Genomic DNA, 57,671 nt, shown 5'->3' with positions numbered 1-57,671 from the left:
CTGGTCGCCACTTTGCTGCTGATCGGCGCCGGCGTGCAGGCCTGGAACGGCCTGCCCATCGACGCCTTCCCCGATGTATCGACGACCCAGGTCAAGCTGATCATCAAGGCCCCGGGCATGACGCCGGAAGAGGTCGAGACCCGGATCACCGTGCCCATCGAGCAGGAAATGCTGGGCATTCCGCACCAGCGCATCCTGCGCTCCACTTCCAAGTACGCGTTGGCCGACGTGACCCTCGATTTCGAGGACGGCACCGACATCTACTGGGCCCGCCAGCAGGTCGGCGAACGCCTGGCCGGCGTAATGGGCAACCTGCCGCCGGGCGCAAGCGGTGGCCTCGCACCGATCACCACGCCTCTCGGCGAGATGTTCATGTTCACCATCGAAGGGCCGATCTCCCTCGAAGAGAAGCGCACCCTGCTCGACTGGACGATCCGCCCGGCCCTGCGCACGGTGCCCGGCGTGGCTGACGTGAACAGCCTCGGCGGCGAGGCCCGCAGCTTCGAGATCGCCCCCGACCCGGCGGCCCTTGCCGCCCGCGGCCTGACGCTGGCCCAGTTGCAGGCTGCGCTGGAAGCCAACAACCGCAACGACGGCGCCGGCCGTCTCAGCGAAGGCGAGGAAACCCTGCTGGTGCGTGCCGAAGGCGCCATCCGCAACCTGGACGACGTGCGCGCCATCGTGCTGAAGAGCGACGGCGGCAACGTGGTCCGCGTCGGCGACGTAGCCGCGGTACGCATCGGCGCGCTGACCCGCTACGGCGCAGTCACCCGCAGCGGCGAGGGCGAGGCGGTCGAAGGCCTGGTCCTCGGCCTGCGCGGCGCCAATGCCGGCAAGGTGGTGGACGGTGTCAAGGCGCGCCTAGCCGAACTCGCGCCACAACTGCCACCGGACGTGAAAGTCGTGCCCTTCTACGACCGCAGCGAGCTGGTCGGCCGTGCCGTGCATACGGTGTCGAAGGCGCTGATGGAAGCCATCGTGCTGGTGCTGGTGCTGCTGCTGGCCTTCCTCGGCAACCTGCGTGCCGCGCTGGTGGTGGCGCTGATGCTGCCGCTGGCAGCGCTGGCCACCTTTATCGCCATGCGCCAGGTGGGCCTGTCGGCCAACCTGATGAGCCTCGGCGGTCTGGCCATCGCCATCGGCATGCTGGTGGACGCCGCGGTGGTGGTGGTCGAGAACATCGAGACCCATTTCGGCGAAGGCGGCGCCGCCAGCCGCCAGCCGCTGCTCCACCTGGTCTTCCGCGCCACCCGGGAAGTCGCCGCGCCGGTCGCCTCGGGCATCCTCATCATCGTCATCGTGTTTCTGCCGCTGCTGACGCTGGAGGGCCTCGAAGGCAAGCTGTTCGGCCCTGTGGCGACGACCATCGTGTTTGCGCTGTCGGCCTCGCTGCTGCTGTCGCTGACCGTCGTACCGGTGCTGGCATCCTACCTGCTGAAGCGCGGCGAGGCCCATGAGCCCTGGCTGATCCGCAAGCTGCAGGCGGCCTACGCGCCGCTGCTGCAATTCGCGCTGGCCCGCGCCAAGCTGGTCGCCGCGGTGGCCGGCGTTTCGCTGCTGGTGGCTGCCGGTGCCTTCGTCACCCTCGGCAAGACCTTCATGCCGACAATGGACGAAGGCGACATCATCATGCAGCTCGAAAAGCTGCCCTCGATCAGCCTGGCCCAGACCATCGACACCGACCTGCGCGTTCAGCGGGCCGTGCTCAAGGCAGTACCGGAAGTGAAGGCCGTGGTGGCGCGCTCGGGCGCTGACGAACTGGGCCTCGACCCGATGGGCCTCAACCAGACCGACACCTTCCTCGTCCTCAAGCCCCGCGATGAATGGCGCAAGCCGGACAAGGACTGGCTGACCGACCAGCTGCGGGCCGTGATGGAGAACTTCCCCGGCATCGCGCTGACCTTCACCCAGCCCATCGACATGCGCGTGTCGGAGATGCTGACCGGCGTGCGCGGCGACCTGGCCATCAAGCTTTACGGCCCGGACCTGAACACCCTCAACCACCTCGCCGCGCAGATCGAAGGCGTCGTGAAGGCTGTGCCCGGCGCCGAGGACACCGTCACCATCCGCAACGAGGGCGTGCAATACCTGAAGATCCAGGTGGACCGCCTGGCCGCCGGTCGCTTCGGCCTCAACGTGGAGGACGTGCAGAACACCCTGCGCAGCCTGCTCGAAGGGCGCATCGCGGGTACCGTGATCGAATCCACCCGCCGCGTGCCGCTGCTGATCCGCGGCCCGGCCAACCTGCAGAACGATCCGGAGGCCTTCGCCGCACTGCGCGTCACCACACCGGACGGCCACAGCCTGCCGCTATCCAGCATTGCCAAGGTCGAGCGGGTGGACGGTCCGGTCAAGGTGGATCGGGAGAATGCCCAGCGTTACTCGGTGATCCAATCCAACGTGCGTGGCCGCGACCTGGTTGGCTTCGTAGAGGAAGCCCGCGCCGCAGTGGCCGCCAAGGTGCCGCTACCCAACGGCTACCGCCTCGCCTGGGGCGGGCAGTTCGAGAACCAGCAGCGTGCCGCCGCCCGCCTGATCGTGGTGGTGCCGATCGCCCTCGGGCTGATCTTCGTGCTGCTGTTCTCCACTTTCGGCTCCGTGCGCCAGGCGCTGCTGGTGCTGTCGATGGTGCCTTTCGCGATGGTCGGCGGGGTGCTCGCGCTGGCAGTATCCGGCGAATACATGTCGGTACCCGCCTCGGTGGGCTTCATCGCCCTGCTCGGCATCGCAGTGCTCAATGGGGTGGTGATGGTCAGCTATTTCAACCAGCTCCACGCCCGCGGCATGCCCATCGCCGAAGTCGTCGTGGAAGGCGCCAAGCGCCGTCTGCGCCCGGTGCTGATGACCGCCAACATTGCCGCCCTCGGCCTGGTGCCACTGCTGTTCGCCACCGGCCCGGGTTCCGAGGTCCAGCGTCCGCTGGCCGTCGTGGTGATCGGCGGGCTGGTCAGCGCCACCGCCCTGACGCTGCTGCTGCTCCCCGTCCTGTACCGCCGTTTCGGCATCGCCCCCGTCGCCCCCGAGGTTGCAAGTCAATGATCGTCGATACCCCATCCCATGTCGTGCTGACCCTGGTGTTGCCCATCGAGGTGGAAGACGCGCTGCTTGAAACCCTGCTCGAACACCCGACGCTGGCGCCGGGCTTCACGTCCCAGCGCGTCGAAGGCCAGGGCCAGCGGGTCACCTTCATCGGCACTGCCGAGCACGTGCGTGGCCGCGCCGCCTGCTGCCGGGTCGAGCTGGTCGCCCCGCTCGGCGACGCACAGGCCCTGCTCGACATCCTGCGCGAACGCTTCGGCACCAACCGGGTGTTTTTCTGGATGGTTCCGGTCATGGCCAGCGGGAGGCTCGCATGAAGCAGCACACGCATTGTTCTCCCGAGGCGGCCACTGCACCCATGGGGACGACTTCATTCGCCCAACGCCTGTTCAACATCCGTGGGCGAATGAATTCGCCCCTACTGGTGGTGCTCTTCCCTCTTGCGGCCCTCGCCGGCCCGGCCGCTGACGCGCCGGACCTTCCGCCCCAAGCCCAGGTGACCAGCGTGCTGCGCAGCAGCCCGATGGTCAGCGCCGCCGGCGCCATGCTGGAAGCCGAAGAGGCACGCAGCCGGCGCCTCGCCGCCGGCCCCCACGAATGGACACTGCGGGTCACTGAGCAGCAACGCCGCGTGCGCACGACACCGGCCGAACGCTTCAACGAAGTGGACGTGGCGCTCGAACGTGCGCTGCGCCTGCCCGGCAAGGGCGAGCTGGACCGCCAGCTCGGTGCCGCGGGCGTCGCCAGCGCCAAGGTCAGCCGCGGCGACGCGCTGCACGAGGCCAGCCGGGCGCTGTTGTCCGGCTGGTTCGACTGGCTGCGCGAGCAGTCCAGCGCCGAGCAATGGCGCAAGCAGCGCGACGTGCTGGCCCGCCAGGCCGGCGTGGTGAAGCGCCGAGTCGAACTTGGGGATGCCCCGCGCCTGGAAAGACTACAGGCCGACGCCGCGCTGGCCCAGGCCGAGGCCCAGCTGGCCCAAGCCGAAGGACGCGCCCAGGTGGCCGCCGAGAGCCTGCGCCGCCTGTATCCCGCGCTGAACCTGCCCGACAGCGTGCCCGAAGTGGCGCCGGAGGCGATCGAGCAGGATCCCGCCAAGTGGGTCGCGGCGATCCTCGAACACAACCATGAGCTGGGCGTCGCCCGCTCGGAGAGCCTGCGGGCGCGCATCGGCGCGACCCGTGCCGAAGCTGAACGGCGCCCCGACCCGAGCGTCGGCGTACGTGTCGCCCGCGAACGGGACGGCGAGGAGCGCCTGGTCGGCCTGACCCTCAGCCTGCCACTGCCCGGCGAAGGCCGCCGTGCCGATGCAGACGCCGCCGTCGCCACCGCCCAGGCCAGCGCCCACCGGGAGGCCGGCATCCAGCGCCGCATCGAGGCTGAGGCCGCCGCCCTGTACCGCCGCGCGACCGCAGCCCGCGCGGGCTGGCTCGGCCAGCAGGCCGCCGCCGACGCGCTAATGCGCAGTGCCGACCTCAGTGAACGGGCCTGGCAGCTCGGCGAAGGCAGTCTTTCCGACACCCTCAACGCCCGCCGCCTGGCCCACGAGACGCGCCTGGCCGCCAGCCTGGCCCGCCTGGACGCGAGCGAAGCCCGCTACCGCCTGCTCCTCGACGCCCACCAGCTGTGGGCGCTGGACATGGACGACGACGAGCACGGCGAGCACGATCACCCCTGAGCGGCGGCACCCGGCGAGTGCAGCCCGATGCGGTTGCCCTCGCTGTCGGCGAACATCGCGATATAGCCGATCTCCGGACTGATCTCGGTCTTCGGCAGCAAGACCTCCCCGCCCGCCTCCACCGCCCGGGCCAGCGGCACCGCGAGGTCGTCGCCCCCGTCCAGATAGATCAGGATGCCTTGTTCGCCAGGCCGGGCCTGCGGCGCGGCCAGCAAGGCCCCGCCGGTCGCCGGCTCGACGTAGGGAAAAACTGCCATCTGCATGCCATGCATCTCTTCACGGCGCAGGCTGACCGCGAAAGTCGCCTCGTAGAAACGGACCGCCCGCTCCAGGTCGGCGACGGGGATTTCGAACCAGTTGATCAAAGTCTTGGCCATGCTGTGCTCCTTCATGCGGATTGATTGGAGCCGCCATTCTGGCCACCTGCTCCTGACAACCTTCCGTCAGTAGCCCTGGCGTAATCAACCACACGGCGCGGTATCCTGACAGCCTTATGTCAGTAGCCTCAGTGACCGACCGACGCACCTGCCGGGTTGCGCGGGGCACAGTCTGGGGCCGTCCTTTTTCCGGAGTCTCTGCATGCGTCGCGCCGACCGCCTGTTCCAGATCGTCCTCCTCCTCGACCGCGGCCGGGCGGTCACCGCCCGTGAGCTGGCCGAGGCTCTGCAGGTGTCCGAGCGCACGGTCTATCGGGACGTCGCCGATCTATCCCGCTCCGGCGTACCGATCAGCGGCGAAGCCGGCGTCGGCTACCTGATGCGCCCTGGCTACCGCCTGCCTCCGCTGATGTTCGACGCCGACGAACTCGCCGCGCTGGCCCTCGGCAGCCGCATGGTGCGCAGCTGGGCCGACCCCGAACTCGGCCGCGCGGCGGAGCGTGCGCTGCTGCGCATCGAGGCGGTCTTGCCGAAAAAACTGCGCGATGATCCGTCCCGCGATGCGCTGCTCGTACCCGGCTTTCACGTCCCCGACGCGATGCGCGCCCCGATGGCCGAGTTGCGCGAAGCCATCTCCGCCCAGCGCAAGGTCAGTGTCGCCTACACGCGAGCCGACGGCGCAGGCAGCGAACGGGTCATCCAGCCGCTCGGCCTGGTGTTCTGGGGCGAAGCCTGGACGCTTGGCGCCTGGTGCGAGCTGCGCGGTGAGTTCCGCAGCTTCCGCCTCGACCGCATCCGCAGCGTCGCCGCCCTCGACAGCCATTTCGACGGCGCAGGTATGCTGGCGCGCTACCTACTGGCCGTCCAGCAAGAGTCGACCAGGCAGCGCACCGAGTGATCCGGAGGCGCTCCACAAGGCCTACCGGGCATGCCAGAATCGCGGCCCACAACAGCCTGTTCCCACTTCTCGACGACGTCCGATGAGCACCGCCGACGCCAACCCCTGCCTCGACTGCGGCGCCTGCTGCGCCAGCTTCCGCGTGTCCTTTTACTGGTCGGAAGCCGAGGCCCGCGGCCTCCCAGCGGCGCTGACCGAGCAGGTCAATCCGTGGTTCAGCTGCATGGCTGGCACCAATGACGCCCGCCCTCACTGCATTGCCCTGTCCGGGCAGGTCGGACAAAAGGTGGGCTGTACCGTCTACGAGCAGCGCCCGGAGCCGTGTCGGGAAGTCCAGGCCGGTGACGGGCAATGTGCCAAAGCCCGTGCCCGCCACGGCATGACGCCGCTGTCCGGCCTGCCGGGCTAAGTCCGGCCCTACGGCAATCCGTCAGTAAGCTGTCGACGAGCTTGCACACAATTGCGAACAACTCTCATTTGCGTTAAAGTTGCACACAGATCCTTCGGGCAAGCCAGCCATGCGCTAGCCAAGCCAGCCAGCCTCAGGTCCTGAATTCCACCGCCCCACCGGGCGACATTCATCCCAGGAGGCCAAATTGGCACGCACTAAAACCCGTCACCAGAGCTTTCACCCCCCGCACTGCACCACTGCCCCGGAGCAAGCCACCAGCAACACCGCCGAACGCGCCATCCTGCCCCTCGGCGCGATGATGTTCGCCGCCTCGATGAACGGCTGGGCCCAGACGCCCGCCGCCGAGGATGACGTGAAGACCCTCAAGCCGGTAGTCGTGAAGGCCGCTGCCGAAGCCGAACAGGGCAAGGACAGCCTGCGTACCACCACCACCCGCATCGGCAAGGGCCAGCAACAGTTGCGCGATATTCCCCAGTCGATCACCGTGGTCACCGAGAAGCTCATCGACGACCGCAAGATCGACACCGTGAAGGAAGCCCTCAAGGCCACCGCCGGCATCACCTTCCTGGCGGCCGAGGGCGGCGAGGAAGATATCCGCATGCGCGGCTTCCCGATCAACACCACCGGCGACCTGTTCATCGACGGCATGCGCGACCCGGCGTTCTACGACCGCGACACCTTCAACCTGGACCGCCTCGAAGTGCTGCGCGGCTCCGCCTCCATGCTGTTCGGCCGCGGCTCCACCGGCGGCGCGGTCAACCAGGTCAACAAGCAGGCCCAGCTGTACGGCGAGAACCAGGTCGACGTGACCCTCGGCAGCCACAACTACCGTCGCGCCGTCGCCGACCTCAACGTGCGCACCGGCGACAACGAGGCCTTCCGCTTCAACGCGATGCGCACCATCGCCGACAACAACGGCGCCGGCGCCAGCATCGACAAGCAGGGCTTCGCTGCCGACTACCGCTGGGGCATCGGCACCACCGACGAATTCGAAGTCGGCTACTACCACCTCGACAACAAGAACGGCATCAACTACGGCCTGCCGTGGGTCCGCCCGACGGCCACCTCGCCGGTATCATCCACCGGCATGCTGCCGCTCGATCCCAAGACCTACTACGGGATGGCCAGCGACTACAACAAAGGCACCGCCAACTACGCCACGCTGATCCACACCCACCGCTTTTCCGCCGATACCGAGCTGGTCACCAAGTTCCGCAAGGGTGACTTCCAGCGCGACCAGCGGGCCAGCTCCCTGCGCTTCGCCGCCGCCGCGCTCCAGCCCGGTAGCCTGGCCGCCAGTCTGGCCACCCTGAGCGACGGCACCGTGGTGACCCGCGGCACCAACCTCAAGATGCAGAGCATGGAGAACTTCTTCGCCCAGAGCGACCTGTCCTCCAAGTTCAACGCCTTCGGCTTCAAGCATGAAGCACTCACCGGCGTCGATTTCGCGTGGGAGCGCAAGCGGGTCTACGGCGCGCTCAACGCAGCCCAGGGCGGCGTGGTGCCAGCCAAGGCCAATACCACCATCGGCACGCCCTTCGATGGTGCCACCGTGGACGAGAGCATCCGCAGCATCGCCAAGAGCAGCGAATTCGAGAGCCTGTCCGGCGGCCTCTACGCCCAGGACCTGATCCAGGTTGCCGATCACTGGAAGCTGCTCGGCGGCGTCCGCTACGACGCCATGTCCGGCACCTACGACCAGTTCAATCTGACCACCAAGGCGATCACCAACTTCCAGCAATCGATCTACAAGTGGAGCCAGCGGGTCGGTGCGCTTTACCAGCCGAGCCCCCTGCAGTCCTTCCACCTGTCCTACGCCAACTCGTTCAACACGTCCGGCGACACCTACTCGTACAGCACGCTGAACGAGAACACGCCGCCTGAGAAGAGCATGAACCTGGAGCTCGGCGCCAAGATCGACTCCGCCGACCGCCGCTTCAGCACCCGCTACGCCCTGTTCCGCTCGGTCAAGCTCAACGAGCGCAACACCGACCCGCTGATCAACCTGTCCGTGCTGTCCGGCAAGCGCCACTCCACCGGCGCCGAATTCGACTTCACCGGCCGCATCACGCCGCGCTGGGAACTGTGGGGCTCCTACATGTGGATCTGGGACGCCGAGATCGACAAGGGCGCCCCGGACGGCGAAGCCCAGGGTTCTCGCCCGTCGCTGGTGCCGAAGCATTCGGGCTCCTTGTGGTCCACCTACCAGTTCACCGAGAAACTCCGTGCCGGTGGCGGCGTCAACTTCCGCAGCAAGATGACGCCCAACCGCAACCCGGGCTGGTACTCGGAAGGCTATGCGACGGCTGACCTGATGGCGGAATACGCGGTGATCCCCGAGAAGTTCATCCTCAAGGCCAACGTCACCAACATCACCAACAAGCTGTACGCCGACTCCCTCTACACGTCGTTCTACGTGCCCGGGGCTGGCCGGCTGTACATGCTGACCTCGACCTTCAAGTTCTAGGTCGCCCCCACGGGCGGACATCGCGTCCGCCCGCTTTCCTTACGGGAACCCGCCATGCTCCTGCAGATACCGGACGTCCTCAGCCGCGACGAAGTCCGCCAGGCCCGCCAGCTGCTGGCCGACGCGCCCTGGACCGACGGCCGCGAAAGCGCCGGCCCCCAGGCCGCCCAGGTCAAGAACAACCAGCAACTGCCCCACGACTGCGCCGCCGCCGAGGCGATCCGCGGGCTGGTCCAGAGCCGCGTCGAGCGCCATCCGCTGTTCCTGACCGCCGCACTGCCGAAGAAGATCTTCACTCCCCGCATCAACCGCTACGGCGGCGACACGCCCTTCTACGGCGCCCACGTGGACAACGCCGTCCGCTTCACTGCCGACGGCCAGCGGGTACGCACCGACGTCTCGTGCACGGTGTTTCTGTCCGATCCGGACGAATACGACGGCGGCGAACTTCAGGTGCAGGACACTTACGGCAGCCGCAGCGTCAAGCTGCCGGCCGGCCACGCCGTGCTCTATCCCGGCACCAGCATCCACCAGGTCACGCCGGTCACCCGCGGGCGCCGCATCGCCTGCTTCTTCTGGATCGAGAGCATGGTGCGCAGCGACGAACAGCGCCGCCTGCTGTTCGACCTGGACATGGCGCTGATGCGCCTGCGCCAAAAGCACGGAGAATGCGACGAAGCGGTCGCCATCACCGGCACTTATCACAACCTCCTGCGCATGTGGACCGACACGTGAACGCACCGCGCATCGACACCCTGCCGCCCGGCGTAGTCAGCCTCGGCGACCACGAAGCCCACGCCCGCAGCGTGCTCGACGCCAACGCGTGGGCCTACTTTGCCGGCGGCGCCGCCGACGAGCTGAGCCTCGCCGACAACCGCGAAGCCTGGAACGCCCTGCACCTGCGCCCCCGCGTACTGCGCCCACTGGCCGGCGGCCATACCCGGGTGCCGCTCCTCGGCCGCGAAATGGCCCACCCGATCCTCCTCGCGCCGGTGGCCTTCCAGCGCATGGCCCATCCGGACGGCGAACTCGCCACGGCCTGCGCCGCCGCCGCCCAGCGGGCCGGGCTGGTGCTCAGCACCCAGGCCAGCCTGCCGCTGGAGAGCATCGCCGACGCCGTCCGCGACGACCCGGACCGCGGACCGCTGTGGTTCCAGCTCTACCTGCAACACGACAAGGGCTTCAACCTGGAACTGGTGCGCCGCGCCGAAGCCGCCGGCTACGAAGCCCTGGTACTGACCGTGGACGCGCCCTGCCACGGCGCCCGGGACAGGGAGCGCCGCGCCGGCTTCCGCCTGCCGCCGGGCGTCCGGGCGGTGAATCTGGACAGCCTACCACCCCGCCTCGCCCGTCCCCTTGCCCCTGGAGCCAGTGGCCTCTTCGACGATCTGCTGCTCGACGCGCCGGGCTGGGACGACGTCGCCTGGCTGCAGGCCAACACCCGCCTGCCAGTCATCCTGAAGGGCATCCTCGATCCGGAGGACGCCCGAGAAGCGGCGCGCCTGCAGGTCGGCGGCCTGATCGTCTCCAACCACGGCGGACGCACCCTCGACACCAGCCTGCCCACCGCCACCGCACTGCCGTCGATCGTGCATGCGGTGGGCGACAGCCTGCCGGTGCTGGTGGACGGCGGCATCCGCCGCGGCACTGACATACTGAAAGCGATGGCCCTCGGCGCCAGCGCAGTACTGATCGGCCGGCCCTACATCTTCGGCCTGGCCAATGCCGGCGCCCTCGGTGTCGCCCACGTGATCCGCCTGCTGCGCGACGAACTGGAAATCGCCATGGCCTTGTGCGGCTGCCGCACGCTGCAGGACATCCCGCCGACCCTGCTAGTCGCCTGAACCACGCCTACCAGGAAGACGTTTCGTCCGCCTCCGGCCGGTAGGCGGCAAAACGCTCGGCCAGGAAATCCACGAAAACCTTCACCTTTGCGCTGAGCAGGTGACGCTGGGGGTAGACGGCGTGGATGTCCGCCACCGCCCCGACCCAAGGCGCCAGCACGCGCCGCAGTTCGCCGCTGCGCAGATGCGGCGCCACGTCCCATTCCGAACGCAGCACGATGCCGTGGCCGGCCAGCGCCCAACTCACCGCCACTTCGCCATGGTTGCTGCTCAGCCCACCACGCACCTTCACGGTGATCTGCTTTTCTCCGTTGGCCAGTTCCCAGCTGTTATAGGCGCGGGTGTTCTCGCGGATCACGATGCAGCGGTGACGGGCCAGCTCCTGCGGATCGGCCGGCTCGCCACTCGCCGCCAGATAAGCCGGCGATGCACACAGCAGGCGCCGGTTGGCGGCAATCCGCCGGGCCAGTACGCGGGTATCCGGCGGTGCGCCGAAGCGTACCCCGACGTCGGTGGCGGTCGCAGTCAGATCCAGCGGCCGGTCGGTGAGTTGCAGGATCACCTCCACCTCCGGGTAGCGCAGCGCGAAATCGGCAATGGCCGGCGCCAGGTGGCAACGCCCGAAGCCCAGCGTCGCATTCACGCGCAACAGGCCACGGGCTTGCTCGCGGCTGGCCGACAGGCCACGCTCAAGGGTTTCGATGTCGCGCAGGATCCGCGCGCCTTCGTCGAGGTAGCGCTCCCCTTCCGGCGTAAGGCTCTGGCGCCGCGTCGTGCGATTGAGCAGACGCACGCCGAGGCGCGCCTCCAGCGCCGCCAGACGGCGGCTCACCGCCGGCGGGGTGACGCCCAGTTCGGCCGCAGCAGCAGCCAGGCTGTCCTGGCGGGCGACGACGGCAAAGAAGGCCAGATCGGATGAATCCTGCATTCGTGCGTTTTAGGTACGGATCAAATTAACTCTAAGGCATTGTATCTCCGGTAGCACGCCTTAAGATGGGTTCCGGATTTTCCGTTCCGAACCACCATGCCCATCCCTGAACTCCTCGCATTTCTTCCAGCCCTGATCCTCGGCGCCGCCCTCGGTTTCTTCGGCGGCATGTTCGGCATCGGCGGCGGCATCATCGCGATCCCGCTGTTCGTCATCGGCTACGGCATGGAGCAGCCGCTGGCCCAGGGCACGGCGCTGGTGATGATGGTGCCCAACCTGATGGTCGGCTGGTGGCGCTACAGCCAGCGCCACCCGGTGCCCTTCCGGCGCGCGCTGGCGATCGGTGTGATCGCCATGCTCACCACCTGGGGCACCGCGCATTTCGCCAACGCGCTGGACCCGGCCACACTGAAGATACTGTTCTCGCTGTTCCTGCTGGCCATGGCGCTCAAACGCATCGTCCCCGGCCGCTCCCGCGGCGCCGCCCCAGCACCGCGGGTAGACGAACGCCATGTACCTCTGGTCGGACTGCTCGGCGGCAGCAGCATGGGCCTGCTCGGCATCGGCGGCGGACTGGTCGCCACGCCGCTGCTGACCGGTCTGTTCGGCCTGCGCCAGACCGTTGCCCAGGCCTTCGCGCTGGCTCTGGTCACCCCCAGCTCGCTGATTGCACTGCTCGTCTATGCAGGCGCCCACCGGGTCAATTGGACGATGGGTCTGCCGATGGCTGCCAGCGGGCTGTTCACCGTATCGGCCGGGGTGGCCTTCGCCCACCGCCTGCCGGAAAAGACCATGCATCGTGCCTTCTCTGGCCTGCTGCTGCTCAGCGCCCTGTGGATGCTGGTCAGCCCGCTGGTGATGGGCTGAGCTCGGGTCACACGCGCAGTCGCCCGACCTCGCTTTCCAGATCACGGGCGACCCGCAGCAGCTCGGCGGCCTCGCTGCGATTGGAGGCCGCCGACTGGCTGGTTTCAGCGACCGAACGGGCCACCGAGTCGATGCCGCCAGCGATGGTCTGGCTGGCCTGGGTCTGCTCCCGCGTCGCACGGGCAATGTCGGCCACAGCCTGGGAAGTGCGCTCGGCGCGCTCATGGATGGACTGCAGCGCCTCGCCAACCTGGCGCGAGGCCACTACGTTGCGATCCACCTGCTCCACCGCCTTGCGGGCGGAATTGGCCACCGAGGCCACGCCATCTTGAATGCTGTTGAGGATGGAATCGATCAGCGACGCGGACTGGCCGGACTGCTCGGCCAGCTTGCGTACCTCGTCAGCCACCACCGCGAAGCCACGCCCCTGCTCGCCAGCGCGAGCGGCCTCGATGGCGGCGTTGAGGGCCAGCAAATTGGTCTGCTCGGAAATGTCGCGGATCGCGTTGAGCACCCGATGAATCTCCGCAGACTGCTGGCCGAGTTGCTCGACCTGCGTTGCCGCAGCCTGCACGGTGCGCGCGGTTTCATTGAGCTGATCGACACTGCTCTGCACCGAGCCGACGCCTTCCTGCACCGCCCGTGAGGTTTCCTGCGTCAGTTCCAGCGCATGGGATGCATTGCTGGCCACCTGTTCGACGCTGACCGTCAGCTGCTCGGTGGTGCTGGCCATCGCGCTGGCGGAATCGCTCTGCCGACGGGTCGCGTCCCCAAGCGCCTCGGACGCCGCGGACATGTTCTGCGCGGTGCGCTGCAGGTGATCGCTGGTCTGGCGGATGCTGCCGCTCAGCGTGCGCATGGACTCCGCAGCCGTGTTGATGCTGCTGCCGATCAGGTCGATCTCGCTGCGGCTATGGGCATCCACGTCTGCGCGCACGGTCAGGTCGCCACTACCAAAGCGCGACACCAGTTCGGCCAGGTGTGTCAGCGGCTTGAGGCGCAGGCGCAGGAAATAGCCCAGCGCCAGGATCAGCAATGCCCCACAGGCCACGGCCAGCAGCGCGATATCGTTGCGCAGCCCATTGGCGTCCTCGACAAACTCGTCCACCCAGGAGCCACTGGCCACCATCCAGTGCAGGTCAGGCAGTTCGCGGATGACCACCATCTTGTCGGCCTCCGGATCACCCCACTTGTAGACCAGCGTACCGTTGCGCTTCTCCACCAGGCTCTTGATGATGCCCTGGGTGCGCGGGTCCAGGTCGGCCAGGGACTTGCCCTCGAACTTGGGGTGATAGATGAAGCGCACATCCTTGGCGTCACCGGTGGGTACCGACACGATGTACGGATAGCCGGTCTTGCCGACACGGATCTGCGCCAGCTTTTCCTTGATCAGTTTGACGTTGCTCTCCGCATCGACGCGCATCGTCACCGCGCCGATCACGTTGCCGGCAGCATCCTTGAGCGGATTCGCCGCCAGCACGAACATCTTGCCGTTACGCTCGATGGCGCCCAGGTAGGGCTTGCCGGTCAGCAGGACGGACGGATAGTCACCCGCGGCGCCGACCTTTTCTCCGTGCCGGTAGTTACCGTCCTTGCCTTTCAGCAGGGTCACCGCGCGGTAGAAGCTGTCGCCCTTGCGCACCAGGAAGGACGGCTCCCGATCCTCGTAACGCTTGGAATAGTCCTGCAGTATCGCCACATTGGCGCTGACGACGGTGCCGCCAATAGCCAGCTCAGGCAGGGCCTCGCTTCCCATCTGGATATCGCGGCCGGTCAGGTGCGGCGTTCCGGGCACGCTGGCGGCAAACTGCACGACGGCATCGGCAGCCCGCGCCTTCAGGGCGTCCTGGGCATAGGCCAGCATCGCGACGGTCATGTCTGCCTGCTGGGCCAGGGACTCCTCTGCCTTCTTCAACGCACTCTGGCGCGACAAAACAGCAACGGTGGCGACCAGAACGACCACCATCAGGGCGATACCAAGGGTGCACAGCAGGACGACCTGCCGGACCAGGGGCTTGTGCTTGAGCATGTCTCTTTATTCTTTTGTTGGCGTTTGTCGGGTCTCTCTGCCCGCAACTGCGCGGCATACCCTGCAGTCAGGGAGAGCTTGCCGATAACGGCTCAAAACGGGTTGTCTTGAGACTGCAATAAACGCAAACGGTCTTTTTTCATACTCCCAGCCTGCAGCTCAGGCAAAGACTTCGGCCAACTTGATCGACGGACGCACGCCGACGTCCTGGCGATGGGAACGGATCCAGCGCGCAGCCCGGGCCCGCCCGAGGTCGCGCAGTTCGGTCAGGAAGGCCCGCGTGGCGTTGAGTTTGCTCGCAGTACCGGCATCCACCAGTTCCTCGGCCTCCACCATGTGGAAGCGCAGACGGGTCAGCTTGCGCTCCAGCCGCCCCTGAGGCAGCCAGTTGCTGCCTTCCTCGATGTAGCTGCGGGCGTGGGCGATCATCCGCATCTCGCGCAGGAAGGTCGTCGAGAAACCCAGTTCCATGCTGCGTGCCGCGATTTCTTCTGCGCTGCGCGGCGCCTCCGGACGCACCAGCGGATTGAGCAGCACCAGCAGGATGTCCGGCGTGGCGCATTCGTACATCAGCGGATAGATCGCCGGATTGGCGGTGAAGCCGCCGTCCCAGTAGTCCTCCCCGTCGATCTGCACCGTGTGATGCAGGGTCGGCAGACAGGCCGAGGCGAGCAGCGCATCCTCACTCAGCTCGTGGGTATGGAACAGACGGACCTTGCCGGTACGCACACGGGTCGCGGCGATGAACAGCTTGAGCGGACAGTCCCGGCGGATACGCTCGAAATCGAACTGGGCACGCACCACATCGCGCAGCGGGTTGAGTTCGAAGGGATTGAGCTGGTAAGGCGAAAAGACCTTGGTCAGGCCCATCATCATGCCCACCGGCCCCGGCAGCGAGCCATCGCCGGCGGGATTGAGGCTGTGCAGCAGGTCCAGCTCGAACGGCGTGGTATCGGACACCGCCTCCCAGAACGCCGCCAGGCTCTCCCGCGCGCCCTCTGCGCCGCCTCGGGTCCAGCCCTGAGCCAGCGCGACGGCGTTCATGGCGCCGGCGCTGGTCCCACTGATGCCGTCGATCTGCCAGTCGTCTTCCAGCAGGCGGTCGAGCACGCCCCAGGTGTAGGCGCCATGCGCCCCGCCGCCCTGCAGTGCAAGGCTCAATGATGGAGACGCGGCGACGTCCCGGCTCTTCCAAAGCTTCTTCAACATGGACGGAATACCTCCATTCAGGTGCTGCGGCCCGTATTGCTGCACCGCAGCATACATGATGGACGTCCGTCGATGACGAAAGTTCGCGCTTAACTCAGTTGCGCGCCTCCGGCAGCTTCCCGCCCACCCCACCACCGGCGTTCTTTGCCAGCAGCACCGCCGCCACCAGCCGGCGCGCCGCCAGATCGCTGGCGCTGCGCTGGGCGCTGAGGTGTGTGGCTTGGGCGGTGACGACGTTGAGATAGCTGACGGTGCCGGCCCGGTACTGGTTGAGGGCGATGGCCTCGGCCTCGGCAGCGGCGGACACGGCGGCGGCCTGCTCGACGCCGGCCTCCTCCAGCACGCGCACCGCGGCGAGGTTGTCCTCCACTTCCTGGAACGCCGCCAGCACGGTCTGTCGGTAGGTCGCCACGGCCTGCTCCCAGACGCCGACAGCCTGGCCCACCGCGGCCTTCTTGGCGCCCGCGTCGAACAACGTCGCCACCAGCGTCGGGCCGAGGGACCAGTAGCGGCTCGGCACGGTCAGCAGATCCTCGATCTGCGAGCGGCGAAAACCGGTGGATGCGGACAGGCCGAGCACCGGGAAGCGCGCCGCCTGGGCTGCGCCGACAGCCGCGTTGGCGGCGGCCACACGACGCTCGGCGGCGGCGATGTCGGGGCGCCGCTCAAGCAGCGTGGACGGCAGCGTCAGCGTGACCGGCGCGGCGGCAAGCGGGCCCGCCACCGGCGGCAGCGCAAAGCTGGACGGCGCCTGGCCGATCAGCACCGCGATGGCGTGCTCATACTGGCTGCGCGACAGGCCGGCATCCAGCGCCGACGCGCGGGTGCTGCGCAGCTGGCTTTCCGCCTGGGCCACGTCCGCCTTGGTGGCGACGCCGGCGGCGTAACGGTTGCGGGTCAGTTCAAGGGAGCGCTCGTAGGCCGCCACCGCCGCGTCGAGCAGCGCCTTCTGGCGGTCCGCCGCGCGCAGCTGGAAGTAGGTCTGGGCCAGCGTCGCATGGGCAGACAGGCGGGCGGCAGCGAGATCCGCCTCGCTGGCCTGCACCCGCTCGTCGGCCGCCTCCACGTTACGGGCGATGCGCCCCCACACGTCGGCCTCCCAGCTGGCGGTGGCGCCAAGGCTGAAGCTGTTGACCGGCGGCGCGTTGCCGGCGCTGGCAGTGGACGCCGCGCTGGCCGAGCGCGTCGCGCCGAAAGTGCCGTTGATGGTCGGGAACCACGACGAACGGGCCGAATCGGCCAGCGCCCTAGCTTGGCGGTACTGGGCCTCGACGGCGCGCAGGTTCTGGTTGGAGATGTCCACCTTGGCCTGCAGGCCGTTGAGCACCGGATCGCCGAACACCGTCCACCAGGTATCGCCGGAAACCGGGTCCTGCGGGCTCGCCGGGCGCCAGTCGCCGGCCGCCTCCTTGAAGGCCGCGGGGGTTTCCACCGTCGGCCGCACGTAGTCGGGGCCGACGGTACATGCGGCCAGGAAAAGGCAGGGCAACACGACCCGTAGGGGCGAATTCCTTCGCCCCCGGCGCGTGATAAAAACCGCTAGGGCGGATGTTTTAGCCCCCCCACCCCCATTGCCCCCCGAGTTTTTGCCCAGTGGCGCCCCCCCAGCGGGACGCTTCCCGACAGGGTCGACCGCCAGTTGGGCCATCGCGTTCATCTTCTTCATCTTCAAAGGGCGCTCTCCGCCTGCAATGCCGCCGCGGGCTTGGGCTGGCGGCGCAGCCGGTCGAGCATCACGAAGACGACCGGCGTGGTGTAGAGGGTAAGGATCTGGCTGAGGATCAGGCCGCCGACGATGGCGATGCCCAGCGGCTGGCGCAGCTCGGCGCCGTCGCCAGTACCGATGGCCAGCGGGATGGCGCCGAACAGGGCCGCCAGCGTGGTCATCAGGATCGGCCGGAAACGCAGCAGGCAGGCGTGGTGGATCGCATCGCGGGCGCTGGCGCCCTGGCGCTGCAGCGCGATCGCCACGTCGATCATCATGATCGCGTTTTTCTTGACGATGCCGATCAGCAGGATCACCCCGATCATCGCGATCAGGCTGAACTCGGTGTCCATGCCCATCAGCGCCAGCAGCGCCCCGACACCCGCCGACGGCAGCGTGGACAGGATGGTGATCGGGTGGATCAGGCTCTCGTAGAGCATGCCGAGCACGATGTAGATGGTCACCACCGCGGCCAGAATCAGCAGCGGCTGGGTGCTCATGGATTTCTGGAAGGCGCCGGTGCTGCCCTCGAAGCTGGTGCGGATGCTCACCGGCACGCCGATGCGCGCCACCGCCGCGCGGATGGCCTCGGTGGCCTCGCCGATGGAGCGCCCTTCGGGCAGCGCGAAGCTGATCGTGGACGCCGCCGCACCGCCCTGGTGGCTCACCGACAGCGGCGCCAGCGTGGACACCACGCGGGCCACCGCCGACAGCGGCACCTGGGCGCCGGAGGACGACACCAGGGTCAGCCGCGCCAGGGATTCCGGCCCCTGCAGGTAGTCGGACGCTGCTTCCATCACCACCCTGTACTGGTTGAGCGGGTTGTAGATGGTGGATACCTGGCGCTGCCCGTAGGCGTTGTTGAGCGCCGTCGTCACCGCGCGCATGGTCAGGCCGTAGCGGGCCACCGCGTCGCGGTCGATCACCAGCGTGGTCTGCGGGCCGCGGTCCTGCTGGTCGGAACTCACGTCGGTGATCTCGTCGAGGCGGCTCAACGCATTGCGGATGCGCGGCTCCCACAGGCGCAGCTCGTCCAGGTTGTCCGATTGCAGGGTGAACTGCTGGCTGGAGTTGCTGGAGCGCCCGCCGATGCGGATGTCCTGCACCGGATTGAGATAGAGGTTGGCGCCCGGCACATGGGCCAGCTTCTTGCGCAGTCGGCCGACAATAGCGTCGGCGGATTCCTTGCGCACCCCGATCGGCTTGAGCGTAATGAACATGGAGCCATAGTTCAGCTGGGAGCCGCCAGTAAAGCCGACCACGTTGGCGACCGCCGGGTCGGCCCCGACGATGGCCAGGAATACGTCCATCTTGCCCTTCATGGCCTGGAAGGAAATCGCCTGGTCGGCCTCGACGAAGCCGCGGATGCGCCCGGTGTCCTGCTGCGGGAAGAAGCCCTTCGGAATCGTGTTGTAGAGGTGCACGTTGGCAGCGATAGTGCCGAGCAGGATGCCCAGCACCAGCCACGGGTGCGCCAGGGCCCAGCCCAGGCTGCGACGATAGCCGTCCACCAGGCGATCCAGCGCGCCGCCGGCGAGGCGGTCAAAGCGCCCGCGCGCAGCTTCCGGCGGGCGCTTCTGCAACAGGCGCGCGCACATCATCGGCGTGGCGGTGAGGGACACCACCATCGACACCAGGATCGCCGCCGACAGCGTAATCGCGAACTCCCGGAACAGGCGCCCGACGATGCCGCCCATGGCCAGGATCGGGATGAACACGGCGATCAGCGACAGGCTCATCGACACCACCGTGAAGCCGATCTCCCGCGCGCCGCGCAGGGCGGCCTGGCGCGGCGGCAGGCCTTCGTCGATGTGGCGCGAGATGTTCTCCAGCACGACGATGGCGTCGTCCACCACGAAACCGGTGGCGATGGTCAGCGCCATCAGCGACAGGTTGTCCAGGCTGAAGCCGGCCAGGTACATCACCGCGAAGGTGCCGATCAGCGACACCGGCACCACCACGCTGGGGATCACCGTCGCCCGCAAATTGCGCAGGAACAGGAAGACCACCATCACCACCAGCGCCACCGAAATCATCAGGGAACGCTCCACCTCGTGCAGGGAGCCACGGATGGTCGGCGTGCGGTCCATCACCACGTCCACGTCGATGGCCGGCGAGATGCTGGCGCGCAGGTGTGGCAGCAGCGCGGTGACCCGGTCCACGGTCTCGATGATGTTGGCGCCAGGCTGGCGATTGACCATCAGCAGCACCGCCGGGCGCCCGTTGGCGTAGCCGTAGTTGCGGTCGTTCTCGATGCCGTTGCGCACCTTGGCCACGTCGGACAGGCGCACCGCCGCACCGTTCTTCCACGACACGATGAGCGGCTTGTACTCGTCGGCGGTGCGCGCCTGATCGTTGGCGCCGACCTGCCAGGCCCGCTCGCCGTCCTCCACCACGCCCTTCGGGCGGTTGGCGTTGGTGCCGACGATGGCGCTGCGCACATCGTCCATGTTGAGGCCGTTGGCCGCGAGGCGATCCGGGTCCAGCTCGACGCGCACCGCCGGCAGCGAACTGCCGCCGATGGAAACCTGGCCGACCCCCTCCACCTGGGACAGGCGCTGGGCCAGCACCGTCGACGCGGCATCGTAGAGCTGGCCCTTGGTCAGCGTGTCCGACGTGAGGGCCAGGATGATGATCGGCGTCTCGGCCGGGTTCACTTTGCGATAAGTCGGGTTGTTCGGCAGGCTGGTCGGCAGCTGGCCGCGGGACGCGTTGATGGCGGCCTGCACGTCGCGGGCGGCGCCGTCGATGTCGCGGGACAGCTCGAACTGCAGCGTCACCCGCGTCGAGCCGAGGGTGCTGTAGGAGGTCAGCTCGGTAACGCCGGCGATCTGCCCGAGGATGCGCTCCAGCGGCCCGGCGACGGTGGCCGCCATGGTTTCCGGGCTGGCACCGGGCAGGTTGGCCGACACCGAGATGGTCGGGTAATCCACCTGCGGCAGCGGCGACACCGGCAGCAGGCGGAAGGCGATCGCCCCGGCCAGCGCCACCGCCAACGTGAGCAGCGTGGTGGCAACCGGGCGGAAGATGAACAGGCGGGACAGGTTCATCGCGCGCCGCCCTGCCAGAGCATGTCGCCGGACTCCGGCTCGCTGCGGAGCCACTGGAGGGCGAATGAATTCGCCCCAACAACAAACCACCACGCCCACCCCTGTTGGGGCGAATTCATTCGCCCGCGGACGTCGATCTGCCCACCCGGGGCAAATGAATCCCCGTCCACCACGGGCATCATGCCGCCCTCCCCCGCCGTGCGAGGCGATCGAAGGCCAGGTAGATCACCGGCGTGGTGAACAGCGTCAGCACCTGGCTGACGAGCAGGCCACCGACCATCGTCACGCCGAGCGGATGGCGCAGTTCGGATCCAACGCCGGCGCCCAGCATCAGCGGCAGCGCACCGAGCAGCGCCGCCAGCGTGGTCATCAGGATCGGCCGGAAACGCAGGAGGCAGGCCTGGTAGATGGCCTCCCGCGGAGCGAGGCCTTCGCGCCGCTCGGCGTCGAGGGCGAAGTCGATCATCATGATCGCGTTCTTCTTGACGATGCCGATCAAGAGCACGATGCCGATGATGCCGACGATGCCCAGCTCGCTGCGCGCCATCAGCAAGGCCAACAGCGCGCCGACGCCCGCAGACGGCAGTGTGGACAGGATGGTGACCGGGTGGATGTAGCTCTCGTAGAGCACGCCGAGCACGATGTACATGGTCACTACCGCAGCCAGGATCAGCAGCAGGGTGTTGGTCAGCGAGGCCTGGAAGGCCAGCGCCGCGCCCTGGAAGCTGGTCTCGATGCTGGCTGGCAGGCCCAGGTCGGCCTCGGCCGAACGGATCGCCTCCACCGCCTCGCCGAGGGAGGCGCCCGGTGCCAGGTTGAAGGACAGGGTCACCGCCGGGAACTGGCCGATGTGGTTCACCGCCAGCATCGCCGGCCGTTCGACGACCCGCGCCACCGCCGACAGCGGCACCTGGGCGCCGCCGCTGCCCGGCACGTAGAGGTTGGCGATGGAGGCCGGGCTGCTGCGGAACTCCGGTTTCACCTCCAGCACCACGCGGTACTGGGTGGCCTGCGTGAAGATGGTGGATATCAGGCGCTGGCCGTAGGCGTTGTACAAGGCGTTGTCGATGGCCGCGGTGCTGACACCAAGGCGGCTGGCGCTGGCCCGGTCGATCTCCACCCACGCCTGCAGGCCCTTGTCCTGCAGGTCGCTGGCCACGTCGGCCAGCTGCGGCAGACCTTTCAGGCGCTCGACGAGGCGCGGTACCCATTCGGCCAGCGCCGCCGAATCCGGCGACTGCAAGGAGAACTGGTACTGGGTGCGGCTGACCTTGTCCTCGATGGACAGATCCTGCACCGGCTGCATGTACAGCGTAATGCCGGCCACCTTGCGCACCTCCGGCGTCAAGCGGCGGATCACCTCGCTGGCGCTGGCGTCCCGCTCGGCGAGCGGCTTGAGGTTGATCATCATGCGCCCGCTGTTGAGGGTCGCGTTGGCGCCATCCACGCCGATGAAGGACGACAGGCTGGCCACCGCCGGATCCTTCAGCACCACCTCGGCCAGCGCCTGCTGGCGCTGCGACATGGCGGAAAAGGAGATCGACTGGCTCGCCTCGGTAATGCCCTGGATCGCGCCGGTGTCCTGGACCGGGAAGAAGCCCTTGGGCACCACCACGTAAAGCAGCGCGGTCAGCGCCAGGGTGCCGACGGCGACCACCAGGGTCAGGCCCTGGCGGTCGAGCACCCACTGCAGCATCACGCCGTAACGGGCGATGACGCGGTCGAAGAAGTCACCCATCACCTTGTAGAAGCGCCCCTGCTCGGCCTCCGGCACGTGCTTGAGGAGCCGCGCGCACATCATCGGCGTGAGGGTCAGGGACACAAAGGCGGAGATCAGGATGGCGATCGCCAGCGTGATCGCGAACTCGCGGAACAGCCGGCCGACCACGTCCGCCATGAACAGCAACGGAATCAGCACGGCGATCAGCGAGAAGGTCAGCGAGATGATGGTGAAACCGATCTGCTTGGCCCCCTTCAGCGCGGCCTGCATCGGCGATTCGCCCTCCTCCACGTAGCGGGCGATGTTCTCGATCATCACGATGGCGTCGTCCACCACGAAGCCGGTGGAGATGGTCAGCGCCATCAGGGTGAGATTGTTGAGGCTGAAGCCAGCCAGGTACATCACGCCGAAGGTGCCGACCAGTGACAGCGGCACCGCCACGCTGGGGATGATGGTCGCCGGCACGCTGCGCAGGAACATAAAGATCACCATCACCACCAGGGCCACGGCCATCATCAGCTCAATCTGCACGTCGTGCACCGAAGCGCGGATGGTGGTGGTGCGGTCGGACAGCACACGCACATCGAGCGAGGCCGGCAGGCTGGCGGTCATCTGCGGCAGCAGCGCGGTAACCCGGTCGGCCACCTCGATCACGTTGGCGCCCGGCTGGCGCTGCACGTTGATGATCACCGCCGCCTGATCATCGGCCCAGGCGGCGAGGCGCAGGTTCTCGGCGTCGTCGGCCAGGTTGGCCACATCGGACAGGCGCACCGGGTTGCCGTTTTTATAGGCGACGATCAGGCCGCGGTACTCGTCGGCGGAACGCAGCTGGTCGTTGGCGTCGATGGTGGAGGCCCGCTGGGGCCCGTCGAAGCTGCCCTTGGCCTGGGTCACGTTGGCGTTGGCGATGGCCGTGCGGATGTCCTCCAGCCCCAGCCCGTAGGCAGCCGCGGCGGTCGGATTGACCTGCACCCGCACCGCCGGACGGCGCCCGCCGGCGATGCTGACGAGGCCGACCCCCGGCACCTGGGAGATCTTCATCGCCAGTCGGCTCTCAACCAGATCGTGGATGCGCGTGATCGGCAGGCTCTTCGAGCTCACCGCCAAGCTCAGGATCGGCGCGTCGGCGGGGTTAACTTTGCTGTAGGTGGGCGGTGCCGGCAGGTCGGTGGGCAGCAGGTTGGATGCGGCGTTGATGGCCGCCTGTACCTGCTGCTCGGCCACGTCCAGGCTCAGGGACAGGCTGAAGCGCAGGGTGATCACCGAGGCCCCGCCGGAGCTGGTGGACGACATCTCGTCCAGCCCCGGCATCTGGCCGAACTGGCGCTCCAGCGGCGCGGTGATGGCCGAAGTCATCACATCCGGGCTGGCGCCGGGATACAAGGTTTTGACCTGGATGGTCGGGTAATCCACCTCGGGCAACGCCGAGATGGGCAGCAGGCGATAGGCGACGAGGCCCACCAGCAGGATGGCGACCATCAGCAGGGAGGTCGCCACCGGCCGCAGGATGAACGGACGGGACGGGTTCATGCGTTAATGCCCCGGACGACCGCCGCCGTTGCCGCCGCGCTTCCTCTCCCGCCCGGGCGCATCCACGGCCTTCGGGTCGATGGCCTCGATCTGGGCGCCGTCCTTCAGCTTGTCGAGGCCGTCCACAACGACCCGGTCACCGGCGGCGAGGCCGTCCTCGACGACGGCTTTGTCGCCATCCACCGGCCCCAGCTTGACCGGCACCGACGCGACCTTGTTGCCCTCACCGACCTTATAGACATAACTGCCCTTGGCACCCTGCTGGACCGCAGCGGTCGGCACCGTGACGACACCGGCCAGGGTGTCGAGGATCAGGCGTACGTTGACGAACTGGTTGGGGAACAGGCTGCCGTCCTTGTTGGCGAAATCCGCCTTCAACTTGACGGTGCCGGTGGTGCTGTCGATCTGGCTATCCACCGCCAACAGCTTGCCATCGGCGAGGTGGTTTTTCATCTCCCGGTCCCAGGCCTCGGCGATCAGGCCCTTGCCTTCGCGCACGCGCTTCATGACCGCCGGCAGGCGGTCTTCCGGCACCGGGAACACGGCGGTGATCGGGCTCACCTGGGCAATGGTCACCAGCCCGGTGGTGTCGGAGGCCTTCACGATATTGCCCGGGTCCACGGCCCGCAGGCCGGCCCGGCCGCTGATCGGGGCCTTGATGGTGGTGTAGGACAGCTGCAGCTCGGCGCTCTTCACCGCCGCCTGGTCGGCCTGCACGGTGCCCTGGTACTGGCGCACCAGCGCCTCCTGGGTCGCCACCTGCTGCTCGGCAATGGAATCCTGGCGTAGCAGGCCCTTGTAACGGTCGAGGTCGATCTGGGCGTTCTTCAGCAGCGCCGCGTCCCGTGCCAACTGGCCGCGGGCCTGCTCCAGCGTGGCTCGGAAGGGATCGGGATCGATCAGCGCGAGCACATCGCCCGCCTTGACCGGCTGGCCTTCGGTGAATTTGACTGCCAGCAGCGGACCGTCGACCCGCGAGCGCACGGTCACCTGGTTGCGCGGCACCACGCTGCCGAGGGCCGGCACCATCACCCGGATGTCGCCGGTGGCAATTGTCGCGAGGCTTACCGGGATCGGCCGCTCGCCGCGCCCGTCACGACCGCCACGCCGCCCGTCAGCTGCCTTGCCGCCGCCTCCTTCCCCGTCCGCTGGGCTGCGGTGGGTGTAATACCAGCCCCCGCCGGCCGCGAGGGCCAGCACGATGAGCCAGGGAAGAATACGACGACGGGGACGGGAAGCTGAATCGGACGGAGCAGAGGCAGGGCTGGGCATGGAGCGTTTTTCCGGAAGGCGCCGGCCCGCTACAGGCCGGCATTTCGAAGCCATCGAGAGGCGGTCGCAATGCTACACGATGCCTTCGTAAGACTGCGTAAAGACCCCGTAAGGAAAAAGCCGTTCCAGCAAATTCACTGCGGCAGGCCAGAAACGCCTCAGATGCCGCCCTATGGAGTGCCAACCCTGTGGGTGGTGGTATGCGACACCGGCCGGGTCTCCCGCTGCGCACGGGCGCGGACTTTGTGCCGCCAGCGCATCCAACCGGTGACGAACAACAGTGCCGGCAGCAGCCCCGCCACGCAGGCGAGGATACGGCCGGGCAGCCCGAAGGCCTCACCGTTGTGGAGCGGATGCATCCAGGCCAGAAAGCCGTCGCCGGCGGATTCCCGCAGCGGATCACGCACCGCCAGCACCTGCCCATCGCTCGGGTCTACCCACACCTGGGAGCGCGGGAAACGCCGGCCGGGTTCGCCAGGCTGATGGAAGCGCACCGAGATCGGCCGCCCAGCGCTGCCGGAGGTCTCGACCCAGCGCAGCTCCGCACCAGGAAAAGACTTGCGGGCGACGCTCACCGCCGCATCGAGGGCGATCGGCTTAGCGCCATCGTCCAGCAGGCCTGCTGGTGGCCGGTATGCCTCCCGCAGTGTCGACGCGCTGGCGACCAGATCGCGGGTGAAGTCCGGCAGAGCCAGCGCGCTGCCGGTCAGCGCCAGCACCAGCAGCACCGGCAAGCCATAGACGCCACCAAACACGTGTAGATCGTAGGTGCGGCGAACCGCGCCGCTACGCAGCACCGGCTTCAGCGCCGCGCTCAGACGGGCACGACTGGGCCACCACAGGTAGAGCCCACTGAGCAATGAAAACGCCAGCAGCAGGCCGAGGATACCGACCGCCGTCTTGCCGCCCTCGCCCGCCAGCAGCGTGTAATGCAGGTCGAACAGCCAGGTCGTCGCGTAGTCGCCCCAGAAGCGCGCGCTGGTGACTTCCAGTGAGCGCGGATCAAGGCTCAGCATCAGCGGCGCAAAGCCGCGCCCGGCGGTTTCCGGCGGGTTGTAATAGCGGGCCAGTACAGGCGCGTCCGCCGACAGCGGCATCTCAATGCGCCACGGGCCGTCGCGCTGCGGGTAGCGGGCGCGCAGCGCCTGGAATACCGCCTCCGGCGACGGCGCGGGCGCCGCTGCGCTGACGCGGATCTGCGGATTGAGCAGGTCATCCACGTCCAGGTAGAACACCAACACGCTGCCGGTGAGCCCCAGCAGCACGAACAGGCCGCCGGCCAGCAAGCCGACATACAGGTGCAGCTTGACCCACAGGCGGCGCAGTTCGCGTTTCATCGAGGCTCAGAACTTGACCGCGACCGTCCCGTAAACGCTGCGCGGCGCGCCCGGAGCGTGAAGGGACTGGGTGCCATCCCACCAAGCGTATTCGCTGTAGCGGTCGAACAGGTTGCGCACCTGTACCTCCAGATTGATGCGCGGGCTGAGGCGATAGGCCGCCGCCACGTTGGCCAGCGCGTAGCCGCCAAACTTGCCGGTGCTGTTGGTGCGCTCCAGGTAATAGCTGCTCTGCCCATTTATCCATGCCGACAGGCGCCAGGCCTCGCTGGCCTGGTAATCGGCGCCCAGGTTGTAGAGCAGGTGAGGCACATGGTCGATCTCCTTGCCGACGGTGCCGGCGGACACCGCGTCGGCCTGCAGGATCTTCGAGCGCTGCAGCGCGGCGCCGACCCACAGGCCGAGCTGGCGCGTGGGCTGGGCGTTGAGCTGCAGGTCTACACCCTGGCGGCGGGTCTGGCCGATGTTCTCGGCGTCGTTGGCCGGGTCGTTGAGCTTGCGCCGCGCTTCGTTGGAAGCGGTCTGGCGCCAGGCCGCGAGGCGGCCCTCCAGCCAGGCCAGCGGGCGGAACTTGAGGCCGGCCTCCCAGCCTTCATTGATCGACGGCGACAGGTCGGCCGTCTGGTTCACCTTATAAGAAGCGGTACCCACGCCGACCTGGAAGCTGCGGCCCCAGTTTCCGTACACCGAGTACGCATCGGACAGCGCATACACCGCGCTCATCTTCGGCTGGTTGATCGTGCCGTAGTCGTTGATGTCGTAGGTCTTGCCGTTGAGGCGGTTGGTGTAGGTGCCGTCAACGCGGTCGGCACGGAAGGCCGGCGTCAGGCTCAGGCCGGGCAGCGGCTTGAGCACCGCCTGCACGAAGGCGCCGGCAGTGTCGAACTCGAAAGCCTGGTCGCGGGTCTGGCTCTGGCGCACCTGGCTGACGGTGTTGTAGCGGGTGCTGCGGTTGTCCTGGCGCTCCACGTCGAGGCCGCCCATCACCGACAGATCGCCGAGGACCGTCTTGCCGGCCCGCCAGGTCAGCGTCGTGGACGCACCGCTGTGGGTTTCCGCGACGACGCGCTCCTGCTGGGAGACATTGGCCGAGAAGGTCACGAAGCGGCGATCATCCAGATTGTTCAGGTAGACCTGGCCGGTCCAGAACAGCTGGCTGCCCAGCGCGGTTTCCGCCTGCAGCGCCACCTGGGTGGCCATCCGGCGGTCTTCGTCGGTCCGGTTGTGGGCCGGCGACTGGTCCGGGTCGGCGCGGCGCTGGGCATCGGTCAGGTAGCCCGCCTCATCGGCGCGGGCGGTGGAGTGGCGCAGGATCAAGCCAAAGCGGCTGTTGCCGCCTTCCGGCGTAATGAACCATTTGCCGCTGAAGGCGCCGTTCTCGGCACCGGAATGGGCTCGGTAGCCGTCGGTCGAGTTCACCGCCAGCGCGTAGTTCTGCGCCAGCGCGCCCTGCTCGATGCCCGCCGCCGCCTGCAGTTCGCGAGTCTGGAAGCTGCCGAGGGTGGCCCGCCCCTGCACATAGTTGCCGCCGCTCTTGGTGATGATGTTGGCGTTACCGGCGATGTTGTGCAGGCCGTAGCGCGGATCGTTGGTGCCGCGCACCACCTCGATGGATTCGATGTCCAGCCGCGGCGCCAGATCGATGTAGGGCATGTTGCCGTCGTTGCTGTTGGACGGCACCCCGTCGATCAGGAGCTTGACCGCGTTGATCTCCCCTTCCCCGTTGAAGCCGCGCATGGAAAATTTGCCGGACGTAGTGCCCTGGCCGAACTGGGTCAGCATCACGCCGGGCAACTGGCCGAACAGCTGCCAGTTGTTGGCCACCACCTGGTTCGCGATGCGCGCCTCCGGCAGGATATCCACCGAGCTCAGCACACGTCGGGCCTGCAGCGGGCCATCGGCGCTGCCGCTGACGACCACCTCACCGAGGGTCAGCGCCACGCTGTCGCCGGAGTCGGCCGCATGGGCGGGAAGCGTCGCCAGCATGGAAACGACAACGGCGATGGGGGTCAGTCTTGCGGAAATCATCAGGGGCCTCGTCAGTCGGGAACTGGGCCCGGACTGTAGCAAGGCAGCCCCTTAAAGTTTCTTGATACGGGCCAGGAAACGGGCAGTTGCGACACTATGTCGCAGCCGTGACCGCCCCCCGCGCCTGGCTTCTTGACCTGGGGCAAGTCCCGACAGGAAATCTCCCCCACAGCCCTTGCTCCTAGATCAGCAGCGCCTAATATTGATGGCGTAACAAGGTTCCAGCCCCGACACATGGCCGACGGGCAGCCCTGGGGATGGATGATGGCCCGCGCGCATCAGGAGATTACGATGAAGATGTTCAGGCAATGCGTCCTTGCCGGCATGGCAAGCCTATTTATGGTCGGTATAGCGGCAGCCCAGCCGGGCCCCGGCATGGGCGGCGGTGGAATGGGCGGGGGCGGCATGGGCCCCGGCATGATGCAGGGCGAACGGCCGTGCATGAAGGCCGACGGCACGGCGAAAGCGGACATGGGCCCCAACTGCGGCTGGCGTATGAACCGCCGCAACACCCCGGGCATGGGACTGATGACACCGGAGGAACGCCGCGCCCACCGGGACAAAATGCGCTCGATGAAGACCGCCGAGGAATGCCAGGCCTACATGGCGGAACACCATGCGCAAATGGCGGAGCGGGCCAAGGCCAAGGGCATCACTTTGCCGGCGCCGCGCAGCAGGGCCTGCCTGCGCTTTGGCACGCCCGCTGCCGCTCCAGCCCCCGCAAAATAGGAAGTTGGCCAAGCGGGAAGTCCGTCGCGGGCGGAATGGGATAATCGTCGGCGCCCCAGCGGTTATGCTGGCGCGCTGACAACTTCACTTCCTGCCCCATGCCCCCCCGCGCCGAGCCTGTCTCCTCCTTCGCCATTCCCGACAGCGTTTTCGACCTGGCTCGCGCACATTTCGCTGCAGCCGGCAGAACGCTGCGCAATGTGCGCCGGGATTTCCACGAATGGCATCTTGGCCGCCCGCACTACGCGCTGTGGGCCATAGACGTAGACCTGCCGGCGGTACGCCGCCTGACTGAACAGGCAGCGGTATTGCTGGACGACGTACTGCTCGACGACTACCGCCGCCAACCGCACATCACACTCGCCCTGTGCGGCTTTCCGACCCTGCAGCCGACACGTCCCGACGACTTCGGCCCAGCCGGGCTGGAACGACAGCTTGATACCCTGCAACGCTTCGCCGGCGCCCCCTTCCGCATGGAGATCGGCGGGCTGGCGAGCTTCACGTCGGCGCCCTTCCTGAGCGTCCGCGACGTGGACGGTGGCATAGGCCGCCTGCGCCATGCCCTGTGCGGCCCACGCTCCGAACCCGGTGGCCCATATACGCCCCATGTCACGGTGGGCCTGTACGACGGTGAATGGCCCACAGCCCCCCTGCTCGAACGCCTGGATGCGGGCACACAGAAGGTCGTCCACTGCACCGTAACGAAACTCAGCCTGATGTGCTACGCGGCATCCGACATCGGTGGGCCACTGTCCACACTGGGGCAATTCGACCTTGCTGAGGGGCGCTGGGAAGACCTCGATTCACGGATTTTTCCTGCCCCGGAGGCCAGCCAGACGCTGCCTAATTTTGCAGCAACATTAAAAAACACTGACCAATCAGTGACATGAAATCCCCCTTCACACCTTATCCACAGGGTTGACCACGTCCGGTGGGGAAAAAACCGGGGAAACACCCACAAATCCACATCCCCATCCCGGGGCATCCACCGTGTGCATTGCACAAATTTGAAGCAAACGATAAAAATGCTGCTGGATCAGTAGCCTAGCCCCACCTTTCACAACTTACCCACAGGGTTGACCACTTTGGGCGGGGATAACACGACACTTCAGGCTGCTTTGAAAACCCGGACGAACAGCGCAAGCCGCCCCCTGAAAACGGCCGGCAAGCCTGTTTCAAATCCTCAAAAGACCTGCCTAATTTTGTAGCAGGAATAAAAATCATATAACTTTCAATGATCTGTTTACACCCTTCACACCTTATCCACAGGGTTGACCACGATCCGCGGGGATAACCCACAGTGTCCGCAAGAATCCACAGGAGGTCCGTTTTCCACCTGAAGAGTGCGTTGCACAAATTTGAGGCAAACAGCAAAAACGCCGTCCAATCAGTCGTCTAAGCGAGTGTTTCACAAGTTACCCACAGGGTTGACCACGGCGGGCGGGGATAAAGCTCAGGAGCGGTGCGTGAAATCCACACAGGACGGCCGTCCCGGCAGGGCCAGCGCCGCGACAGCCGCCGGGCTGCGGGCGACAACCCGCCCTCCACGCAGCACCAGCAGACGTGTCGCCCGCAGGCGCAGCGCCTCGACGGGATCGACGGCCTGCAGCAGCACCAGGTCGCCCCGACAGCCCGGTTCGAGGCCGTAGCCGTCCAGGCCCAGAATGCGCGCAGGCGCCGCCGTCACCGCTGCAAAGCAGGCGCGCATGCCGTCCTGACTGGTCATCTGCGCCACGTGCAGGCCCATCGCCGCGACTTCCAGCATGTCGGCGCTGCCGAGGCTGTACCACGGGTCCATCACGCAGTCGTGGCCGAAGGCGACCGGGATGCCGGCGGTCAGGAGTTCAGGCACGCGGGTCATGCCGCGACGCTTCGGGTAGGTGTCGTGGCGGCCCTGCAGCGTGATGTTGATAAGTGGGTTGGCGACCGCCGCGACCCCCGCCTCGGCCATCAGCGGCAGCAGCTTGGACACGTAGTAGTTATCCATCGAATGCATGGACGTCAGGTGGGAGCCGGTCACCCGCCCCTGCAGGCCAAGGCGCTGGGCGTGGAAAGCCAGGGTTTCGATATGGCGCGACAGCGGGTCGTCGGATTCGTCGCAGTGCATGTCCACCGGCAGGCCGCGCTCGGCGGCCAGCTCACACAGGATGCGCACAGACTCCGCCCCATCGGCCATCGTGCGCTCGAAGTGAGGAATGCCGCCGACCACGTCGACGCCCATGTCCAGCGCCCGCTTCAGGTTGTCCAGCGCGCCGGGGCTGCGCAACACGCCGTCCTGGGGAAAAGCCACCAGTTGCAGATCCAGGTAGGGGCGCACCTTGTCCTTCACATGCAGCAGGGCTTCCACCGCCAGCAGGCGCGGGTCACACACATCCACGTGGGAACGGATCGCCAGCAGGCCCTTGGCCACCGCCCAGTCACAATAGGCCAGCGCCCGCTCCACCAGCGCCTCCTGAGTCAGCAGCGGCTTCAGCTCGCCCCATAGGGCGATACCTTCCAACAGCGTGCCCGACTGGTTCACCCGCGGTAGGCCGTAGGACAGGGTTGCGTCCATGTGGAAGTGGGCGTCGACGAACGGCGGCGTGACGAGTTGGCCGGCCGCGTCGATGACTTCCCCCGCTTCGCCGGACAGCGCGGCCTCAACCGCGGCGATGCGCCCGTCGCGGATGCCGATATCCATGCCACGGCGGCCATCGGGCAGGTTGCAGTTGCGCAGGATCAGGTCGAACACGGGAAATTTCCTTCCGAAATGGGGGGTGCGAGGCCGCAGCCGCGCAGCACCAGGTTCAGCACATGGGCGGTGGCCCGCCGGTAGTCCGCCGGCCCCAGGCTGCGGCGGTTCAGCACAGCGCAAACCTGAGTCTCGAAGTCGGCATAGGTCTGGGTCAGCGCCCACAGGCTGATGAACAGGTGCTCCGGGTCCACCGGCGCTATCTTGCCGGCGGCGATCCAGGCTTCGATCACCGCCGCCTTGTCGGCCACCAGCAGGCGCAGCTCATTGCGTAGATAGTCGCCGATCTCCGGCGCGCCATGCAGCAACTCGTTGGCAAAGACCCGCGAGGCGTCCGGATGCTCGGCGGTGAGGCACATCTTGGCCTCGATGTAGTGGGCCAGCGCCTCGCTCGGGTCGGCGTCGGCATTGATGCGATCTGTCTCGGCCAGCCACAGGCGCAGGATGTGCGCCAGTACGGCCCGGTAAACCTCGGCCTTGGTGCCGAAGTAGTAATGCAGGTTGGACTTGGGCAGGCCCGCCGCCAGCGCGATCTCCGCCATCGTGGCGCCCTGGAAGCCGGCCCGCGCAAAGACCTGTTCGGCGGCAGCGAGGATGGCGGCCTCGTGCTGGCGCCGGATGCGCCCGCCGCGGGCGGGCGCGTCCACGCCCCCGGGCTGCGACGCTAGCGTCACTTGGTGCCGAAGATACGGTCGCCGGCGTCACCCAGACCGGGCACGATGTAGCCGTGCTCGTTGAGGTGGCTGTCCACCGCGGCGGTCGTCACCGGCACGTCCGGGTGAGTCGCCTGCAACGCGGCCAGCCCCTCTGGCGCGGCCAGCAGGCACACGAACTTGAGGCTGGTCACGCCAGCCTCCTTGAGGCGCGACAAGGCTGCGCTGGCCGAATTGCCGGTGGCCAGCATCGGATCGACGACGATCACCAGGCGATCCTCCACGTCGTCCGGCAGCTTGAAGTAATACTCGATGGCCTCCAGCGTTTCCGGATCCCGGTACAGCCCGATGTGCCCGACCCGCGCGCCGGGCAGCAGGTCGATCATGCCGTCGAGCATGCCGTTGCCAGCCCGCAGGATAGACACCAGGCACAGCTTCTTGCCGCTGATCACCGGCACCTTGCAGGGCGCCACCGGGGTGGTCACGTCGATCAACTCGGTGGGCAGATCGCGGGTCACCTCGTAGGCCAGCATGGAGGCGATCTCCCGCACCAAGCGACGGAAGTTGTCGGTGGTGGTCTCCGCGCTGCGCGCCATGGACAGCTTGTGCTGCAGCAGGGGGTGGTCGATGACGGTAAGGGGTGCGCTCATACAGTCCTCCAGTGCGTGCAGTGGTTTCAAAACACGGTGCCGTCGCTGATCAGCTTCACCGGCGGCGTGCCGCCGGAGCGGCGCTGGGCGGCGATGCGCCGGCCGGCCGACCAGGTGCCGCCTTCCAGCACACGGGCCAGCGGAAAAGCTTCCGGCGCCAGCCCGAGCAACTCGCGGACGGCGACGGCGAGCCGGTCCAGGCCCGTTACGGTGAGGGCCCGCCATTCGACGACGGGCGGCGCATCCACTGTCCAGGCATGACGCCAGAAGCGCTCCTCGCGCGGACGGATCAGCCTGAAGTCGAGCAGTAGGCCACCATTGCGATACTCCGGCAGGCCGGTCAGTTCGTCCAGCCCGGTGATCGTCAGCCCTGCGGTTTCCAGCGGTTCGAGCAGGGAATAGGTGAGCCACTGGGTCAGCTTATGGAAAGGCAGCAAGCCATCCTCCAGCGCCGGATGGGCCCAGCAGTCGCCGAGCGGTACGCCCTGCAGCACCACGCGGCCCGGCCACACGGGGCCAAGAGCGCGCAACAGCGTGCCCAGCACGAAGGACGCGGCGATCCGGCCGTCGATGGCGTGGGCGAGCAAGTAATCCACCAGCGTACCGGCGCGGGCCGGTGTGCCGAACACCGCCGGCGTCGCTTCCATCACAGCCCCCAGGCGCTGCAACAGCGCACTGCGCCCCTCCAGCCCGACCAGCGGATTGGCCGGCCCGACCTGGAAGGCCGCGGCCAGCACCTCCGGCGACAGGCGCTGCAGCGCCGCCGCATCGCAGCGTAGAGGGCTGGCCGGATCGGCCGACAGCGCACCGCCGGCGAACAAGGCCAGGCTGGCCACGCCGAGCCCTTCGGAGCGGCCCAGTTCCATGCCGCCGGCCACGTCCCGGTAACGCCACTCGGCGCCGGCCCCGGCGTCCAGCAGCACGCTGGGGATGACCAGATCCACCGCCACACGGGCCCGCTCCAGGCGGTCGCCGTCCAGGCCGTGAGTGCCGGCAAGCACGCTCCAGCGGTCCCGCCCGCCGGCCTCGAAGTGGCGCCAGCGGCTGTGATAGGGCACGTCGAGATCCGGATAGTTGAGGCGGATGGTCTGCGCCACGTACTCGGCGCAGGGCAACAGTTGCTCCGGATGCCAGGTGAAGAATGGCGACAGACCCGCTTCCACCCGTGCCGTAACGACACGGCAGCGCTCGCGCACCGCCATCGAACTCAACAACAACGCCGCCGGATGACCGGCGGAAACCGGCGTGTGCCATCCCGATCCGTGGTTCATGCGTGCAACCCCCTGCCCTTCGCCACCGCCAGTTCGGCTGCGCTCGGCGGTGCCACCGGCGTGTAGTAGCCCGCCGCCGTCTTTGCGTCCATCTCCACCCGCGCGTCGGCCGGGATCAGTTCGTCGGGAATCGCCACCTGTTCGACAACCTGTATGCCGGCAGCGGTCAGCGCCCCGTGCTTCATGTTGCTCATCGACGCCCAACGGTCGATACGGGTGATGCCGAGCCAGTGGAAGACGTCCGGCATCAGCTCCTGGAAACGCATGTCCTGCACGCCGGCCACGCACTCGGTGCGTTCGAAATAGGTTTCGGCGCGGTCGCCGCCAAACTGGCGCTTGCGGGCGTTATAGACGAGAAACTTGGTCACCTCGCCGAGGGCGCGGCCCTCCTTGCGGTTGTACACCACCAGGCCGACACCGCCCCGCTGGGCCATCTCGACGCACACCTCGATGCCGTGAGCCAGGTAGGGCCGGCAGGTGCAGATGTCCGATCCGAACACGTCGGAGCCGTTGCACTCGTCGTGAACCCGACAGGCCACCTGCGTCTCTGGACGGCCGAGCAGGCTCACGTCGCCAAAGAAATAAAGAGTCATGCCACCGATCGGCGGCAGGAAGACCTTCAGGTCCGGCCGCGTGACGAGCTCCGGGAACATTCCGCCGGTCTGCTCGAACAGCGCCCGCCGCAGGGCGCTCTCGGTGATACCGAAGCGCTCGGCCACGCCGGGCAGGTACCACACCGGGTCGATGGCGGCCTTGGTGACACGCACGTCGCCGCTGGCCTCAAGGAGATCACCATCCGGCACCAGCCGACCGGCCTCGATCGCATCGCGCAACTCCGGCATGTTGATGTGCGCCGTGGTCACCGCGATGGTCGGGCGGATGTCCATGCCTGCCGCGATCTCGACGGCAAACTCCTGCGCCACCCGGTGCCCCCACGGGTCGAGGGACACGATGCGCCCCGCGTCGGCCCACTGGGGATGGGGGCCGATGCCGGTGGCCGGCACCGTGTTGGTAAGGTCCGGCCGGTGGTTGCGTTGCAGGTTGCCGGCCGCCACCGCCAGGGCCCGGTACACCGAGTAGGAGCCGGAATGGGTGCCGATCACGTTGCGCACAGCCGGTTCAGCCAGGCCCGCCACCAGCGGCCCCCGTTCCGCGGCGGTGGCGGCGCCCCACTGGATGGTTGGCACGGTACGGCCACGGCTGGCACGGGGATGGGAAGTCAGAACGATGTGGGACGCCATGCTTCGCTCCTGAAAACCTGACCATATGGTCAATTTTTTTCAAGCGAGTTCCATGCCATCGGAAATCCCTGCATTTCCGCTTCCAAACTGCCTCGACACGCACTATTGCAGTGCACCATTGCACGCCGATGACCACCCACGGTGCAAGACCTGCCGCATCACAGGCCCCTACTCAGGGCACCTGAAAGCCCAATGGCACCCTTCCACAAAAACATTTACACAAATACAATTGATATCAATAGATAGATGTAAGCCTACAACTGATCTCCGTGTGCCCTTCGCCGGCTCCCTGTTGTGACGGATGCGTCCGTATCCCGGAAGTACCTCTCCCCCGATCGTTTGCCCACCGACCAGGCCTTTGCGTCTGCCCGGAAGAATTGCCTGCCGCCGCGCTGCAAGCATGGCAGAGGCACGTCCATTTCCCGACTTTCTTTCCCACCACCCCTGGAGTTTCTCCATGAACAAGTCCGTCCTGTCCACCCTTGCCTGCAGCCTCGTGCTGGCCGCCTGCTCGACCACTGCCCAAAAGCCCGTCGCCTCGACCGAACAGCCGGCTTCCGCCGCCCAGGCCGCACCGGCACCGGTTGCCGCGCCCGGCCTGTCCGCCGCCGAACTGGAAGCCCAGAAACTGAAGGCCCAGCGTGAAGAGCTGGCCAAGAAGAGCGTGTACTTCGCCTTCGACAAGTTCGCCGTCGAAGCCAAGTACCGTGATGTGGTGAAGCAGCAGGCCGATTTCCTGAACGGCCACGCCAACGACGCGGTGACCGTGGAAGGCAACGCCGACGAACGCGGCAGCCGCGAATACAACCTGGCCCTCGGCCAGAAGCGCGCCGAGTCGGTGCGCAAGGCGCTGGTGCTGCAGGGCGTGCCCGACGCCCGCATCGAAGCGGTCAGCTTCGGCTCCGAGAAGCCGCGTGCAAGCTGTGCCGAAGAGCGCTGCTGGGCCGAAAACCGCCGCGTGGACTTCCAGCACAAGGACAAGTAAGCAGTTAGCCGGCTCCTCGTGGGAAACAGGCCGTGAAGCGTCCGACGATCACCGCCCGGCGCAGCGGCCTGCTCAGCACCCTCCGCTGGCGGACCCGCATCACCCTCTGGCTGGCCGCGTTGGCGGCCGGGGTGGTCGTAGCGGGCTTCGCCAAGCTGGCTGAACTGGCGCTCGCCCTCTTCGGCGAGCTCACTTCAGGCAAGCCCTGGCTGGCCTTTCTGCTGAGCCCGTTGGTTGGCATGAGCACCGTATGGCTCACCCGGCGCAGCTTCCCCGGAGCCCAGGGCAGTGGCATCCCCCAAGTGATTGCGGCAACCCGCCTTGCCGCGCAGGGAAAGGCCATCCAGCAGCTGGTCTCGCTGCGCATCGCCTTCGGCAAGGTGAGCCTGGGCGCATTCGCGCTGATAGGCGGCTTTTCCTCCGGTCGTGAAGGCCCTTCGGTGCAGGTAGCCGCCTCGATTCTCCACGCGGCGCACAAGCTGCTTCCCAATACCCGCGCCTTGCGCGCCTCGGATCTGATCCTGGCTGGCGGAGCGGCAGGCGTCGCCGCCGCCTTCAACACGCCGCTCGCGGGGATTGTCTTCGCCGTTGAAGAGCTCGGACGACGCCTGGAAACCAGGACCAGCGGCGTGCTGGTCAGCACCATCATCCTGTCGGGTCTGGTCGCCATCGCCTTGCTCGGCAACTACAACTATTTCGGGCATGTAAGGGACGGTCGTAGCGACCAGTCCTTGCTGCTTCCCGTAATAGCCGCCGGCATGGCCTGCGGTGTGTTCGGCGGCCTGTTCAGCCGGCTGATGCTGCTGCCGATGAACTTTCGGAAACACGCGCTGTGGCGCTGGCGCGAAACGCACCCGATCCTGTTTGCGGGCAGCTGCGGTGTACTCGTGGCGTTGACCGGCTTCATCAGCGACGGGGTGTCGTATGGCAGCGGCTATACGATTACCGCCCAAGTCGTCGCCGGCCAGCTGGAACTCCCTTGGTATGCCGCACCGTCCCGCTTCGTGGCCACGCTGGCCAGCTACTATTCTGGGATTCCGGGAGGCATTTTTGCCCCCTCCCTGGCGATCGGGGCGGCCATCGGCTCCCCCCTGACATCCCTGCTCGGTATCGGCGACGGCATCCCGGCCTTCATCGCGCTGTGCATGGCCGGCTTTCTGGCTGCCGTTACCCAGGCACCCATTACCGCCGCGATCATCGTCATGGAGATGATCGATGGGCATGGAATGGTCATCAGCCTGATGGCCGTCACCTTGATCGCCAAAGCGATCGCCTCACGCATCAGCCCTGAGCTCTACCAACAACTCGCGCTCGGCTTCCTGCCCAGCCCGCAGCAGGACCCCGCGCAACAGCAGCCGCCACGAACACCCTAACGGGTGATATCAAGCGCCACCTGGCGGTTTCCCACCCTGCAAGGTGCCGTGGGCTTGAGCCTCAGCCCACAGGGCACGTGCGAAGGTTTTCCAGATCACCCCGCCGTGGCTCTCGAAGCCGATGCTGGCGCTCTCCTGCATCGTACGCAGCATCAGGGCCGCCAGGCCGAACAGCTCGACCTTGGCAAGCTGCTGGTAGTCGATGGGCCGGGTCATCGCCCGCTGCATGTCCGACGGGACGTGTTCGATCGCCTCCCGCGCCAACGCCCGCACCTGCTCCGCATTGCTCCAGTCGATTCCGAGGGCCACGCCCCTGCGCTCGATCTCGCGCTCGATGTCCTGGGTGTCCTGCAGATAGTTCTCGAAACCGGCCATTGAATGATTCCTGCTGTTGAAGCGGACCGGAAGTCGGTCCCGTTACTGGGCTGTCAGGTGGAACCCACCCGATCGGATTGGTTCCGGGCGGAGGAAGAAGGCCTTCAGCGTCCCCGAGCCGCCGCGTGGAAGGCATCGAGCAGTGGCACGCAATCTAGTAGATCCGTGCGGCCGGGCGTATGGAACTCCGGATGCCACTGCACGCCAACCACGAAGCTGCGGCCGGTATGACGGATCGCCTCGACCATGCCGTCGTCGGAAGACACCGCTTCGACGACCAGATCACGCCCCAGCGTCTTCACGCACTGGTGGTGGATGGACACCACACGCCCGCCTTCGGCGCTCCCGAACCAGCGCTCGAACTGGCCCTTCTCCTCGAAACGCACCGAGTGATGATGCAGGTCGTAGGCCTCGGCCTGGTGACGCCCCGAGCCACCGAACTGGGTCGGAATGTCCTGGTAGAGGGAGCCGCCAAAGGCCACGTTGATCAACTGCATGCCGCGGCAGATGCCGAGCACGGGCTTGCCGAGCTCGACGAACTCATGCAGCAGCTCCATCTCATAGGCATCACGGACCCGGTCACCGGTCCACTCCTCCTTCAGCGGCTGCTCACCGTAGGCTTCCGGACTCACATCGGCGCCGCCCTGCAACACAAGGCCATCGAGGTATTCGGCGTAATCGCGCAAGCGGATGTTGCTGCGGTGGATCGGCCCGTCCTTCAGGATCGACGGCACCATCAACACCAGCACGTCCCGCGACATGATCCACTGGGCGATGGATTGCTCGAGCACCTGCAGGGTCTTCGACTCGAGGCCCGTCGCCCCCTGCTTGGGATGGAACAGGCGGGCCGACAGCCCGATCCGGATCGTCTTGTGCCTTGCCACGCTTGCTCTCCTTTCGGGGCCTGCGCCCCTCAACGTCTTACAGGTCGGCCAGCGGCTTGTCGACGCTCCGCTCGTCACGCGTCTTCAACTGGCCGATGACGCTGGCCAGCCCGGCCTGCAAGTGCAGCAATTCCTCTTCGGACAAACCTTGCAGGGCCTCCGGCAATATACCCTCGGCCGGCCCCGGTGCCGCCTGCAGCACGTCCCTCGCACCATCGCTGAGTTGCAGGCCGACCCGGCGCTGGTCCTCCGGCTTGCGGCGCTTGTTCACCAGGCCACGGGTTTCCAGCTTGTCCACCAACTGGCTGCAGGTGGACTGATGGATAGACAGGCGGCCGGCCAGTTCAGATACGCCAACGCCCGGCGTGCGGGCGATCTCATGCAGTAGCCACAGCTGGGAGCCCGATACACCGCAGCTTTGCTCTATCTCGCGGAAATGCTGCTTTACCGAACCGTAGATGAGGCGGAACTGTTTGAGGACCGCAAAGGCCAAAGATTCCTCTGCTGGACGGGTGGCAGGCACCTCGAGTGGAGAGTCGGCTGAATTCATTTGTGGAAATTATATTTACACCAATATAGTTTACTCGAGGAGACGCGGCTTTTCCGGCCGCCGGCGTCCCCCAGTTCCATTTGCACCCCGTACACCCCGGTTTTTCAGGAAACACCTCATGCGCGCAATCGTCCCCGGCCCCCTGCTCCGCCTTCGCACCGCCCTCTATCCCCTTGCTTGTGGCCTGCTCGCTGCCAGCGGACTCCTACTGACCCAAAGCGGTCTGGCAGGCGCCCCTGACCCGGGCAGCGCCGTCGCAAGCAGCGCCCTGGCGGTACGGCCCTCAGGCTGGCGCGGCCTCGCCGGCGAGATCTCCCGCCTGGCTCGTGCCGCCGGTCTGAAGACCGCATGGCAGGATGACGACCGCGCGATCAACCTGACCGTCGACACCACCCAGGCTTTCGAGAACCGGCAAGCGCAGCTGAGCCCCAGCTACGCCTCGCTGCTCGGGGAGATCGCCTTGATGGTCCAGGCCCGCCCGGAGATCCGCCTGATCATGACCGGCTTCGGCAACACACCGGCAACCCACTACAACCCGGTGCTGTTCGGCCTGCGCCTGAAGGCCCTGCAGGTCTTCTTTGCCGAGCACGGCATCGCGATCGGCCAGATCGAAACCCTCATCAAGGATGCGGATAGCGCGAGCGGCCACGACATGCCCGCCGGCCGTGCTGCTGCCGGACGGTTGATCAGCCTGCGCTTCGTACCGGCCTGACCTTGCCGGCGGCCAGCTTGGCCCGCCCCCGCGCCTCTTCCACGTCGGCACCATTGGCCACCGCAACCCCCATCCGGCGCCGCGCAAAGGCCTCCGGCTTGCCGAACAGGCGCAGGTCGGTGCGTGGCACGGCCAGCGCATCGGCCACGCCTTCGAAGACGACACCCTCGGCCTCCATGCCGCCGTAGATCACCGCGGAGGCGCCCGGCTCGCGCAGGCTCACGTCCACCGGCAGTCCGAGGATCGCCCGCGCATGCAGCTCGAATTCGGAGAAGCGCTGGGAGCACAGGGTGACCAGGCCGGTATCGTGGGGACGCGGGCTGACCTCGGAGAACCACACCATGTCGCCCTTCACGAACAGTTCGACGCCGAACAGACCACGCCCGCCCAGATTGGCGGTGACGGCACCGGCGATCTCCCGCGAGCGCTCGAGGGCCACCGGGCTCATCGCCTGCGGCTGCCAGGACTCGACGTAGTCGCCCGACACCTGCACGTGGCCGATGGGATCACAGAAGTAGGTTTGCACCGTGCCGGTTGCATCACAGGCGCGCACGGTGAGCTGCGTGATCTCGTAATCGAAATCGATGAAGCCCTCGACGATGACCCGCCCCTGGTTGACCCGCCCACCGGCGGCCGCGTAGTCCCAGGCCTTCTGCACGTCATCCGGCCCCTTCAGCAGCGACTGTCCCTTGCCGGAGGACGACATCACTGGCTTGACTATGCACGGGTAGCCGATCGCCGGCTGGCCGTCAGTGCCGTCGATGGCGGCCTGCAGCTCGGCCAGGGAATCAGCGAAGCGGTAGGGCGACGTGGCCAGCCCGAGTTCCTCGGCAGCAAGGCGGCGGATGCCTTCCCGGTTCATCGTCAGGCGCGCGGCGCGAGCTGTCGGGATCACCTCGGCCAGGCCCTCGGCCTCAATCTCGACGAGCGTGTCGGTGGCGATCGCCTCGATCTCGGGCACGATCAGATGGGGTTTTTCCTTTTCGACCAGCGCGCGCAGCGCGGCGCCGTCGGTCATCGGGATCACGTGGGCGCGGTGCGCCACCTGGTGACCAGGGGCGTTCGGATAACGGTCCACCGCAATCGTCTCGACACCCAGGCGCTGCAAGGCGATCAGCACCTCCTTGCCGAGTTCGCCAGAGCCCAGCAGCATCACGCGCAGGGCAGAAGGAGAAAGAGGGGTACCGAGTTTCATGGCGGGCTCCGGGAAGGAACGATATGGGATGGGAGCGCCATTATACGGACGGGCCACGGCACCACAGCATTGCGCCGCCTTCGGAGCTGACTTCCTACGTCAGATCACGCCACAGAACCATCCAGCTTTGGCCCACAGAAAGATGATCCGAAGAACAATCCCAGATTCAAGGCCATGAAAACATCATCCGAACAGGAGTGCCCTGACGATCCGATAGGGCCAACCAGGGGATCTCCGCCCAGTAGCGCTCAGCCTCATCCGGCCGCCCCTCAGCCAAGCAGACGTAGCCGAGGACAATCCGAGCCTTGATGTCGTCCGGCTGGCTGAGCAGGCGTTGCTCTGCCAGCAGGCGGACGCGTCCGGCATCGCCCTGGGCTTTCAGCAACTCGACAAAACGCTGGCCATACCACGTATTGCGGATTTCCAGAAAAGGAAGGGCCAGAGGAGCCTTGGGGTCATTGTGGCAAGACTGGCAATCGGCAGAGGGCCAGTGGGCGAGCTCCTCGACGATCCGCTCGATCGCCGCGCGCTCCGCGTCGGGCCGACCTTCCAGTTGCCCAAGCCGCGCCCGGAGGGCCCAATAGCGCCGCTGGTCGCGGGTATTGAGCCCAGCCAGCGGCCCCAGCTTGTCGAGTTCGGCGCGGGCGGCCGGGAGATTGGCCTCATTGAGGTGAGCGTTGGCCAGCAGGAGACGGGACAGGGGCAGCAGTGAAAACGGATCGGGCTGGCCCTTCAGGGCCAAAAGGGTCGCAAGGTCGCCGTTGCGCAGCGCGGCCTCCCGGGACAGGTGCACCCAGGTGGCCCGATCGTCGGCGCTCATGCGCTCCGGCCGCAGGTCGGCCAGCAAGCGGGCCGTGCGCAGTGGATTGACGCGTGCATCCTTGCGGATCTGATCAAGGATCTCTTTGGGGGAGGCGTCCTGCAGTGGGTCGGCCGTCCGCTGGGCTGAGGCCGGGAGGGCGCCGCAGAGGCTCGTAATAAGCGCCAGCATGGCCACCATCACCGATGGTTTGAAATGCGACGGTCGTCGAACGAGGTTCTTTTTCATGGGCGATGCACTGGAATGAAGATGGAAGGACTTGAACCTAGAGCGTCGCACGCAAGGTAAGCATCAAGCGGCGCGGCTCTCCGTAGCTGCCGTAGGAGGTGGTCACCCGCGAGTAATAAACCTTGTCAAACAGGTTGGTGAGATTGAGCTGAGCGCTCCAGGTCTTGTTGATCTCCCAGGCCAATAGGCCATCCCATACCGCAAAGGCAGGCTGCGTGACGCGGGCCGCGGGGATCGTGCCGGAGGCCGCACGCTCCGCGTAGGTTTCGCTCTGCCAGCGGACACCGCCCCCCACTCGCCAGGATGCAGCCGGGCCAGGCAGACGATAGCTGGACCAGGCTTTCACCGTATTGTCCGGGTCGTCCTTCCACCAGCTGTCACCCTGGGTGCTGCTCACCCCCCCGTTGCCGTCGAGCCAGCGGGTGTAGCGCTTCTTCATGTGGCTGAGGCCGAGCATGACCTGCCAGTTGCTGGTCAGGCGACCAACCAGCTCCAGCTCGGCGCCATCGACCTGCTGCTCGTTGTCGGCGATGTAGCAATAGGCAGTGGGCAATGGCGAGGCCGGGCAGGGATAAGGCGCGCTCGGGTCGATCCGGGTCTGGTTCTTGCTGGTCAGTCGATAGGCGGCCAGGGATGCAAGCAGGTTTCCGTCAAAAAATTCGGACTTGAGACCGATCTCCCGGTTGTTGCCCACCACTGGGTCAACCATCTCACCCGTCACCTTGTAGGCGTTCGTGACGCTGAAAACTTCCGCGTGGCTGACATAGACGCTGGTGCTATTACTGAAGTCCCAGGTCAGCGCGGCGTAGGGGGTGAGGACACCCGAGCGCTTGTAGGCCCCCTTGTTGGTGGCTGTGCTGTTCGTATAGCCCTTGTACGCATAGGTGCTGATGCGCCCGCCGGCAGTGAGGGTAAGCTGGTCGAGAACGCGCAGCCTGAGATTTCCATACACACCATCGTCCTGGTAGCGGTAAGTGGTCGGATCGCCGGACATGGCGGAGGGGCGCCAAGGCGCTTCACCAATGTTGATGCGGGTCGGATCAATGTAGAAGGTGTCGGGCCCACCCCAGTTGTAGGAATACTTGCCGGACGTGGGTTGATGGGTGACCTGCTCCCGCTGCGCGGCGTTGGCGCCGACCACAAGGTCGTGGGTACGCCCCCAGGCCCTGAAGCGGCCAAGCAGATGGAGGTCAAAGGTATGCACCTGATCGTCTGTATCCCGGCGCTGGCTGGTCACGTAGAGCGGCTTTTGCGTGCTGCCCGGAATGGGATCAACGACCCCGGTTACCCAGGCCCAGTCCCAGAACAGTTTTTCCTGCCGGTAGTTGTAGGCTGCCTTGATGCGCCAGTCATCGTTGAGGCGGTGCGTCACCTCGGCGAAAGCGCCGGTAGTGTCTCCATCCCAGCGAGCCCAGGGCACCATCCAGGCCGTCTCACGTGGCCAGCGCGGGTCGGAACCGTCGCCTCGGAAGGTTGCGTATTTATAGGTGGGAACAGAGCGACGCCGGTCATAATCGGTGCCGACGGTGAGAAGCGTGGCCGGGGTGAGCTGGTAATCCAGGACACCATAGATCGTCTGGTTCTGGCGACCGGTATAAGCAATGAAATCGTTCTGATCGAGGCTGCTCACCACCAGGCGCCCGCGCAGGCGATCGTCCTCCCCCAAAGGACGCCCCGCATCGAGAGTGACACGGTAGTGATCCCACTGCCCCACCGCGAACTCCAGCCGGGTCAGCGGTGTAGCCTGCGGACGCTTGCGCTGGTAATTGATCGCCCCACCTGCCGAACCAGTGGGGCCGCTGCCGTTGAACAGTCCCGTGGGGCCCCGCAGCACTTCAACCTGTTCATACATCGACAGATCCGACGGCACCTGCCAGAACGTCGCTCCCGCCAGACTTCCGTCTATCGTCACGTTATCGACGCGAAAACCACGGGCACTGATCAGCGGCGTATCGCTTTCATTTGAGCGGCCGTCCACCAGGCCGGTCACCCAGGTGAGTGCCCGAGTGGCTTCAATGAGGTTCTGGTCCTCGATGCGCTGGCGGGTGAGGACGCTCACGGATTGCGGGATATCCCGCAAGGCCTCGTTTGACTTGCCCCCGACGCTGGCCTTCGCAGCCGCGTACGAATCTGCCGGCAGCCTGGTAGCCGTAACGAGCACTTCCTCCAAGCGGGTCACCTGCGTGGGACTGGCTGAGGTCAGCCCGCCTGCGGCATCGCCAGGTTCGGCAGCAACGACCGATGAAACAAGACTCAGGCCAATCAGCGCCAGCCCGGCTGGCGGATGAAGACGGGGAATACAGACGATATGCAGCATGGGCCATGGCCGGAGGCCATGGGTACCCCCGATGTCCTCGCCGGCGCGAACAGAGAATGCGAAAGCGCAGGATCATAAAAAAACGCCATCACATTTCCATGCGCCATAACGCCTCACGTGACAATCCGTCGCGGCGGCGGACAGCCCGGCCCCATCAGCCCTGCATCAGGACACCCGGAAGCGGCCGATCTGTTGCTTGAGGTTGGTGGCGATCCCCTCCAGGTGGTGCGCAACGGCAGCCGTATCGCGGATGGTGCCGGTGGTGTCCTCGACCATGCTGGCAATCTGTTCGACCCGCTGGGCGATGGCGGTACTGGCTGCGCTCTGCTCCCGCGTTGCGTCAGCCACGTCACCGACCCGCTGCAGCGTGGCGCGGGCCCCCTCCTCGATGGACTTCAACAACTCGACGGCGGACGAGGCCAGTTCGACGCCCTCCTGCACCTCAGGCAGCGCCGCATTCATCGCCTCGACGGCGCCCCCTGTGTCGCCCTGGATGCCAATGATCATCTGCTCGATCTCGGTGGTCGCCGAAGAGGTCCGTTCGGCCAGCTTGCGCACCTCGTCCGCCACCACCGCAAAGCCACGCCCCTGCTCGCCAGCCCGCGCCGCCTCGATGGCGGCGTTGAGGGCCAGCAGGTTGGTCTGGCCGGCGATATCCTTGATCACACTGGCAATCGACGACACCTGGCGTGCCCGTTCCTCGAGGGCCCGGATCCGCCCGGACGCATCGTTGACGGTATCGGAGATCTTGCGGATGGCGCTGGCCGCCAGATCCACCCGCGTCGAACCGGCCCCCGCCAGTTCGACCGCCTCCGTGGAGTAGCGGGAACCGTCGGTCGCGCTGTCGGAAATGTGGCTGGAACTGACGGTCAGCTCCTCGATGGCCGCCGCCATCGCCGATGTAGCGTCGGACTGCTGGTCTGCGGCGCCGGCGATCTGGTCGGACGCCGCCGCAATGCGCGCCGCGTTATCCACCAGGCTGTTGGCCTCTCGATTGATTTCCGCAACAAGGCTGCGTAATGCCTGGACCATCGTGCCGGTGGCGTGCAACAGGCTGCCGGCCGGGGCAGCACGGACCTCCGCCCCCAGGTCGCCGGACGCCACCCGCTGCATCACGGCGGCGACCTCGGCGGGCTCGCCCCCCAGCTGTCGCAGGATGCTCGCCCCAAGCTGCCAACCAAGGGCGCTCAGGACCAGCAGCAGGAATGCCGAGATGCCACCCAGCACACGGGCAATGGCCGCGTAGGCCTTATCGATGTCGTCGATGTACACGCCGGTGCCGACCGTCAGCTTCCATGGCTCGAAGGATGCGGCATAGGCGAGGCGCGGCTCCGGCGGCTGGCCCTTGGTCCGCTCCCAGGTGTATTCGACGAAGTCACCGCTCCGGCCGGCCGCCCCGATCAACTCACGGATCAGGAACTTACCGTGGGTGTCCTGCATGTCCCATTTGCTCTGCCCTTCAAACTCCGGCTTGATCGGGTGCAGGAAGGTGATCCCGTCGTTCTGATAGATAAAGATGTACTCGCTGCCGCTATAGCGGACGCCCCGCAGGACTTCCCGCGCGCTCTGGCGGGCCTGCGCCTCCGACACCTTCCCCGTCCCTTGCCTGGGCCTGAAAGTACTTGAGCACGCTCACCGCGCTCTCGACCTGGCTCTTCAACTTGTCCTGGCGCTCCTCCAGCATGTTCGACTTGAGTTCGTAAAGAGCGGTCACGCAGAGCACCAGCAAGCCGAGCAAGGCGAGGCCGACCAGGGCCTGGATGCGCGTGGACACACGCATGGAGCTTGCGACATTCATGGTTTTCTCCCCCTGTTATCAGTTCCGGCAACGACTTTCGCCGCCAAGCATTTCAATGCCCCGATTACAACCTGCATGTCATTAATCTGGACAGCCATTTTTTGCTGAAAAAGCGATTTCTCGCATTTGTTTGACCAAACGCAAGGAACCGCGACTCCCTCACGACAGCAAACCGAAGACGTGGGAAAAAATCACTTTTCTGACGTAAACTGGCTCATCGTCAAATTTGCCAAAATAAGCAGAAACAGGAGAAATCTGATGCATGCCCGTACCCTGCCGTGCCTGCTGTCACTCGCCCTTACGGCCCCCGCAATCGCCGGAACCGGCACCAAGGCCTACATCATCCAGTTCCAGGAATCGGCCGTGCAGGCCCCGGTCCGCAATGCCGTCCGTGATGGCCGCATCGATGCCGATCCGCAGAACTGGGGTTATGTGGACAAGCGCGTGGTCGAACGCACCCAGGATCTGGAAGCCCGCTATAAGGTGAGGGCACGCCTCGCCTTCAGCCATGTGATGAAGGGCTTCGCCGCGGAGCTCACCGAAGCCCAGCTCGCCCAGTTGAAGTCCGACCCGACCGTACTTGCCATCGAAGAAGATCTGCCGGTCACGGCCAGCGCCCAGAGCATTCCGTGGGGCATCACCAAGACCCGCGACAACCTGTCCTCCACGCTGGCCGGCAACGGCAGCGGCACGGTCAGCGGCGTCAACGTCTACGTGATAGATACCGGCATCGCCAGCCATACCGACCTCAATCTCGTCGGCCACACCAACCTCGTCGCTGACGGCAAGAACTACGACTGCAATGGCCACGGCACCCATGTCGCCGGCACCATCGGCGCGAAGGACGACAGCGCCTACGTGGTCGGGATGGCACCCGGCGTGCGCCTAACCGGCGTAAAGGTGCTCGACTGCACCGGCTCGGGCTATACCTCGACGGTCATCAAGGGCGTGGACTGGGTCACTGCCAACGCGGTGAAGCCAGCCGTCGCCAACATGAGCCTGGGCGGCAGCGGCACCAGCACCATGCTCGACAGCGCCATCACCAAATCGGTCAATTCCGGCGTGGTGTACGCGATTGCCGCCGGCAACAGCGCGGTGGACGCCTGCACCCAATCCCCGGCTCGCATCGGGGGGTCGCTGGCCGGCGCAATCACCGTAGCCGCCACGGCCAGCAACGACACCGAGGCCTCGTTCAGCAACTACGGAACCTGCGTCGACATCTGGGCTCCGGGCGTCAGCATCCTGTCCACCTATCTCAGCAACGGACTCGCCACCGCCTCGGGCACCTCGATGGCCAGCCCCCACGCGGCCGGCGCCGCGGCACTGTACTTGTCCCGCTACCCCACCGCCACGCCGGCCATGGTCGAGGCGGCGATCAAGCAAGGCCTCGTCACGCCGGGCACGCTGAGCAAGAACGGCCAGCTGGTCAAGCGCCTGGATACCCTGTCCTTCTGATCTTTCAGCCCTCGCCCCCACGCCCTGCGGGGGCGAATTCATTCGCCCGGCACCGCATCCCCGCAGTCCGCAAGCCTCTCCACTCCCGCAGCGCCCATCCGCCCTTCACCCCTCGCTGCACATAGGGGTCGGACTTGCGGCCACCGGGCATTACAATGCCTGCCCTCCCCCGAGCACGACCCGCAGCATGGCCATCCAGCTTCTCCCCGACCACCTGATCAACCAGATCGCCGCCGGCGAAGTCGTGGAACGACCGGCCTCGGTGCTCAAGGAAGTGCTGGAGAACGCCATGGACGCCGGCTCCACGGTCGTCGAGGTGCAACTGGAACAAGGTGGCGTGCGGCGCATCCGGGTGGCCGACGACGGCTGCGGCATTCCGAAGGAAGAACTGCCTCTCGCGCTGGAGCGCCACGCCACCAGCAAGATCGGCAGCCTCGACGATCTGGAACACGTCGGCACGATGGGCTTCCGCGGCGAGGCGCTGGCGGCCATTGCCGCGGTGTCGCGGATGAGCATCACCAGCCGCGCCGACGGCGCCCCCCACGCCTGGCGCATCGACGCCGATCCCCGCGAGCTGGCCCCCGCCGCCCTCAACCACGGCAGCGTGGTGGACGTGGCCGACCTGTATTTCAACACCCCGGCGCGACGCAAATTCCTGAAGAGCGAAGGCACCGAGTTCGCCCATTGCGACGACGTCTTCCGGCGCGTCGCGCTGGCGCGCCCGGACGTGGCGATGCAGCTCTCCCACAACGGCCGCGTCAGCCACCGGCTGCCGTCCGGCACCAAGGAGGCCCGTGTACGCGCCCTGCTTGGCGACGACTTTCTTGCCGCCGCGCGCCTCGTCGAGGCCGAATCGGGCCTGCTGCGCCTCACCGGCTACGCCTCGCTGCCGGCCTACTCGCGCAGCAACCGGGATGCTCAGTTCTTCTACGTGAATGGCCGCTTCGTGCGCGACAAGCTGGTCACCCACGCGATCCGTGAAGCTTACGCCGACATCCTGCACGGCAGCCGCCATCCAGCCTATGTGTTGTTCCTGGAGCTGGATCCCTACGGCGTCGACGTGAATGTGCACCCGGCCAAGATCGAAGTGCGCTTCCGCGACTCGCGGGCGGTGCACCAGTTCGTCTATCACGCGCTGACACGGGCGCTGGCAGCCTCCGGAGCCGGCGGCGCAGCGGCGACGGTGGAGGCAGCAGCCCAGCAACCGGACGCGACAGCCCAGAGTGGCGTCCGCTATCCGTACCCCGGCCCCCAGACGACACAGCCTTACCAGAGCCGCCTGGCGATGGAGCCGGTGTCACGGGCCTATTTTGATTTCGCCGCCTCGGCCCGCCCGGACCTCCCGGCGAGCCCCCGCGTCGACGAACCCCGCCCATCCCTCTCCGCCTTCCAGCCCGCCTTGGCCACCGGGCAGGACAGCCCGGCGCTGCCCACTGGCGACCTGGCGCCGCCCCTCGGCTACGCGCTGGCCCAACTCCACGGCGTGTACATCCTGGCCCAGAACGAAAGCGGCCTGATCCTGGTGGACATGCATGCCGCCCACGAGCGCATCCTCTATGAACGCCTCAAAACCCTGCTCGACGGCACGCCCGGCGTGCAGCGGCTCCTGATTCCGGCGGTGTTCGGCGTCGGGCCGAAGGACATGGCGAGCGCCGAGGAGCACGCCGAGCTGCTGGCCCGCATGGGTTTCGAGATCGGCCCAGCCGGCCCGCAGGAGTTGGCGGTGCGCAGCGTGCCGGCCCTGCTCGCGCGGGCGCCGGTCAGCGAGCTGGTCCGCGCGCTCTTGGCCGAGCTACGCGACTATCCCGCCAGCGAGGTCGTCACCGCCCGCCGCAACGAACTGCTGGCAACCATGGCCTGCCACGGCGCGGTGCGCGCCAACCGTAGCCTGACGATCCCGGAGATGAATGCGCTATTGCGCGAGATGGAGGCCACCGAGCGTGCCGACCAGTGCAACCATGGCCGCCCGACCTGGACAGCCCTGAGCATGGCCGACCTCGACAAACTGTTCCTGCGCGGACGCTGAGCCAACCGGCCCCGGCGATCAAGCCTGGGCCAGCTCGCTGGCCCACGGCCACAAAGGGCCGCCATCCATGCGCTGCAGCTTGCCGAGCACCGTGGGCACCGGCAGCGGCCGGTCGAAGCGGTAACCCTGGAACTCGTCGCACCCCAGGTCGCGCAGCAGCTGGTGTTGCATCCCGGTCTCGACGCCCTCCGCCACGACGGTCAGCCCCAGGCTGTGGCCGAGGCTGATGATCGCTCGGGAGAACTGCAGGTCTTCCGACTCCGGCTGCAGGCCGTCGACGAAGGACTTGTCGATCTTGATCACGTCGATCGGGAGGCTCTTAAGGTAGGCCAGGCTGGAATAGCCGGTGCCAAAGTCATCCACCGCCACCGTCAGCCCGCGCGCCTTGAGTTCGGCCAGGGTGTCGATCATGCGCTGCGGATCGGCCATCAACTGGGTCTCGGTGATCTCGAGCTCGATGCACTGCGGCGCCAGCGAATGGCGCTCGAGAACACTGAACAGCCGTCCCGCAAAGCCACTGTCACGGAACAGCTGCACCGAGCAGTTGATGGCCACCCGCGGGCAGGCCAGACCGGCGCGCTGCCAGCCATCCAGGTGGGCGGCGACGCTGCGGATCACGAAATCGGTGATCGGCACGATCAGGCCGGTCTCCTCAGCAATGCGGATGAAGCGCGCCGGCGACACCGGGCCGAACTCCACGCTATTCCAGCGCAGCAGGGCCTCCATCGCACGCAGTTCGCCGTCGCGCCCGAGGCGCGGCTGATAGACCAGGGAAAGCTCGCTGCGCTCGATCGCGCTGCGCAACGCCATCTCCAGCGCCAGGCGCTCGGTGGCGTTGGCACCGATCTCCGGCGTGAAACGGTGCACCCGCGCCCGGCCGGCCGCTTTCGCCGTGTACATCGCCGCATCGGCCTGCTGCAGCAGTTGCGGCAGATTGCGGGCGTCTTCCGGATAGTGGGCCACGCCAATACTGGAGGTGACAGTCACTTCCTTCTCACCGAGCATCACCGGGCGGGAGATCGCCTCCTGCACCCGCGCCAGCACCGCCTCCACGTTGCCGCTCTGGGCGTCGTCCTCGAGCATCAGCACGAATTCGTCACCACCGTAGCGGGCCAGCACGTCGGTCGAGCGCAAACACTGGGACAGCCGGTAAGCCACTGTCAGCAGCAGCTTGTCGCCGAACAGGTGGCCAAGGGAATCGTTGATGACCTTGAAGTTGTCCAGATCGATGAAGGCCACCAGCAGGTTGTCACCGCGCCGGTCGGCGCGTCGAGCCGCCTCCTCGAAACGCTCGGCAAAACTCAGGCGGTTGAGCAGCCCGGTCAGCTGGTCGCGGGTGGCCTGGTAGCGCAGGCGGTTCTCGGCTTCCCGCTGGGCGGTGATGTCACGCACCGAGCCTTCGTAATACAGAAAGTTGCCATCCACGTCGCGCACGCTGTGGGCACTCTCGGAAATCCACACGATGCTGCCGTCGCGCCGGCGCACCGCGGAGACGAAATCCCGCACCTCGCCGTCCGCCTGCATCTGGGCGATGAAGGCATCCCGCCGTTCAGGGTCCACGTAGAGCTGCCGGCCCACGCTGCGCAGTTCGGCGATCAGCTGGGCCGGCGAGTCGTAGCCATAAATGGCGGCCAGCGCCGGATTGGCCGCCAGGTAGACCCCGTCCTTGGAGGTCTGGAACAACCCCTCGCTGCCCGAATCGAAGATGCTGCGGTAGCGCAGCTCGGCGTCGGCCAATTGCTGCTGGGCCGCCACCTCGTCGGTGATGTCCTTGATCTGCGCCTCGGTATACCGCACCCCGCCATCGCCACAGCGCCCGGCACCCTGCTCACTGACCCAGCGCACGCTACCGTTGCGATGGGTAATCCGGTAATCGACCCGGTAGCGCCCCTCGGCCTGGGCCGCCTCCAGCACGTGGGCCATCAGCGACGCCTTGTCCTCGGCGACGACGAGGCGCTCGAAGAGGCCGCCATCCCGCATCAAGGCCTCGGCGGACCAGCCACACAGGGCCTCCGCCCCTTCGCTGACGAAGGTGAGGCTGCGCTCACCGTCCCCGCCGGTCAGCCGCCCCTGGATCACCATGCCCTCGAGGGCCGCCAGTACCCGCTCGGCCAGCGACGCGTCCACCGCACCAGCGGCCGGAACCAGCGCAATCCGCGCTGCCGCCTTGCCTGCCCCGAATGTCGCCCGTCCGTTCATGCTTTGCCCATCAATTCGTTACCCACCTGCTCGATCCACACGAACACCGTATCGATCGCCTCCGTCGCCAGCCTGTAGAAGTCATCCACCGGGTAATCGACCCGATCACGCAGGAATTCCGCCCGCACCACATGCACCAGCCGCTCGGCAGCATTGCGCGCCACAAGTGCCTCGATCGGCGGCGCAGCATCCCGGTAGCGCTGATTGGCCGCCACCAGCAAGGCCTCGGCCGACGAACACTGGAAGAACAGGCGCGTGCGCTTGAATGGCGAACACCGCCCTGCCGCCGCCACGCCGCAGCACAGGCCGCGGATCTGTCCGAGCGCCTCGGCCAGCGCCGGTAGTTGGCGAGCATAGGCGCTCACCAGGCGCCCCTTCTCCCGGTCCAGGCCCGACCATTCGTCGGCGAGGCGTCCAGCGCGATCGAGTACCTCGCCCAGCAAACGGCAATGGCGCAGGAACAGCATTTCATCACTTTCGCCCTGCCGGCTTGCCAGCAACTGCTGCCAGGCCACCGCCAGCATCTCGACAAAGTCCCGCTCCCCGCCGGCGTCGGAACCACTCACCTGCTGCGGACAGGCCTGCAGCGCCTGCCCGATGGCATGCGCCACATCGCCCTGGGCCGCCGGCAGATCCGCAGCCAGTGGCGCGCCACCCGCACACAAGGCGCGATGGCGCTGCACCGGACGCAGCACGGCCAGCAGGCAGGCGGTAAAACGGAAGTCGGCACGAAACTGGCGGAAACCCGCCGGGGCTGCATGAACGGCGATCACACTCAGTTCTCCGCGGACGAACCGCCCAGACGGGGGCGACCGGAGACGAACCAGAAAGGCGAGCAGCTAGCGGATCGAGACAAAATCACGGGATGTCTTCAAGGAAATTACAGCGATTGTGCACTGCAATTACGGGGTTGGCGACGCAATCTTTAACGATCATTACATTTTAAAGACAATGGGATAGAGACCCTTACCGTCCCACGCCTGACAGCCTTCCGACAAACCGGAAGTCATCGACGCAACATGGATTCGGAGCAACCCACACGCCGGCAGCCGGGTTGCCATCACTGCCGTCAGACGCGAAAATGGAAAGTTACACCGCTCTAGCGCAACTCCCGTGAAACTCGAACGCATTCTCCAGAACCAGGGCTTCGGCAGCCGTCGCCAGTGCCGCCAGTGGGTGGAACTCGGCGAAGTCCGCATCAACGGCGAGGTGGTAGACGACCCCGGCGCCGAGATCGATACTGCCGGCCTGGTCTTTGAAGTCGAAGGCCACAGCTGGACCTACCGGGAGAAGACTTACGTCGCTCTCCACAAGCCTGCCGGCTATGAGTGCTCCCACGAACCCAAGCACCACCGCAGCGTGTATTCCCTGCTGCCGCAACAGTTGGTGGCCCGCAACGTGCAAAGCGTCGGCCGCCTCGACCAGGACACCACCGGGCTGCTGCTGTTCTCCGACGACGGCGCCTTCATCCACAACCTGTCGTCGCCGAAGAAGCACGTGCCCAAGGTCTATCGGGCCGAACTGGCCGAGCCCGGCACCGACGTCCTCGTACAGCGCCTGCTCGACGGAGTAGACCTCATCGACGAACCCCAGCCCGTCCCGGCCTTGCATGCGCGACTGCTGGCCGAGAAGACGCTGGAAATGAGCATCGACCTGGGCAAATACCACGTCGTCAAACGCATGATCGCCGCCGCCGGCAACCATGTAGAGCAACTCCACCGCAGTGGTTTCGGCGGCCTTCACCTTGGCGAGGGCCCCTTGAGCGGCCTGACCGAAGGCCAGTGGGTCTATCTTGAAGAGGCCGACCTCCAGCAACTGCATTCCGCCGCCAGAAAGGCCTGATCATGACCGATACGCTCCGCCGCCGTGCCCCGCTGCCCACCCGCGACGGCACACTGAAGCTCAAGCCGCGCGCAGCCGGCACCCCCGAGGCGGCCCCGCAAGCCCCCAGCAGCCCCAAGCCCGCCAAGGACTGGCGCAAGCCGGCTGCCGGCAGCCCGGGCCGCAACCGCAAGGCCTCGTTCCCCGAACAGGCCAACGCCGAGCCCGAACGCCGCAGCCCGCGCCCGCCCCGCGACGGGGACGCGCCGCATCAAGGCGGCGACCGCTTCCGCGACGAGCGCCCGCGTAGCGATCGCCCCCGCGACGATCGTCCGCCCCGCCCGGCTGGCGACCGGCCTGCCCGTCCCTTCGGCGATAAGCCGGCCCGCCCGTCCGGCGAGCGTACGGCCGGCGAACGTCCGCGCTGGGGCGAAGAGCGCCCGTCGCGCCCCTTCGGCGATCGCCCGCCGCGGCGTCGCGACGACAACCGCGCCGACGGCGAGGCCGCAGCGCAACCTGGCAGCCGTCCCCGCGGCGATTTCGCCAAGCCCGCCGAAGCCCGCCCGCCGCGCCACGAGCGCAAGCAATGGAGCGGCGAACCCCGCCCGGCACCGACGCCCTCCCCGCTACGCGACGACGGTTCGATCCGCCTTTCCAAACGCATGACCGAGCTGGGCCTGTGCTCGCGCCGCGAGGCCGACGAATACATCGAGAAGGGCTGGGTCCGCGTGGACGGCCGCGTGGTCAGCGAACTCGGCTCCCGCGTCAAGCCGGGCCAGAAGGTCGAACTCGATCGCCGCGGCCAGACCGCCCAGGACAGCCGCGTCACCATCCTCCTCAACAAGCCGGTCGGCTACGTGTCCGGCCAGGCCGAGGATGGCTACGAGCCGGCCAGCGTGCTGATCACCGCCGAAAACCGCTGGGCCGAGGATCCGTCCGAAAACCGGTACCTGCGCACCCACCACCGGGGCCTCGCACCGGCCGGCCGGCTCGACATCGACTCCATCGGCCTGCTGGTATTCACCCAGGACGGGCGCATCGCCCGCGCACTGATCGGTGACGACTCGTCCATCGAGAAGGAATACCACGTGCGCGTCGAGGGCAAACTCACTGACGACGGTCTCAAGCTGCTCAACCACGGCCTGTCGCTCGACGGCGAGGCGCTGCGCCCGGCCAAGGTCAGCTGGCTCAACGAGGACCAGCTGCGCTTCGTGCTTCGCGAAGGCAAGAAGCGCCAGATCCGCCGCATGTGCGAGCTGGTCGGCCTGAAGGTTGTCGGCCTCAAACGCGTACGCATCGGTCGCGTGATGCTCGGCAACCTGCCGCCGGGCCAATGGCGCTACCTCGGTGCGGACGAGCTGTTCTGAGCCGATCCACCACAAGCATGTGACATAGCCCGCCTGCGCCGTTCGGCCAGCGGGTTAAAATCGTCGGCGATGACTGCCCCCGACGGGGGCTCCGCCGCCTCCGGGCGGCGGATGCCGCATCCTGCGCAGCATCCCACTCGCGAAATGACCGACGATGCCACAGCCCCATGTGTTCCGCGCCCTACTCGTGTTCCTGATCGGCCTGATAGGCCTGGCCTGCACCCCAGCACGGGCGGAGCTCGACGAGACCTACGAAGGGCTGCTGGTCCCCAACAACTTCGAGTCCGCCATCCAGGTCACCCTCCAGTTGCACGAGCGTAGTGGCCAGCTGACCGGCACGATCACGACCGGCGCGCCATTCCATGTCACCGCAGCGCTCTCATCCGGGGTCAACAAGTACGGTCAGTGCAACATGCGGATCCCCCTCACCCCGTCCTTCTCCCTGCGTCTGTACGGTAGCTGCCAGTCGGCCCTGTTCGAGGGGCGCTACACGATCTACACCACCCAATCGGAAGACAAGCCGAGGGGCACCTTCCGCCTGATGCGCAAAGAGGTGAAGAAGGAGGTGGACGACGATGGCCTGCCCAAGCGCAGCACCTACGCACCACCGACGGGCAGCCTCACCGACTGCATCAAAACCAACACCCGCTGCCTGATGGCCTGCCCCCAGGGCGACTACAACTCGGAATTCCTGTGCTCTAACCGGTGCCGGCGCAAATACCAGGCGTGCAAAGCCCAGTTCTCGGCAACCCCGGCGCCAAAGGCTGGTAGCGGCTCACTGCTACCGGACAGCGGCCCCACCCCTGCCCGCTGAACGACGTCCCGCCCCGTCAGGCTGCTTCAACTCCGCCCTGAAGGTATAATGCCCGGTTTTCCCGCACCAGCCAGGGCCCCGATCATGGAAGCAGAACGTCTAAACGCCATCTCCAACAAGCTCGCCGACCTGAAGGCGCGGGAGCTCGAACTTCGGAGGTATCTTTGACTACGATTCAAAAGCTGAAAAGCTGATCGAGGTCAGCAAGCAACTCGAAGATCCTGAGATCTGGAACGATGCAAAGCACGCCCAGGAACTCGGCAAGGAAAAGAAGACCCTCGAAGGCGTCGTGCTGACGCTGCAGGAAATCGAGCAGGGCATTGCCGACGGCCAGGATCTGTTCGAACTCGCCTCCATGGAAGAGGACGAGGACACCATGCAGGCCGTCGAGGCCGATGTGGCCACCATCGAAGGCCGTGTGGGCGAACTCGAATTCCGCCGCATGTTCAGCAACCCGATGGACGGCAATGCCTGCTTCATCGAAATCCAGGCCGGCGCCGGCGGCACCGAAGCCCAGGACTGGGCCGGCATGCTCGAACGCATGTACCTGCGCTACGCCGAACGCAAGGGCTTCCAGGTCGAACTGCTGGAAGAGTCCGAAGGCGAAGTGGCCGGCATCAAGAGCTGCACGATCAAGGTCGGCGGCGAATACGCCTACGGCTTCCTGCGCACCGAGACCGGCATCCACCGCCTCGTCCGCAAGAGCCCCTTCGACTCCAACGCGCGCCGCCACACCAGCTTCACGTCGGTGTTCGTCTTCCCCGAGGTGGACGATTCCATCGAGATCGACATCAACCCCGCTGATGTACGCACCGACACCTACCGCGCCTCCGGCGCCGGCGGCCAGCACATCAACAAGACCGACTCCGCGGTGCGTCTGACCCACATCCCCACCGGCATCGTCGTGCAGTGCCAGAACGACCGTTCCCAGCACCGCAACAAGGATGAAGCCTGGTCGATGCTGCGTGCGCGCCTCTACGAAGCCGAGCTGCGCAAGCGCCAGAGCGAGCAACAGAAGCTCGAGGACGCCAAGAGCGACATCGGCTGGGGCCACCAGATCCGCTCCTACGTGCTCGACCAGAGCCGCATC

45 protein-coding genes (1 of these 45 running past the window's edge) are annotated in these 57,671 nt (G+C 66.8%); 20 read left to right on the top strand and 25 right to left on the bottom strand.

All coding sequences use genetic code 11. The features are described from left to right. From ACE3RX_RS13310 to ACE3RX_RS13300, 3 genes are all read left to right on the top strand, one after another. Positions 1 to 3,039, top strand: the 3' portion of a protein-coding gene (locus tag ACE3RX_RS13310) for an efflux RND transporter permease subunit (protein WP_374484401.1). 48 nt of this gene lie to the left of the window's left edge; 3,039 of the gene's 3,087 nt are visible here — the last part of the coding sequence; its start codon lies off the left edge, out of view; the stop codon is at positions 3,037 to 3,039. After that, positions 3,036 to 3,356 carry a DUF3240 family protein gene (locus ACE3RX_RS13305; RefSeq protein ID WP_374484399.1) on the top strand — a complete coding sequence of 107 codons (321 nt, stop codon included), beginning with the start codon at positions 3,036 to 3,038 and terminating at the stop codon, positions 3,354 to 3,356. Before ACE3RX_RS13310 ends, ACE3RX_RS13305 begins: the two co-directional genes overlap by 4 nt. A gap of 89 nt (positions 3,357 to 3,445) precedes the next feature. Next, complete coding sequence (locus ACE3RX_RS13300) at positions 3,446 to 4,714, top strand: TolC family protein (protein WP_374484396.1); 1,269 nt, start codon at positions 3,446 to 3,448, stop codon at positions 4,712 to 4,714. Here the strand turns inward: ACE3RX_RS13300 and ACE3RX_RS13295 are convergent. Further along, entirely contained in the window at positions 4,705 to 5,091 is a 387-nt protein-coding gene (locus tag ACE3RX_RS13295; protein WP_374484392.1) for a VOC family protein, read from the bottom strand. The two genes, ACE3RX_RS13300 and ACE3RX_RS13295, sit on opposite strands and share 10 nt — an antisense overlap. Before the next feature lie 202 nt (positions 5,092 to 5,293). Here ACE3RX_RS13295 and ACE3RX_RS13290 point away from each other — a divergent pair, with 202 nt between their 5' ends. The 5 genes from ACE3RX_RS13290 to ACE3RX_RS13270 all read left to right on the top strand — a co-directional run bounded on the left by ACE3RX_RS13290 (position 5,294) and on the right by ACE3RX_RS13270 (position 10,712). Continuing rightward, positions 5,294 to 5,989, top strand: a complete 696-nt coding sequence (locus tag ACE3RX_RS13290) for a helix-turn-helix transcriptional regulator (protein WP_374484388.1) — start codon at positions 5,294 to 5,296, stop codon at positions 5,987 to 5,989. 82 nt (positions 5,990 to 6,071) lie between these two features. Beyond that, positions 6,072 to 6,398 (top strand): YkgJ family cysteine cluster protein, encoded by a 327-nt coding sequence (locus ACE3RX_RS13285; protein WP_374484384.1) that lies wholly within the window; start codon positions 6,072 to 6,074, stop codon positions 6,396 to 6,398. A 187-nt stretch (positions 6,399 to 6,585) separates the two neighbouring features. Then, positions 6,586 to 8,868, top strand: a complete 2,283-nt coding sequence (locus tag ACE3RX_RS13280) for a TonB-dependent receptor (protein ID WP_374484381.1) — start codon at positions 6,586 to 6,588, stop codon at positions 8,866 to 8,868. A gap of 54 nt (positions 8,869 to 8,922) precedes the next feature. Further along, positions 8,923 to 9,603 carry a Fe2+-dependent dioxygenase gene (locus ACE3RX_RS13275; protein ID WP_374484379.1) on the top strand — a complete coding sequence of 227 codons (681 nt, stop codon included), beginning with the start codon at positions 8,923 to 8,925 and terminating at the stop codon, positions 9,601 to 9,603. Continuing rightward, entirely contained in the window at positions 9,600 to 10,712 is a 1,113-nt protein-coding gene (locus ACE3RX_RS13270) for an alpha-hydroxy acid oxidase (RefSeq protein ID WP_374484377.1), read from the top strand. The genes ACE3RX_RS13275 and ACE3RX_RS13270 overlap by 4 nt, the downstream gene beginning before the upstream one ends. A 7-nt stretch (positions 10,713 to 10,719) precedes the next feature. On the opposite strand, the gene ACE3RX_RS13265 is transcribed toward ACE3RX_RS13270, so the two are convergent. After that, the gene (locus ACE3RX_RS13265) at positions 10,720 to 11,640 is read right to left on the bottom strand and encodes a LysR family transcriptional regulator (RefSeq protein ID WP_374484375.1); all 921 of its coding nucleotides are present in this window, start codon (positions 11,638 to 11,640) and stop codon (positions 10,720 to 10,722) included. Between the two features lie 96 nt (positions 11,641 to 11,736). Between ACE3RX_RS13265 and ACE3RX_RS13260 the strand changes: the two genes are divergently transcribed. Then, the gene (locus ACE3RX_RS13260; protein WP_374484373.1) at positions 11,737 to 12,507 is read left to right on the top strand and encodes a sulfite exporter TauE/SafE family protein; all 771 of its coding nucleotides are present in this window, start codon (positions 11,737 to 11,739) and stop codon (positions 12,505 to 12,507) included. Between the two features lie 7 nt (positions 12,508 to 12,514). Here the strand turns inward: ACE3RX_RS13260 and ACE3RX_RS13255 are convergent, their stop codons facing one another. The 8 genes from ACE3RX_RS13255 to ACE3RX_RS13220 form a co-directional block, all read right to left on the bottom strand. Next, positions 12,515 to 14,536 (bottom strand): methyl-accepting chemotaxis protein, encoded by a 2,022-nt coding sequence (locus tag ACE3RX_RS13255; protein WP_374484369.1) that lies wholly within the window; start codon positions 14,534 to 14,536, stop codon positions 12,515 to 12,517. A gap of 159 nt (positions 14,537 to 14,695) precedes the next feature. Continuing rightward, positions 14,696 to 15,745 (bottom strand): patatin-like phospholipase family protein, encoded by a 1,050-nt coding sequence (locus ACE3RX_RS13250; RefSeq protein ID WP_374484367.1) that lies wholly within the window; start codon positions 15,743 to 15,745, stop codon positions 14,696 to 14,698. Between the two features lie 94 nt (positions 15,746 to 15,839). After that, positions 15,840 to 17,237, bottom strand: a complete 1,398-nt coding sequence (locus tag ACE3RX_RS13245; RefSeq protein ID WP_374484365.1) for an efflux transporter outer membrane subunit — start codon at positions 17,235 to 17,237, stop codon at positions 15,840 to 15,842. Between the two features lie 176 nt (positions 17,238 to 17,413). Then, positions 17,414 to 20,500: a multidrug efflux RND transporter permease subunit gene (locus tag ACE3RX_RS13240; protein WP_374484363.1), complete on the bottom strand. Its 3,087-nt coding sequence runs from the start codon at positions 20,498 to 20,500 to the stop codon at positions 17,414 to 17,416. Positions 20,501 to 20,678: 178 nt separating this feature from the next. Beyond that, a complete protein-coding gene (locus tag ACE3RX_RS13235; protein WP_374484359.1) occupies positions 20,679 to 23,750 on the bottom strand; it encodes an MdtB/MuxB family multidrug efflux RND transporter permease subunit in 3,072 nt (1,023 codons plus the stop codon). Positions 23,751 to 23,753: 3 nt separating this feature from the next. Further along, positions 23,754 to 25,022 (bottom strand): MdtA/MuxA family multidrug efflux RND transporter periplasmic adaptor subunit, encoded by a 1,269-nt coding sequence (locus tag ACE3RX_RS13230; protein WP_374484357.1) that lies wholly within the window; start codon positions 25,020 to 25,022, stop codon positions 23,754 to 23,756. Positions 25,023 to 25,192: 170 nt separating this feature from the next. Next, complete coding sequence (locus ACE3RX_RS13225) at positions 25,193 to 26,359, bottom strand: PepSY-associated TM helix domain-containing protein (RefSeq protein WP_374484354.1); 1,167 nt, start codon at positions 26,357 to 26,359, stop codon at positions 25,193 to 25,195. Between the two features lie 6 nt (positions 26,360 to 26,365). Beyond that, positions 26,366 to 28,387 carry a TonB-dependent receptor gene (locus ACE3RX_RS13220; protein WP_374484352.1) on the bottom strand — a complete coding sequence of 674 codons (2,022 nt, stop codon included), beginning with the start codon at positions 28,385 to 28,387 and terminating at the stop codon, positions 26,366 to 26,368. Between the two features lie 291 nt (positions 28,388 to 28,678). On the opposite strand from ACE3RX_RS13220, the gene ACE3RX_RS13215 reads away from it, so the two are divergent. After that, complete coding sequence (locus ACE3RX_RS13215) at positions 28,679 to 29,116, top strand: hypothetical protein (RefSeq protein ID WP_374484349.1); 438 nt, start codon at positions 28,679 to 28,681, stop codon at positions 29,114 to 29,116. 98 nt (positions 29,117 to 29,214) lie between these two features. After that, positions 29,215 to 30,006 (top strand): 2'-5' RNA ligase family protein, encoded by a 792-nt coding sequence (locus ACE3RX_RS13210; RefSeq protein WP_374484347.1) that lies wholly within the window; start codon positions 29,215 to 29,217, stop codon positions 30,004 to 30,006. A gap of 563 nt (positions 30,007 to 30,569) precedes the next feature. On the opposite strand, the gene ACE3RX_RS13205 is transcribed toward ACE3RX_RS13210, so the two are convergent. Genes ACE3RX_RS13205 through ACE3RX_RS13185 form a run of 5 tightly spaced genes read right to left on the bottom strand, consistent with a single transcriptional unit; the run spans position 30,570 to position 35,662 of the window. After that, positions 30,570 to 31,847 carry an amidohydrolase family protein gene (locus ACE3RX_RS13205; RefSeq protein ID WP_374484344.1) on the bottom strand — a complete coding sequence of 426 codons (1,278 nt, stop codon included), beginning with the start codon at positions 31,845 to 31,847 and terminating at the stop codon, positions 30,570 to 30,572. Continuing rightward, complete coding sequence (locus tag ACE3RX_RS13200) at positions 31,835 to 32,494, bottom strand: TetR/AcrR family transcriptional regulator (protein WP_374484342.1); 660 nt, start codon at positions 32,492 to 32,494, stop codon at positions 31,835 to 31,837. The genes ACE3RX_RS13205 and ACE3RX_RS13200 overlap by 13 nt, the downstream gene beginning before the upstream one ends. 23 nt (positions 32,495 to 32,517) lie before the next feature. Next, complete coding sequence (gene upp / locus ACE3RX_RS13195; RefSeq protein ID WP_374484340.1) at positions 32,518 to 33,150, bottom strand: uracil phosphoribosyltransferase; 633 nt, start codon at positions 33,148 to 33,150, stop codon at positions 32,518 to 32,520. A 26-nt stretch (positions 33,151 to 33,176) separates the two neighbouring features. Next, on the bottom strand, positions 33,177 to 34,421 hold the full coding sequence (locus ACE3RX_RS13190) for a URC4/urg3 family protein (protein ID WP_374484338.1): 1,245 nt from the start codon (positions 34,419 to 34,421) through the stop codon (positions 33,177 to 33,179). Continuing rightward, positions 34,418 to 35,662, bottom strand: coding sequence for a GTP cyclohydrolase II (locus tag ACE3RX_RS13185; protein WP_374484334.1), 1,245 nt, complete (start codon positions 35,660 to 35,662; stop codon positions 34,418 to 34,420). Before ACE3RX_RS13185 ends, ACE3RX_RS13190 begins: the two co-directional genes overlap by 4 nt. 457 nt (positions 35,663 to 36,119) lie before the next feature. On the opposite strand from ACE3RX_RS13185, the gene pal reads away from it, so the two are divergent. Together pal and ACE3RX_RS13175 are read left to right on the top strand one after the other, a co-directional pair. Then, positions 36,120 to 36,647: a peptidoglycan-associated lipoprotein Pal gene (pal, locus tag ACE3RX_RS13180; protein ID WP_374484329.1), complete on the top strand. Its 528-nt coding sequence runs from the start codon at positions 36,120 to 36,122 to the stop codon at positions 36,645 to 36,647. A 32-nt stretch (positions 36,648 to 36,679) separates the two neighbouring features. Beyond that, positions 36,680 to 38,020 (top strand): chloride channel protein, encoded by a 1,341-nt coding sequence (locus tag ACE3RX_RS13175; protein ID WP_374484327.1) that lies wholly within the window; start codon positions 36,680 to 36,682, stop codon positions 38,018 to 38,020. A gap of 9 nt (positions 38,021 to 38,029) precedes the next feature. Here ACE3RX_RS13175 and ACE3RX_RS13170 read toward each other — a convergent pair whose 3' ends face one another. The 3 genes from ACE3RX_RS13170 to ACE3RX_RS13160 form a co-directional block, all read right to left on the bottom strand. After that, positions 38,030 to 38,395, bottom strand: coding sequence for a hypothetical protein (locus tag ACE3RX_RS13170; RefSeq protein ID WP_374484325.1), 366 nt, complete (start codon positions 38,393 to 38,395; stop codon positions 38,030 to 38,032). Positions 38,396 to 38,499: 104 nt separating this feature from the next. After that, the gene (locus ACE3RX_RS13165; protein WP_374484323.1) at positions 38,500 to 39,279 is read right to left on the bottom strand and encodes a gamma-glutamyl-gamma-aminobutyrate hydrolase family protein; all 780 of its coding nucleotides are present in this window, start codon (positions 39,277 to 39,279) and stop codon (positions 38,500 to 38,502) included. A 37-nt stretch (positions 39,280 to 39,316) separates the two neighbouring features. Next, positions 39,317 to 39,772: a MarR family winged helix-turn-helix transcriptional regulator gene (locus ACE3RX_RS13160; RefSeq protein ID WP_374484321.1), complete on the bottom strand. Its 456-nt coding sequence runs from the start codon at positions 39,770 to 39,772 to the stop codon at positions 39,317 to 39,319. A 175-nt stretch (positions 39,773 to 39,947) separates the two neighbouring features. On the opposite strand from ACE3RX_RS13160, the gene ACE3RX_RS13155 reads away from it, so the two are divergent. Beyond that, positions 39,948 to 40,541 carry a hypothetical protein gene (locus ACE3RX_RS13155; RefSeq protein ID WP_374484319.1) on the top strand — a complete coding sequence of 198 codons (594 nt, stop codon included), beginning with the start codon at positions 39,948 to 39,950 and terminating at the stop codon, positions 40,539 to 40,541. Here ACE3RX_RS13155 and purT read toward each other — a convergent pair. From purT to ACE3RX_RS13130, 5 genes are all read right to left on the bottom strand, one after another. Further along, complete coding sequence (gene purT, locus ACE3RX_RS13150) at positions 40,516 to 41,736, bottom strand: formate-dependent phosphoribosylglycinamide formyltransferase (RefSeq protein WP_374484317.1); 1,221 nt, start codon at positions 41,734 to 41,736, stop codon at positions 40,516 to 40,518. The two genes, ACE3RX_RS13155 and purT, sit on opposite strands and share 26 nt — an antisense overlap. A 166-nt stretch (positions 41,737 to 41,902) precedes the next feature. Next, complete coding sequence (locus ACE3RX_RS13145; RefSeq protein WP_374484314.1) at positions 41,903 to 42,784, bottom strand: hypothetical protein; 882 nt, start codon at positions 42,782 to 42,784, stop codon at positions 41,903 to 41,905. A gap of 37 nt (positions 42,785 to 42,821) precedes the next feature. Further along, positions 42,822 to 45,101, bottom strand: coding sequence for a TonB-dependent siderophore receptor (locus ACE3RX_RS13140; protein WP_374484312.1), 2,280 nt, complete (start codon positions 45,099 to 45,101; stop codon positions 42,822 to 42,824). Between the two features lie 165 nt (positions 45,102 to 45,266). Beyond that, entirely contained in the window at positions 45,267 to 46,691 is a 1,425-nt protein-coding gene (locus ACE3RX_RS13135) for a methyl-accepting chemotaxis protein (RefSeq protein WP_374484309.1), read from the bottom strand. Next, entirely contained in the window at positions 46,633 to 46,899 is a 267-nt protein-coding gene (locus ACE3RX_RS13130) for a hypothetical protein (protein ID WP_374484305.1), read from the bottom strand. Before ACE3RX_RS13130 ends, ACE3RX_RS13135 begins: the two co-directional genes overlap by 59 nt. A 258-nt stretch (positions 46,900 to 47,157) precedes the next feature. Between ACE3RX_RS13130 and ACE3RX_RS13125 the strand changes: the two genes are divergently transcribed. Together ACE3RX_RS13125 and mutL are read left to right on the top strand one after the other, a co-directional pair. After that, on the top strand, positions 47,158 to 48,354 hold the full coding sequence (locus ACE3RX_RS13125) for a S8 family peptidase (protein ID WP_374484301.1): 1,197 nt from the start codon (positions 47,158 to 47,160) through the stop codon (positions 48,352 to 48,354). A 187-nt stretch (positions 48,355 to 48,541) separates the two neighbouring features. Further along, complete coding sequence (gene mutL / locus ACE3RX_RS13120) at positions 48,542 to 50,380, top strand: DNA mismatch repair endonuclease MutL (RefSeq protein ID WP_374484298.1); 1,839 nt, start codon at positions 48,542 to 48,544, stop codon at positions 50,378 to 50,380. 18 nt (positions 50,381 to 50,398) lie between these two features. Here mutL and ACE3RX_RS13115 read toward each other — a convergent pair whose 3' ends face one another. Together ACE3RX_RS13115 and ACE3RX_RS13110 are read right to left on the bottom strand one after the other, a co-directional pair. Further along, on the bottom strand, positions 50,399 to 52,579 hold the full coding sequence (locus tag ACE3RX_RS13115) for a putative bifunctional diguanylate cyclase/phosphodiesterase (RefSeq protein WP_374484294.1): 2,181 nt from the start codon (positions 52,577 to 52,579) through the stop codon (positions 50,399 to 50,401). After that, entirely contained in the window at positions 52,576 to 53,352 is a 777-nt protein-coding gene (locus ACE3RX_RS13110) for a hypothetical protein (protein WP_374484291.1), read from the bottom strand. Before ACE3RX_RS13110 ends, ACE3RX_RS13115 begins: the two co-directional genes overlap by 4 nt. Positions 53,353 to 53,692: 340 nt before the next feature. Here ACE3RX_RS13110 and ACE3RX_RS13105 point away from each other — a divergent pair, with 340 nt between their 5' ends. The 4 genes from ACE3RX_RS13105 to prfB form a co-directional block, all read left to right on the top strand. Further along, positions 53,693 to 54,421, top strand: a complete 729-nt coding sequence (locus ACE3RX_RS13105; protein ID WP_374484288.1) for a pseudouridine synthase — start codon at positions 53,693 to 53,695, stop codon at positions 54,419 to 54,421. A 2-nt stretch (positions 54,422 to 54,423) separates the two neighbouring features. Continuing rightward, a complete protein-coding gene (locus ACE3RX_RS13100; protein ID WP_374484284.1) occupies positions 54,424 to 55,767 on the top strand; it encodes a pseudouridine synthase in 1,344 nt (447 codons plus the stop codon). Positions 55,768 to 55,921: 154 nt separating this feature from the next. Then, the gene (locus ACE3RX_RS13095) at positions 55,922 to 56,581 is read left to right on the top strand and encodes a hypothetical protein (RefSeq protein ID WP_374484281.1); all 660 of its coding nucleotides are present in this window, start codon (positions 55,922 to 55,924) and stop codon (positions 56,579 to 56,581) included. Positions 56,582 to 56,665: 84 nt separating this feature from the next. Then, positions 56,666 to 57,671 (top strand): peptide chain release factor 2 gene (prfB, locus tag ACE3RX_RS13090; protein ID WP_374484278.1). Its coding sequence is split into 2 segments (ribosomal slippage), with 1,005 coding nucleotides annotated over them: positions 56,666 to 56,746 and positions 56,748 to 57,671; the frame shifts between segments, so codons are not numbered across the junction. This gene is flagged as partial in the annotation.

This window comes from Zoogloea sp., assembly GCF_041914405.1.
In the GTDB taxonomy this organism is placed as follows: Bacteria; Pseudomonadota; Gammaproteobacteria; order Burkholderiales; family Rhodocyclaceae; genus Zoogloea.
The sequence above is the reverse complement of the archived record's forward strand: the minus strand, read 5'-3'. Positions and strand labels throughout refer to the sequence as shown.

What these genes read in the sequence shown, in the direction of transcription:
- ACE3RX_RS13305 (WP_374484399.1), top strand. Translation starts at nt 3,036, where the DNA reads ATGATCGTCGATACCCCATCCCATGTCGTGCTGACCCTGGTGTTGCCC.
- ACE3RX_RS13300 (WP_374484396.1), top strand. Translation starts at nt 3,446, where the DNA reads ATGAATTCGCCCCTACTGGTGGTGCTCTTCCCTCTTGCGGCCCTCGCC.
- ACE3RX_RS13295 (WP_374484392.1), bottom strand. Translation starts at nt 5,091, where the DNA reads ATGGCCAAGACTTTGATCAACTGGTTCGAAATCCCCGTCGCCGACCTG.
- ACE3RX_RS13290 (WP_374484388.1), top strand. Translation starts at nt 5,294, where the DNA reads ATGCGTCGCGCCGACCGCCTGTTCCAGATCGTCCTCCTCCTCGACCGC.
- ACE3RX_RS13285 (WP_374484384.1), top strand. Translation starts at nt 6,072, where the DNA reads ATGAGCACCGCCGACGCCAACCCCTGCCTCGACTGCGGCGCCTGCTGC.
- ACE3RX_RS13275 (WP_374484379.1), top strand. Translation starts at nt 8,923, where the DNA reads ATGCTCCTGCAGATACCGGACGTCCTCAGCCGCGACGAAGTCCGCCAG.
- ACE3RX_RS13265 (WP_374484375.1), bottom strand. Translation starts at nt 11,640, where the DNA reads ATGCAGGATTCATCCGATCTGGCCTTCTTTGCCGTCGTCGCCCGCCAG.
- ACE3RX_RS13260 (WP_374484373.1), top strand. Translation starts at nt 11,737, where the DNA reads ATGCCCATCCCTGAACTCCTCGCATTTCTTCCAGCCCTGATCCTCGGC.
- ACE3RX_RS13255 (WP_374484369.1), bottom strand. Translation starts at nt 14,536, where the DNA reads ATGCTCAAGCACAAGCCCCTGGTCCGGCAGGTCGTCCTGCTGTGCACC.
- ACE3RX_RS13250 (WP_374484367.1), bottom strand. Translation starts at nt 15,745, where the DNA reads ATGTTGAAGAAGCTTTGGAAGAGCCGGGACGTCGCCGCGTCTCCATCA.
- ACE3RX_RS13240 (WP_374484363.1), bottom strand. Translation starts at nt 20,500, where the DNA reads ATGAACCTGTCCCGCCTGTTCATCTTCCGCCCGGTTGCCACCACGCTG.
- ACE3RX_RS13235 (WP_374484359.1), bottom strand. Translation starts at nt 23,750, where the DNA reads ATGAACCCGTCCCGTCCGTTCATCCTGCGGCCGGTGGCGACCTCCCTG.
- ACE3RX_RS13230 (WP_374484357.1), bottom strand. Translation starts at nt 25,022, where the DNA reads ATGCCCAGCCCTGCCTCTGCTCCGTCCGATTCAGCTTCCCGTCCCCGT.
- ACE3RX_RS13225 (WP_374484354.1), bottom strand. Translation starts at nt 26,359, where the DNA reads ATGAAACGCGAACTGCGCCGCCTGTGGGTCAAGCTGCACCTGTATGTC.
- ACE3RX_RS13220 (WP_374484352.1), bottom strand. Translation starts at nt 28,387, where the DNA reads ATGATTTCCGCAAGACTGACCCCCATCGCCGTTGTCGTTTCCATGCTG.
- ACE3RX_RS13215 (WP_374484349.1), top strand. Translation starts at nt 28,679, where the DNA reads ATGAAGATGTTCAGGCAATGCGTCCTTGCCGGCATGGCAAGCCTATTT.
- ACE3RX_RS13210 (WP_374484347.1), top strand. Translation starts at nt 29,215, where the DNA reads ATGCCCCCCCGCGCCGAGCCTGTCTCCTCCTTCGCCATTCCCGACAGC.
- upp (WP_374484340.1), bottom strand. Translation starts at nt 33,150, where the DNA reads ATGAGCGCACCCCTTACCGTCATCGACCACCCCCTGCTGCAGCACAAG.
- ACE3RX_RS13190 (WP_374484338.1), bottom strand. Translation starts at nt 34,421, where the DNA reads ATGAACCACGGATCGGGATGGCACACGCCGGTTTCCGCCGGTCATCCG.
- ACE3RX_RS13185 (WP_374484334.1), bottom strand. Translation starts at nt 35,662, where the DNA reads ATGGCGTCCCACATCGTTCTGACTTCCCATCCCCGTGCCAGCCGTGGC.
- pal (WP_374484329.1), top strand. Translation starts at nt 36,120, where the DNA reads ATGAACAAGTCCGTCCTGTCCACCCTTGCCTGCAGCCTCGTGCTGGCC.
- ACE3RX_RS13170 (WP_374484325.1), bottom strand. Translation starts at nt 38,395, where the DNA reads ATGGCCGGTTTCGAGAACTATCTGCAGGACACCCAGGACATCGAGCGC.
- ACE3RX_RS13155 (WP_374484319.1), top strand. Translation starts at nt 39,948, where the DNA reads ATGCGCGCAATCGTCCCCGGCCCCCTGCTCCGCCTTCGCACCGCCCTC.
- purT (WP_374484317.1), bottom strand. Translation starts at nt 41,736, where the DNA reads ATGAAACTCGGTACCCCTCTTTCTCCTTCTGCCCTGCGCGTGATGCTG.
- ACE3RX_RS13145 (WP_374484314.1), bottom strand. Translation starts at nt 42,784, where the DNA reads ATGAAAAAGAACCTCGTTCGACGACCGTCGCATTTCAAACCATCGGTG.
- ACE3RX_RS13140 (WP_374484312.1), bottom strand. Translation starts at nt 45,101, where the DNA reads ATGCTGCATATCGTCTGTATTCCCCGTCTTCATCCGCCAGCCGGGCTG.
- ACE3RX_RS13130 (WP_374484305.1), bottom strand. Translation starts at nt 46,899, where the DNA reads ATGAATGTCGCAAGCTCCATGCGTGTGTCCACGCGCATCCAGGCCCTG.
- ACE3RX_RS13125 (WP_374484301.1), top strand. Translation starts at nt 47,158, where the DNA reads ATGCATGCCCGTACCCTGCCGTGCCTGCTGTCACTCGCCCTTACGGCC.
- mutL (WP_374484298.1), top strand. Translation starts at nt 48,542, where the DNA reads ATGGCCATCCAGCTTCTCCCCGACCACCTGATCAACCAGATCGCCGCC.
- ACE3RX_RS13115 (WP_374484294.1), bottom strand. Translation starts at nt 52,579, where the DNA reads ATGAACGGACGGGCGACATTCGGGGCAGGCAAGGCGGCAGCGCGGATT.
- ACE3RX_RS13100 (WP_374484284.1), top strand. Translation starts at nt 54,424, where the DNA reads ATGACCGATACGCTCCGCCGCCGTGCCCCGCTGCCCACCCGCGACGGC.
- ACE3RX_RS13095 (WP_374484281.1), top strand. Translation starts at nt 55,922, where the DNA reads ATGCCACAGCCCCATGTGTTCCGCGCCCTACTCGTGTTCCTGATCGGC.